This is a genomic window from Brachybacterium kimchii, from assembly GCF_023373525.1.
In the GTDB taxonomy this organism is placed as follows: Bacteria; Actinomycetota; Actinomycetes; order Actinomycetales; family Dermabacteraceae; genus Brachybacterium; species Brachybacterium kimchii.
This window is the reverse complement of sequence record NZ_CP097218.1, coordinates 4033075-4090118: the sequence shown is the minus strand read 5'-3', so window position 1 is coordinate 4090118 and position 57044 is coordinate 4033075. Positions and strand designations below refer to the sequence as shown.

General features: G+C 71.5%; 51 protein-coding genes and 1 tRNA gene (2 of these 52 only partly in view). 27 read left to right on the top strand and 25 right to left on the bottom strand.

Features of this window, described 5'->3' with window-relative positions:
• The 4 genes in view from M4486_RS18580 to M4486_RS18565 are tightly spaced (each overlapping or abutting the next) and all read left to right on the top strand, a layout consistent with a single transcriptional unit that may run on beyond the window.
• Positions 1–799: the 3' portion of an ABC transporter permease gene (locus M4486_RS18580; RefSeq protein WP_249478803.1), read on the top strand. 137 nt of this gene lie to the left of the window's left edge; the window shows 799 of its 936 coding nt (coding positions 138–936); the start codon falls outside the window, past its left edge; it ends in the stop codon at positions 797–799.
• On the top strand, positions 796–1692 hold the full coding sequence (locus tag M4486_RS18575) for an ABC transporter permease (protein WP_249478802.1): 897 nt from the start codon (positions 796–798) through the stop codon (positions 1690–1692). The genes M4486_RS18580 and M4486_RS18575 overlap by 4 nt, the downstream gene beginning before the upstream one ends.
• Positions 1689–3485, top strand: coding sequence for a dipeptide ABC transporter ATP-binding protein (locus M4486_RS18570; protein WP_249478801.1), 1797 nt, complete (start codon positions 1689–1691; stop codon positions 3483–3485). Before M4486_RS18575 ends, M4486_RS18570 begins: the two co-directional genes overlap by 4 nt.
• Positions 3482–3985: a GNAT family N-acetyltransferase gene (locus M4486_RS18565; RefSeq protein ID WP_249478800.1), complete on the top strand. Its 504-nt coding sequence runs from the start codon at positions 3482–3484 to the stop codon at positions 3983–3985. The genes M4486_RS18570 and M4486_RS18565 overlap by 4 nt, the downstream gene beginning before the upstream one ends.
• Positions 3986–4015: 30 nt before the next feature.
• Here the strand turns inward: M4486_RS18565 and M4486_RS18560 are convergent, their stop codons facing one another.
• On the bottom strand, positions 4016–4984 hold the full coding sequence (locus tag M4486_RS18560; RefSeq protein WP_249478799.1) for an MsnO8 family LLM class oxidoreductase: 969 nt from the start codon (positions 4982–4984) through the stop codon (positions 4016–4018).
• A gap of 179 nt (positions 4985–5163) precedes the next feature.
• Here M4486_RS18560 and M4486_RS18555 point away from each other — a divergent pair, with 179 nt between their 5' ends.
• Genes M4486_RS18555 through M4486_RS18540 form a run of 4 tightly spaced genes read left to right on the top strand, consistent with a single transcriptional unit; the run spans position 5164 to position 9273 of the window.
• Entirely contained in the window at positions 5164–6063 is a 900-nt protein-coding gene (locus M4486_RS18555; protein ID WP_249478798.1) for an SAM hydrolase/SAM-dependent halogenase family protein, read from the top strand.
• Entirely contained in the window at positions 6060–6614 is a 555-nt protein-coding gene (locus M4486_RS18550) for an ECF-type riboflavin transporter substrate-binding protein (protein WP_249478797.1), read from the top strand. The genes M4486_RS18555 and M4486_RS18550 overlap by 4 nt, the downstream gene beginning before the upstream one ends.
• Entirely contained in the window at positions 6611–8443 is a 1833-nt protein-coding gene (locus tag M4486_RS18545; protein WP_249478796.1) for an ABC transporter ATP-binding protein, read from the top strand. The genes M4486_RS18550 and M4486_RS18545 overlap by 4 nt, the downstream gene beginning before the upstream one ends.
• Positions 8440–9273 carry an energy-coupling factor transporter transmembrane component T family protein gene (locus tag M4486_RS18540; RefSeq protein WP_249478795.1) on the top strand — a complete coding sequence of 278 codons (834 nt, stop codon included), beginning with the start codon at positions 8440–8442 and terminating at the stop codon, positions 9271–9273. Before M4486_RS18545 ends, M4486_RS18540 begins: the two co-directional genes overlap by 4 nt.
• Positions 9274–9406: 133 nt before the next feature.
• Here the strand turns inward: M4486_RS18540 and groL are convergent, their stop codons facing one another.
• From groL to M4486_RS18525, 3 genes are all read right to left on the bottom strand, one after another.
• Positions 9407–11044 carry a chaperonin GroEL gene (gene groL / locus M4486_RS18535; protein ID WP_249478794.1) on the bottom strand — a complete coding sequence of 546 codons (1638 nt, stop codon included), beginning with the start codon at positions 11042–11044 and terminating at the stop codon, positions 9407–9409.
• A 378-nt stretch (positions 11045–11422) separates the two neighbouring features.
• Positions 11423–11989: a LytR C-terminal domain-containing protein gene (locus M4486_RS18530; RefSeq protein WP_249478793.1), complete on the bottom strand. Its 567-nt coding sequence runs from the start codon at positions 11987–11989 to the stop codon at positions 11423–11425.
• 69 nt (positions 11990–12058) lie between these two features.
• Entirely contained in the window at positions 12059–12355 is a 297-nt protein-coding gene (locus M4486_RS18525) for a DUF3263 domain-containing protein (protein ID WP_249478792.1), read from the bottom strand.
• A gap of 99 nt (positions 12356–12454) precedes the next feature.
• Between M4486_RS18525 and M4486_RS18520 the strand changes: the two genes are divergently transcribed.
• The 3 genes from M4486_RS18520 (at position 12455) to M4486_RS18510 (ending at position 17145) form a co-directional block, all read left to right on the top strand.
• Entirely contained in the window at positions 12455–13135 is a 681-nt protein-coding gene (locus M4486_RS18520) for a uracil-DNA glycosylase (RefSeq protein ID WP_249478791.1), read from the top strand.
• Positions 13136–13216: 81 nt separating this feature from the next.
• A complete protein-coding gene (gene treS / locus M4486_RS18515) occupies positions 13217–14995 on the top strand; it encodes a maltose alpha-D-glucosyltransferase (RefSeq protein WP_249478790.1) in 1779 nt (592 codons plus the stop codon).
• A gap of 188 nt (positions 14996–15183) precedes the next feature.
• The gene (locus M4486_RS18510; protein ID WP_249478789.1) at positions 15184–17145 is read left to right on the top strand and encodes an MFS transporter; all 1962 of its coding nucleotides are present in this window, start codon (positions 15184–15186) and stop codon (positions 17143–17145) included.
• A gap of 31 nt (positions 17146–17176) precedes the next feature.
• On the opposite strand, the gene M4486_RS18505 is transcribed toward M4486_RS18510, so the two are convergent.
• The gene (locus M4486_RS18505) at positions 17177–18163 is read right to left on the bottom strand and encodes a siderophore-interacting protein (RefSeq protein ID WP_249478788.1); all 987 of its coding nucleotides are present in this window, start codon (positions 18161–18163) and stop codon (positions 17177–17179) included.
• A gap of 241 nt (positions 18164–18404) precedes the next feature.
• Between M4486_RS18505 and M4486_RS18500 the strand changes: the two genes are divergently transcribed.
• Positions 18405–19787 (top strand): variant leucine-rich repeat-containing protein, encoded by a 1383-nt coding sequence (locus M4486_RS18500; RefSeq protein WP_249478787.1) that lies wholly within the window; start codon positions 18405–18407, stop codon positions 19785–19787.
• Here M4486_RS18500 and ppsA read toward each other — a convergent pair.
• Complete coding sequence (ppsA, locus tag M4486_RS18495; protein WP_249478786.1) at positions 19772–22219, bottom strand: phosphoenolpyruvate synthase; 2448 nt, start codon at positions 22217–22219, stop codon at positions 19772–19774. The genes M4486_RS18500 and ppsA overlap by 16 nt on opposite strands.
• 147 nt (positions 22220–22366) lie before the next feature.
• On the opposite strand from ppsA, the gene M4486_RS18490 reads away from it, so the two are divergent.
• A complete protein-coding gene (locus M4486_RS18490; protein ID WP_249478785.1) occupies positions 22367–23812 on the top strand; it encodes an XRE family transcriptional regulator in 1446 nt (481 codons plus the stop codon).
• A 121-nt stretch (positions 23813–23933) separates the two neighbouring features.
• The gene (locus M4486_RS18485; protein WP_283257946.1) at positions 23934–25439 is read left to right on the top strand and encodes a glyceraldehyde-3-phosphate dehydrogenase; all 1506 of its coding nucleotides are present in this window, start codon (positions 23934–23936) and stop codon (positions 25437–25439) included.
• 69 nt (positions 25440–25508) lie between these two features.
• On the opposite strand, the gene M4486_RS18480 is transcribed toward M4486_RS18485, so the two are convergent.
• Genes M4486_RS18480 through M4486_RS18470 form a run of 3 tightly spaced genes read right to left on the bottom strand, consistent with a single transcriptional unit; the run spans position 25509 to position 29351 of the window.
• A complete protein-coding gene (locus M4486_RS18480; RefSeq protein ID WP_249478784.1) occupies positions 25509–27035 on the bottom strand; it encodes an alanine/glycine:cation symporter family protein in 1527 nt (508 codons plus the stop codon).
• 1 nt (position 27036) lies between these two features.
• Complete coding sequence (gene dapA / locus M4486_RS18475; protein ID WP_249478783.1) at positions 27037–27930, bottom strand: 4-hydroxy-tetrahydrodipicolinate synthase; 894 nt, start codon at positions 27928–27930, stop codon at positions 27037–27039.
• 14 nt (positions 27931–27944) lie between these two features.
• A complete protein-coding gene (locus M4486_RS18470; RefSeq protein ID WP_249478782.1) occupies positions 27945–29351 on the bottom strand; it encodes a flavin monoamine oxidase family protein in 1407 nt (468 codons plus the stop codon).
• A gap of 191 nt (positions 29352–29542) precedes the next feature.
• Here M4486_RS18470 and M4486_RS18465 point away from each other — a divergent pair, with 191 nt between their 5' ends.
• Together M4486_RS18465 and M4486_RS18460 are read left to right on the top strand one after the other, a co-directional pair.
• Complete coding sequence (locus M4486_RS18465) at positions 29543–30232, top strand: GntR family transcriptional regulator (protein ID WP_249478781.1); 690 nt, start codon at positions 29543–29545, stop codon at positions 30230–30232.
• A 136-nt stretch (positions 30233–30368) separates the two neighbouring features.
• Positions 30369–31889 (top strand): aminobutyraldehyde dehydrogenase, encoded by a 1521-nt coding sequence (locus M4486_RS18460; protein WP_249478780.1) that lies wholly within the window; start codon positions 30369–30371, stop codon positions 31887–31889.
• Positions 31890–32270: 381 nt separating this feature from the next.
• Here M4486_RS18460 and M4486_RS18455 read toward each other — a convergent pair whose 3' ends face one another.
• Complete coding sequence (locus M4486_RS18455; RefSeq protein ID WP_249478779.1) at positions 32271–32684, bottom strand: hypothetical protein; 414 nt, start codon at positions 32682–32684, stop codon at positions 32271–32273.
• A 452-nt stretch (positions 32685–33136) separates the two neighbouring features.
• Here M4486_RS18455 and M4486_RS18450 point away from each other — a divergent pair, with 452 nt between their 5' ends.
• The 10 genes from M4486_RS18450 (at position 33137) to M4486_RS18405 (ending at position 39646) form a co-directional block, all read left to right on the top strand.
• Complete coding sequence (locus tag M4486_RS18450) at positions 33137–33367, top strand: helix-turn-helix transcriptional regulator (RefSeq protein WP_249478778.1); 231 nt, start codon at positions 33137–33139, stop codon at positions 33365–33367.
• Positions 33364–34011 carry an FDXHR family putative zinc-binding protein gene (locus M4486_RS18445; protein ID WP_249478777.1) on the top strand — a complete coding sequence of 216 codons (648 nt, stop codon included), beginning with the start codon at positions 33364–33366 and terminating at the stop codon, positions 34009–34011. The genes M4486_RS18450 and M4486_RS18445 overlap by 4 nt, the downstream gene beginning before the upstream one ends.
• Before the next feature lie 81 nt (positions 34012–34092).
• Positions 34093–34371 carry a hypothetical protein gene (locus M4486_RS18440; protein WP_249478776.1) on the top strand — a complete coding sequence of 93 codons (279 nt, stop codon included), beginning with the start codon at positions 34093–34095 and terminating at the stop codon, positions 34369–34371.
• Between the two features lie 29 nt (positions 34372–34400).
• Positions 34401–34718, top strand: a complete 318-nt coding sequence (locus M4486_RS18435) for a hypothetical protein (protein WP_249478775.1) — start codon at positions 34401–34403, stop codon at positions 34716–34718.
• Positions 34715–34918, top strand: a complete 204-nt coding sequence (locus M4486_RS18430) for a hypothetical protein (protein ID WP_249478774.1) — start codon at positions 34715–34717, stop codon at positions 34916–34918. Before M4486_RS18435 ends, M4486_RS18430 begins: the two co-directional genes overlap by 4 nt.
• On the top strand, positions 34915–35571 hold the full coding sequence (locus M4486_RS18425; RefSeq protein WP_249478773.1) for a helix-turn-helix domain-containing protein: 657 nt from the start codon (positions 34915–34917) through the stop codon (positions 35569–35571). Before M4486_RS18430 ends, M4486_RS18425 begins: the two co-directional genes overlap by 4 nt.
• A gap of 447 nt (positions 35572–36018) precedes the next feature.
• Positions 36019–36705: a hypothetical protein gene (locus tag M4486_RS18420; RefSeq protein ID WP_249478772.1), complete on the top strand. Its 687-nt coding sequence runs from the start codon at positions 36019–36021 to the stop codon at positions 36703–36705.
• Positions 36696–37295 (top strand): hypothetical protein, encoded by a 600-nt coding sequence (locus M4486_RS18415; protein WP_249478771.1) that lies wholly within the window; start codon positions 36696–36698, stop codon positions 37293–37295. Before M4486_RS18420 ends, M4486_RS18415 begins: the two co-directional genes overlap by 10 nt.
• Positions 37296–37519: 224 nt before the next feature.
• Positions 37520–37867, top strand: coding sequence for a hypothetical protein (locus M4486_RS18410; protein ID WP_249478770.1), 348 nt, complete (start codon positions 37520–37522; stop codon positions 37865–37867).
• A gap of 339 nt (positions 37868–38206) precedes the next feature.
• Positions 38207–39646 carry a tyrosine-type recombinase/integrase gene (locus M4486_RS18405; RefSeq protein ID WP_249478769.1) on the top strand — a complete coding sequence of 480 codons (1440 nt, stop codon included), beginning with the start codon at positions 38207–38209 and terminating at the stop codon, positions 39644–39646.
• Positions 39647–39659: 13 nt separating this feature from the next.
• Here the strand turns inward: M4486_RS18405 and M4486_RS18400 are convergent.
• The 11 genes from M4486_RS18400 to M4486_RS18350 all read right to left on the bottom strand — a co-directional run bounded on the left by M4486_RS18400 (position 39660) and on the right by M4486_RS18350 (position 53123).
• Positions 39660–39731: transfer RNA gene (locus tag M4486_RS18400), tRNA-Thr, on the bottom strand.
• Between the two features lie 84 nt (positions 39732–39815).
• Positions 39816–40589, bottom strand: coding sequence for a DsbA family protein (locus tag M4486_RS18395; RefSeq protein WP_249478768.1), 774 nt, complete (start codon positions 40587–40589; stop codon positions 39816–39818).
• A 160-nt stretch (positions 40590–40749) separates the two neighbouring features.
• Positions 40750–42903 (bottom strand): serine/threonine-protein kinase, encoded by a 2154-nt coding sequence (locus M4486_RS18390; protein WP_249478767.1) that lies wholly within the window; start codon positions 42901–42903, stop codon positions 40750–40752.
• A 44-nt stretch (positions 42904–42947) separates the two neighbouring features.
• Positions 42948–44435 (bottom strand): HNH endonuclease signature motif containing protein, encoded by a 1488-nt coding sequence (locus M4486_RS18385; protein ID WP_249478766.1) that lies wholly within the window; start codon positions 44433–44435, stop codon positions 42948–42950.
• Between the two features lie 615 nt (positions 44436–45050).
• Entirely contained in the window at positions 45051–45599 is a 549-nt protein-coding gene (locus M4486_RS18380) for a CoA-binding protein (RefSeq protein ID WP_249478765.1), read from the bottom strand.
• Positions 45596–46933: an O-acetylhomoserine aminocarboxypropyltransferase/cysteine synthase family protein gene (locus M4486_RS18375; protein WP_249478764.1), complete on the bottom strand. Its 1338-nt coding sequence runs from the start codon at positions 46931–46933 to the stop codon at positions 45596–45598. Before M4486_RS18375 ends, M4486_RS18380 begins: the two co-directional genes overlap by 4 nt.
• A complete protein-coding gene (gene sfnG, locus M4486_RS18370; RefSeq protein ID WP_249478763.1) occupies positions 46930–48177 on the bottom strand; it encodes a dimethylsulfone monooxygenase SfnG in 1248 nt (415 codons plus the stop codon). The genes M4486_RS18375 and sfnG overlap by 4 nt, the downstream gene beginning before the upstream one ends.
• 68 nt (positions 48178–48245) lie before the next feature.
• Positions 48246–50351 (bottom strand): acetate--CoA ligase, encoded by a 2106-nt coding sequence (gene acs, locus M4486_RS18365; RefSeq protein WP_249478762.1) that lies wholly within the window; start codon positions 50349–50351, stop codon positions 48246–48248.
• Positions 50348–51169, bottom strand: coding sequence for an ABC transporter permease (locus M4486_RS18360; protein WP_429798311.1), 822 nt, complete (start codon positions 51167–51169; stop codon positions 50348–50350). The genes acs and M4486_RS18360 overlap by 4 nt, the downstream gene beginning before the upstream one ends.
• Entirely contained in the window at positions 51166–52209 is a 1044-nt protein-coding gene (locus M4486_RS18355; protein ID WP_249478761.1) for an aliphatic sulfonate ABC transporter substrate-binding protein, read from the bottom strand. The genes M4486_RS18360 and M4486_RS18355 overlap by 4 nt, the downstream gene beginning before the upstream one ends.
• On the bottom strand, positions 52206–53123 hold the full coding sequence (locus tag M4486_RS18350) for an ABC transporter ATP-binding protein (RefSeq protein WP_249478760.1): 918 nt from the start codon (positions 53121–53123) through the stop codon (positions 52206–52208). Before M4486_RS18350 ends, M4486_RS18355 begins: the two co-directional genes overlap by 4 nt.
• A 424-nt stretch (positions 53124–53547) precedes the next feature.
• Here M4486_RS18350 and M4486_RS18345 point away from each other — a divergent pair, with 424 nt between their 5' ends.
• Entirely contained in the window at positions 53548–54165 is a 618-nt protein-coding gene (locus tag M4486_RS18345) for a C40 family peptidase (RefSeq protein WP_249478759.1), read from the top strand.
• 86 nt (positions 54166–54251) lie between these two features.
• Here the strand turns inward: M4486_RS18345 and M4486_RS18340 are convergent, their stop codons facing one another.
• The 4 genes in view from M4486_RS18340 to M4486_RS18325 are tightly spaced (at most 17 nt apart) and all read right to left on the bottom strand, a layout consistent with a single transcriptional unit that may run on beyond the window.
• Complete coding sequence (locus tag M4486_RS18340) at positions 54252–55379, bottom strand: glycosyltransferase (protein WP_249478758.1); 1128 nt, start codon at positions 55377–55379, stop codon at positions 54252–54254.
• A 10-nt stretch (positions 55380–55389) separates the two neighbouring features.
• A complete protein-coding gene (locus M4486_RS18335) occupies positions 55390–56538 on the bottom strand; it encodes an NAD-dependent epimerase/dehydratase family protein (protein WP_249478757.1) in 1149 nt (382 codons plus the stop codon).
• Positions 56539–56555: 17 nt separating this feature from the next.
• Entirely contained in the window at positions 56556–56981 is a 426-nt protein-coding gene (locus tag M4486_RS18330) for a DUF3817 domain-containing protein (RefSeq protein ID WP_249478756.1), read from the bottom strand.
• On the bottom strand, positions 56978–57044 hold the 3' portion of the coding sequence (locus M4486_RS18325) for an alpha-mannosidase (protein WP_249478755.1). The gene runs 3140 nt beyond the window's last position; the window shows 67 of its 3207 coding nt (coding positions 3141–3207); its start codon lies beyond the right edge, outside the window — the gene reads right to left on this strand; the stop codon is at positions 56978–56980. Before M4486_RS18325 ends, M4486_RS18330 begins: the two co-directional genes overlap by 4 nt.

The window sequence follows — 57044 nt, the reverse complement described above, 5'->3', positions numbered from 1 at the left end:
GGCCGAGAAGGCGCAGATCCGCTCGTTCTACGGGCTCGACAAGCCCGTGCTCGTGCAGCTGCTCCTCTCGATCGGCAACGCCCTGCGCGGCGACCTCGGGATCTCGCTCGCGACCTCGGCGCCGGTGTCGACGACGATCGCGGAGGCGATCCCCTCGACACTCACCCTCGCCGCGACCGCCATGGTGTTCGCGCTGCTGATCGCCCTGGTGCTCGGCTTCGCCTCGCAGAGCCTCGGCGAGAGCCGCCTGGGCGGCCTCGTGCGCTCGCTGCCCACGGTGTTCCTGTCCACCCCGAACTTCCTCATCGGCCTGGTGCTGATCCAGGTGTTCGCTGTGCAGCTCGGGGCCTTCTCCATCATCGATCCCGAGACCGCCGGATCCACGGCCTTCGCGGCCCTGACCCTCGCGATCCCCGTGTCCGCGCAGATCGCGCAGGTCTTCATCACCGCCCTGGACACGACCTCCGCGCTCGACCACACGGAGGTCGCGATCTCCCGCGGGCTCGCGCCGGTGCGGGTCTTCGCCCGCCATCTGCTGCGGCCCTCCCTGCTGCCCACGGTCACCGTGTGCGGGCTCGTGGTCGGCGAGCTGCTGGGCGGCTCGCTCATCACCGAGACGATCTTCGGGCGCGCCGGCATCGGCACCGTCGTCCAGAAGGCCGTGACCAGCCAGGACGTGCCCGTGCTGCAGGCCGCCGTGGTGCTCTCCGCGGCCGTGTTCGTGGGCGTGAACCTCGTCATCGACCTCGTGCTGCCGCTGCTCGACCCGCGGCTGCGCGCACCCCGGGAGGCGTCATGACCGCAGCGGCCCTCACCACCGGCGACCCCTCGGGCTCGCCCGAGCACGCGCCCGCGGGCGCTCCCGCGCAGGCAGGATCCCGGATCCGCAGCCTCCGTCGCCTGCCCCCGACCGTGTGCCTGTCCCTCGCCGTGCTGCTCCTCGTGCTCGCGTTCTCCCTCGTGCCGGGCCTGTTCACGAGCGCGGACCCGGCCGTCGGCGTGCCCGACCGGAAGTTCACCCCGCCCGGCGGCCAGTACCTGCTGGGCACCGACCATCTGGGCCGGGACCTGCTCTCGCGCATCATCCACGGCTCGGCCTCCTCGATGACCAGCGCCCTGATCGCGGTCGCGATCGGCGTGCTCGTGGGCGGGGCGATCGGCCTCGTCTCCGGGTACGCGGGCGGCTGGGCCGACGCGGTCCTGGGCCGCCTGGTCGACGTGCTGCTGGCGATCCCGAGCTTCCTGCTCGCCGTCGTCGTGGTCACGGCCCTCGGGTACGACACCCGCAACGCCGCGATCGCGACCGGCGTCTCCGCGGTGGCGGTGTTCGCCCGGCTCATGCGCGCCGAGGTGCTGCGCGTGCGCACGAGCGTGTTCATCGAGGCCGCCCGCCTGAACGGCGGCTCCGGCGCGTACATCCTGATCCGCCACGTGCTGCCGAACGCCGTGCGCCCCGTGCTGTCCCTCGCCGTCCTCCAGTTCGGCCTCGCGATCCTCACCATCGCGGGCCTCGCGTTCCTGGGCTACGGCGATCCGCCGCCGGCCTCCGACTGGGGCCTGCTGGTGGCCGACGGCCGCGAGCACCTCCTGCACGCGCCCTGGCTGGTGATCGCGCCCGGTCTCGTGATCGCGATCGTCGTGCTCTCCGTGAGCCGCCTCAGCCGCTTCATCGACACCGAGAGGAACCGATGACCTCCACCGACACGGGCACCGACACCCGCCCCGACGCAGGGGCCGCCGCCGAGCGAGACACCGAGGGCGGCGCCGCTCCCCTGCTGACCGTCGAGCACCTGCGCGTGGCCTACGGCGAGCGCGCCGCGGCCCGCGAGGTCGTCCGCGACGTGTCCTTCTCCGTCCCGGCGGGCTCGACCCTCGCCCTCATCGGCGAGTCCGGCTCGGGCAAGTCGACGATCGCCCGCGCCGTGCTGCGCCTGCTCGAGCGCCGCGGTGCCCGCGTCGAGGGCAGCGTCCGCCTGCGCGGACGGGAGATCTCCCGTCTTCCGGAGCGCGCCCTGCGTCCCCTGCGCGGACGCGTGCTGGGCTTCGTCCCACAGGATCCGGGCAGCGCCCTGAACCCCGTGCGCACCATCGGCTCCCAGGCCCTCGAGGCCGCGGCGCTCGTGCCGGACGCCCGCAGCCGGGCCGCACGCGAGGCTCTCGTGCGCGAGGGGCTCGAGCGAGCGGGCCTCACGGACCCCGAGCGGATCGCCGCCTCCTACCCGCACCAGCTCTCCGGCGGGCAGCTGCAGCGCGTGCTCATCGCCCTGGCGATCATCCCCGGCCCCGCCCTGCTCGTGGCCGACGAGCCCACGAGCGCCCTCGACGTCACCGTCCAGAAGCAGATTCTGGACCTGCTGGCGTCCCTCCAGGACGAGCTCGACATCGGCCTCCTCCTGATCACCCACGACCTCGCCCTCGCGGCCGAGCGCTCCCAGCAGGTCGTCGTCCTCTCGGGCGGCACCATCCAGGAGGCCGGCCCCACCGCCGAGGTCTTCGCCCATCCCCGCTCGGAGTACACCCGGCGCCTGCAGGCCGACGTCCCGGGCCTGCACCCCGATCGCTTCGCCGCCCTGCGCGCCGAGCGGGAGCTCGAGGAGAAGGGCGCGGCATCGCCCGCCCCCTCCACTGCTGACGCCTCCTCGCCCGCCGCCGCGCCGCGCGTGGCCGCCCGCGGCATCTCCCGCACCTTCCGCGGCACCGCCGGCCACGAGATCAGAGCGCTGGACCAGGTGTCCTTCTCGATCCCACGCGGCACCACCCACGCCCTCGTCGGCGAGTCCGGCTCCGGGAAGACCACGGCGGCCCGCGCCCTGCTGGGGCTCGAGCGCCTGGACGCCGGGACCCTTGTGGTCGACGGCCGGGCGGTGGACCCGTCGGACCCCCGCGCCCTGCGCGCGCTGCGGCGCGACCTGCAGCTCGTCCACCAGAACCCCTTCACGTCGCTCGACCCGCGCTTCACCGTCGGCCGGATCGTCCGCGAACCTCTCGACCTGTATCGCGTGGGCGATGCCGCCGAACGCGCGGAGCGCGTGCGCTGGGCGCTCGCCGCGGTCCGTCTCGACGAGGAGCTCCTGGGCAGGCGGCCGACGGCCCTCTCGGGCGGACAGCGCCAGCGCGTCGCGATCGCCCGCGCCCTGGTGCTGCGCCCCGAGGTGCTCGTCCTCGACGAGCCGACGAGCGCCCTGGACGTCACGGTGCAGGCCGGGATCCTCGAGGTCCTCGTGCGCCTGCAGAAGGACCTGGGACTGACCTACCTGTTCATCTCCCACGACCTGGGAGTGGTGCGGCAGGTCGCCGACACCCTCACCGTGCTGCGTCGCGGCGAGGTCGTCGAGGAGGGCGAGGCCGCGCGCGTCTTCGCCGCTCCGCAGCACGAATACACCCAGCGCCTGCTCGCCTCGATCCCCGCGCACGGCGCGAGCACGGGGAAGATGGGAAGCACGGGCGGCGCGCCCGGCGACGAGATCCTGGAGGCCACCGCATGACCGACACCCGCACCACGCCCGCCCGCTCCATCACCTGGGAGGAGGTGTCCTGGGAGGATCCGCGCGCGGCCGCGCTGCGCGAGGCGATGGACGCCGAGGTCGGCCCGCGCTACGTGCCGATCCGCGGCGCCTCGACCCCTCCGGGGCGGCCAACGGGCGACGACGTGGAGACGGTCGTGCTCGCACTCGTCGACGGCGAGGCCGCGGCCACCGGCACGCTGCGCCTCCTCCCCGAGCGGCTCGAGGTCAAGCGGCTGTTCGTCGGCCCCGCGTTCCGCCGCCTGGGCCTGGCGCGGGCGATCCTCGCCCATCTGGAGAACGCCGCCCGCGCGCGCGGCGCCCACGAGCTGTTCCTGCAGACCGGCAACCGCCAGCCCGACGCGATCGCGCTGTACGAGCGCGAGGGGTGGGAGCACGTGGAGGTGTTCGCGCCCTACGACCCGAGCGACGGGATCAGCGTCTGCTTCCGCAAGGACCTGGCCCCGCCGGCCGAGGGCTGAGCGGCCGGTCCCCCACGCCGGGACGGCTCCTCAGCCCAGCAGCTCCGCGACCCGGGCGTCGGACTCCGCGAGCGCCGCACGGTCGAAGGTCGTCCCGGAGGCGAGGATCTCGTCGGCACCGGCGGTCTCGACGAGCCGCTCGAGGCGGGGCCGCAGGGTCGACGCGCTGCCCGCCCACGCGGTGGCCAGTCCGCTCTCGAGCCGGTCACGCTCGCGCGATCCGAGCTCGCGGCCGCGGATGCTCGCGGGGCTCTCGAGCGGCGGGAAGGCGCCGGTCACGCGGGAGCGGACCATCGCCCGGATCTCGGGCAGGGCGAGCTCGCGGGCCTCGGCGTCGCTGCCTGCGACCAGCAGGTCCATCGACAGCATCACGTGCGGGACGCTGCCCGCGTGCGGGCGGAACTCGCGGCGGTAGGCGGCGATCCGCTCCCCCACGTCCTCGGCGAGAAGCACGGGCCCGCCGATCACCACGGGCAGACCCAGGCGGGCCGCGGTGCGCAGTCCGGTACCGGTGGCGAGCAGGTGGATCGGCGGCGGGGTCCCTCCCGCCGGGCGGGCGGTGATCGGGGCCTCGCCCTCGAGGTGCTCGCGCACGCGGGCGACCTCCTCGGCGAACTCGTCGGCGGTGATCCCGGTGCGGCCGAGCGCCTCGCGCACGGGCGCCGTGAAGCCGAGCGAGCGGCCGATCCCGAGGTCCACCCGATCGGGTGCGAGCGCCTCGAGCATGAGGAACTGCTCTGCCACGACGAGCGGACGGTGGTTGGGGAGCATCACCCCGCCGGAGCCGAGCCGGATCCGCTGCGTGCGCTGCCCGATCGCCGCGAGCAGCACCGCCGGGGAGCCGCTCGCGATGCCTGGCACGCCATGGTGCTCGGCCACCCAGAACCGGTGGTAGCCCAGGGACTCCGCCGTGGTCGCGCGCTCCACGCTGTCGCGCAGGGCGGCGGCCTCGGGGCGCCCCTCGCGCGTGCGGGAGCGGTCGAGCAGGGAGTACCTCACGCTCGTCCCAACGCGCAGGGCTCTCGAGACCTTCCCGAACGGTGCGGGCCCGGGCGGGCCGGTGCGGCCCTCCGTCCCGGGCGCTGCTCGGAGGCCCGCCCCCGCAGCAGGATGAACCCGGATGAACCGGACGTCGGACCCGCCGTGTCCCCTGTCCCGCCGCCTGCGATACTTCCCGTGTGAACCCGCTCGTCCTGCAATCCGATTTCGGTCTCGACGACGGCGCCGTCAGCGCGATGCAGGGCGTCGCCGTCGGCGTCGATCCTCGGCTGCGCATCCACGACCTGACGCACAACATCCCGCCCTACGACATCTGGGAGGGCTCGTACCGTCTCGCCCAGGTGGTCTCGTACTGGCCGGAGGGGACGGTGTTCGTCTCCGTCGTCGACCCCGGCGTCGGCTCGGACCGGCTCTCGGTCGTCGCGCGCACCGCCACGGGCCACCTCGTCGTCACGCCGGACAACGGCACCCTCACGCACCTCCATGCGATCTTCGGCATCACCGCCCTGCGCCAGATCGACGAGACCATGAACCGTCGTGCCGGCTCCGAGGAGTCGTACACGTTCCACGGCAGGGACATCTACGCGTTCACGGGCGCCCGTCTGGCCTCCGGGGCGATCGCCTTCGAGGACGTCGGCCCCGAGGTCCCGCTCGAGCGCCTGGTCTCCCTCCCCCTGCTCGAGCCCGAGCTGCGCGAGGGCGCCGTCCACGGATCCATCGACGTGCTCGACGTGCGCTACGGGTCCCTGTGGACCTCGATCCCGCGCACGCTGTTCGCGCGGCTCGGCGTCCGCCACGGCGAGCGGGTCCAGCTGCGCGTGCGGCACCAGGGGCGCGTGGTCCACTCCGCGCAGATGACCTTCGCCCCGAGCTTCGCCGCGGTCGAGCTCGGCGAATCCCTGATCTACGTGAACTCGCTGGACCGGATGGCGGTCGCGATCAACCGCGGCTCCTACGCCCGCGCGTTCGACCTGGGCACGGGCTCCTCGTGGGAGGTCGCCCTCGAGCCCGTCCGCCCCGCTCCGTCCGCCGCGTCGGCGGACGCCCCCGCACCGTCCGAGAATCGGAGCCGTCCATGAGCCCGCGCATCTCCCCCGTCACCCGCGTCGTCGCGATCGGCATCGGTGCGGCCCTGTTCTTCGTGCTCGGTCGCTTCCTCGCGATCCCCACGCCGATCCCGAACACCACGATCAACCTCCAGTACGCCGTGCTGGCTGTCTTCGCGGTGCTCTACGGGCCGCTCGTGGGCGTGCTCGCGGGACTCATCGGGCACGTGCTCGTGGACGCGACGGGATTCGGCATGTGGCCCACCTGGGAGACCGGAAGCGCCGTGTTCGCCCTGATCGTGGGCCTGGTGATGCTGCACAACCATGTGCGCGAGGGCGAGTTCCCGCGCCCCACCCTGGTGCGGTTCGTCCTGGCCGTCGTGGTCGCGAACGCCGTCACCTGGGTGCTGTGGGCGCCGATCGGCGACGTGCTGATCATGGGCGAACCCGCCTCGAAGGTCTTCACGCAGGGGGTCATCGCCTTCGTCGTGAACTCGGTGACCGCCGCCGTGCTGGGCGGGATCATCCTCGGGATCTACGCCCGCTCGCGCACCCGGACCGGCTCCCTGACGCTCGACAGGTGAGCGTCGAGAACCCGAGGCCGGGCGGGGCCGTCACCTCCGACAAGCCCGACGCAGAGACCCCCGCCCGCCTCCGCGACTTCTCCTTCCGCTATCGCGCCCAGTCCGAGCCCACGCTGCGCGGCATCGACCTCACGGTGCGCCGCGGGGAGAAGATCGCCATCGTCGGCCCTTCGGGATGCGGCAAGTCGACGCTCCTCGGGGCGCTCAACGGCCTCGTCCCCCATGTGCACGCGGGAGAGGCGAGCGGGAGCATCGAGGTCTTCGGGACCGATCCCGCCGCTGCTCCGATCATCGAGACCTCGCGGCGCGTGGGCACGGTGCTGCAGGACTCCTCCGGTCAGTTCGTGGGCCTGACCGTCGCCGAGGACGTGGCCTTCAGCCTCGAGAACCAGCAGGTCCCGCACGCGCAGATGCCCGGCCGCGTGGCCGGGGCCGCGCGGGCCGCAGGCATCGCCGACCACCTCGACGCCTCCCCGCAGCAGCTCTCCGGCGGGCAGAAGCAGCGAGTCGCGATCGCCGGCGTGCTCGTCGACGACGTCGAGATGCTCCTGTTCGACGAGCCGCTCGCGATGCTCGACCCCGCGGCCGGCCGCGCGGCCGTCGAGCTCATCGACGACCTGCACCGCGAGCAGGGGCGCACGATCATCGTCGTCGAGCACCGGCTCGAGGATCTCCTGCACCGGCCTCTGGACCGGATCGTCCTCATGGACGAGGGCCGCATCGTCGCCGATCTCCCGCCCGACGAGCTGCTCGCCTCACCGCTCCTGCGCGAGCACGGCATCCGCCCTCCGCTGCACGTCGAGGCGCTGCGCCTCGCGGGCGCCCCGGTCACCGCGGACCAGCATCCGGCGGACCTTCCCCGCATGGAGCTCTCGTCCGCGCAGAGGGAGGCCGTGCGCACCTGGGTTGAGAGCGCGACGCCCGGGCAGTCCCGGCACACCGCGACCGCTGCCCAGCCCACGTCCCACGACGCGCTCCCGGCCCTGGACCTCGAGCACGTCGGCGCGATCCTGCGCCGCCCCGGCGCCTCGGCCGACGTCCGCGCGCTGCGAGGCGTCACGGCCCGGATCCGCCGCGGCGAGATGCTCGGCGTGATCGGCTCCAACGGCGCCGGGAAGTCGACGCTCGCGCGCGTGATCAGCGGTTTCGAGAAGGCCACCGAAGGCGTCGTGCGGATCGGAGGGGCCGACGCCGCCTCCTGGCCGCTGGCCGAGCACGGAGCGCACGTGGGCTTCGTCCTCCAGGAGCCCGGCCAGATGCTCTCCCAGCCCCTGCTCGAGGAGGAGATCCGCCTCGGCCTGCGAGCACGCGGCCTCGACGCCGAGGAGATCGAGCGGCGCACGGCGCGGGTGCTCGAGGTGACGGACCTGCGGCCGATGCGCTCCTGGCCGGTCTCGGCCCTCAGTCACGGGCAGAGGAAGCGGCTGAGCATCGCCTGCGTGCTCGCGCTCGAGCCGGAGATCCTGATCCTCGACGAGCCGACGGCCGGGCAGGACTTCGCCCACTACAGCGAGTTCATGGACTTCCTCGCGCGGATCCACGCGGAGGGCACCACGATCGTGCTGATCACGCACGACATGCACCTCGCCCTCGAGTACACCGACCGGGTGCTCGTGATCTCCGGCGGCGAGCTCCTCGCCGACACGGATCCCGCCGCCGTGCTCACCGACGAGTTCCTCGCCGAGCGCGCGGACCTCGTGGTCACGGGCCTGTTCACCCTCGCCCGGCGCTGCGGGATCCCCGACCCGATCGCGCTGGTCCACCGCTTCGTGGCCGCGGACCGCGCCGAGCGCGCTCTCCCCACGGCCTCCGGGGAGGATGCGCGATGACCGCTCCCCTCCTCGAGTACGTCGAGCGGCCCGGACTGCTGCACACCCTCACGGGCACCGCGAAGCTCGTGCTCACGATCGCGATGGTGCTCGCGGCGATGATCAGCTTCGACGTGCGCTTCCTGGCGGCGCTCGGGGTGCTGTCGCTGATCGGCTGGGCGCTCTCGCGGGTCCGGCTGCGCGATCTGGCGACGGTGCTGTGGATCATCCTCACCTTCATGGCGCTCAACAACCTGCTGATCTTCGTGTTCGCACCCGGCTACGGCAGCGAGCTGCTGGGCGCCCGGCACGTGGTCGTCCAGGGGCCCGGGCGCTGGGACCTCACGCAGGAGCAGCTGTTCTACCAGCTCGCCGTCACCCTCAAGTACTTCGCGATGCTGCCGGCGGTGCTGCTGTTCGTGGCGACGACGCGTCCGCCCGAGTTCGCCTCGTCCCTGCACCGCATCGGCGTCCCGTACAAGGTGGCCTTCGCCGTCTCCCTCGCGCTGCGCTTCATCCCGGACATCCAGCGCGAGATGCGCACGATCTCCCAGGCGCAGCAGGCCCGTGGTCTCGATATCTCGCGGAAGGTCGGGCTGGTCACGCGCGTGCGCAATGTGGTGTCGACGCTCATGCCCCTGCTGCTGGGCTCCCTGGACCGCATCGAGACGGTCTCCAGCGCCATGGAGCTGCGCGGCTTCGGCCGCGGACGCCACCGCACCTGGTACGACGTGAAGCCGATGCGCCTGAGGGACTGGAGCACGATCCTGGGCGCACTCGCGGTGGTCGCCGCCTCGATCGTCATGGTCGTCGTCGACGGCGGGCGCTACTGGAACCCGTTCGAGGCCTGATCACGGCCGACGGGCATCGCCCGCGCACACAGCAGCGCGGCCGCGTGACCATGAAGATCACGCGGCCGCGCCGTGCGATGAAGCGTTCGCGATCGCTGAGGCGATCACCACCGGGCAGCTGCCCGGCGGCGGATCACATCATGCCGCCCATGCCTCCCATGCCGCCCATGTCGCCGCCGCCGGCAGCCGGGGCCTCGGGCTCCGGCTTGTCGGCCACGACGGCCTCGGTGGTGAGGAACAGACCGGCGATCGAGGCCGCGTTCTGCAGCGCAGAGCGGGTGACCTTGACCGGGTCGATGATGCCCGCGGTCAGCAGGTCCTCGTACTCGCCGGAGGCGGCGTTCAGGCCCTGGCCGATCGGCAGGTTCTTGACCTTCTCCGCGACGACGCCGCCCTCGAGGCCGGCGTTCACGGCGATCTGCTTGAGCGGGGCCTCGATGCCGACGGACACGATGCCCGCACCGGTCGCCTCGTCGCCCTCGAGCGCGAGCTTGGCGAAGGTGTCCTTGCCCGCCTGCAGCAGCGCGACGCCGCCACCGGCGACGACGCCCTCCTCGACGGCCGCCTTCGCGTTGCGCACGGCGTCCTCGATGCGGTGCTTGCGCTCCTTGAGCTCGACCTCGGTCGCGGCGCCGGCCTTGATGACGGCCACGCCGCCGGCCAGCTTCGCCAGACGCTCCTGGAGCTTCTCGCGGTCGTAGTCCGAGTCGGAGTTCTCGATCTCGGTGCGGATCTGCTTGACGCGACCGGCGATCCGGTCGGCCTCGCCCGCGCCCTCGACGATGGTGGTCTCGTCCTTGGTGACAACGACCTTGCGCGCCTGGCCGAGCAGCTCGAGGCCCGCGGTCTCGAGCTTGAGGCCGACCTCCTCGGAGATGACCTGGCCGCCGGTGAGGATCGCCATGTCCTCGAGCATCGCCTTGCGGCGGTCGCCGAAGCCGGGGGCCTTGACCGCGACGGACTTGAAGGAGCCCTTGAGCTTGTTGACGACGAGGACCGCGAGGGCCTCGCCCTCGACGTCCTCGGAGAGGATCGCGAGCGGCTTGCCGGCCTGGATGACCTTCTCCAGCAGCGGCAGCAGGTCCTTGACGTTCGAGATCTTCGAGTTCATCAGGAGGATGTACGGGTCCTCGAGGACCGCCTCCTGGCGCTCGGCGTCGGTGACGAAGTAGGGCGAGAGGTAGCCCTTGTCGAAGCGCATGCCCTCGGTGAGCTCCAGCTCGAGGCCCATGGTGTTGGACTCCTCGACCGTGATCACGCCCTCCTTGCCGACCTTGTCGAGGGCCTCGGCGATGAGCTCGCCGATGGCCGGGTCGGCCGCCGAGATGCCGGCGGTGTGGGCGATCTGCTCCTTGGTCTCGATCTCCTTGGCCTGCGAGAGCAGGGTCTCGGAGACCGCGGCGACGGCCTTGTCGATGCCGCGCTTGAGAGCGATGGGGTTGGCGCCTGCGGCGACATTGCGCAGGCCCTCCTTGACGAGGGCCTGGGCGAGGACGGTGGCGGTGGTGGTGCCGTCGCCCGCGATGTCGTCGGTCTTCTTGGCGACCTCCTTGACGAGCTCCGCGCCGATCTTCTCGTACGGGTCGTCGAGCTCGATCTCCTTGGCGATGGAGACGCCGTCGTTGGTGATGGTCGGTGCGCCCCACGACTTCTCGAGGACGACGTTGCGACCCTTGGGGCCGAGGGTGACCTTGACGGCGTCGGCGAGCTGGTTCATCCCGCGCTCGAGACCGCGCCGGGCCTCCTCGTCGTATGCGATGAGCTTGGCCATTGTGGAATCTCTCCCGTATCCGTGGTGTCCACCCGACCCTGTGCCCGCGACGGACGGCACCAGGCGCCGTGTTCACGTCACGCGGCGCCGGGTCCCTCACGGGGCCGGAATGCTCCTGGCTCTCCGCCGACGATCGCGCCCTTCCGGACGCTGTCACTCGTCGGCGTCGAGTGCCAGATCATCATAAGCACTCTCCCCCTCGGAGTGCTAACCCCTCCCACGGATTCCGCCGTCGGCGCATCCCTCGCACCTGCGAGCCCCTGGCACGCACGAGGGGCCGGCCACCGTACCCCGGTGACCGGCCCCTCATGCGGTGCCTGCTCGCATCGTCCGTTCGGCGCGCTCGTCGGCAGCGCCCGGCGAGACTCCTCGGAGTCCTCAGCCCTCGGGCTGCTCGACGGCGACGAAGGTGATGCGGTTGTCGTACTCGTCGCTCTGGCGGGCGTCGCCCGCGCCGACCTCGTCGGCCAGGGCCTGCGCAGAGGCCTTGTCCTCGTCGTCGCGGTAGAAGACGACGCTCTCCTGCTGGACGTTGTCGGCGGTGCCGATGCCGACCTTCGTCCAGCCGGCGTCCGTCAGGGACTTCTCCCAGGCGCCGGCCATGCCGGAGATCCCGCCGGCGTTCATCACGAGCACGGGGGTCGACTTGTCGGGCTCGGCCTGCTCCTCGCCGCCGCCGTCGGAGGAGTCATCGCTCTTCGACGAGTCGTCCTGCGAGCTCGCGGCCGTGGTGGGCGACTCGGCGCGGTCGTCCCCCGACTTCCCGAGCCCGCCGATGGTGAACAGCAGCACGAGCAGGACCACCACCGCGACGGCGATGATGATCAGGTAGACGAGGTTCTGGCGCCAGAACGACTCCTCGGCGCGATGCGCGCCGTGGTAGGCGACCTCGGTCGCCTCCTCGTCGAACTGGTCCGGAGGGTAGGGGTACTCGGAATCTGCCACGGACCCATTGAACCAGCTCCGGGCCGACGGAGCGGGGAGCCACGCGCGGTGCGCGGGCGGCGGCGCGGCTCAGGCGGCGTGGCCGGCGTCGCTCGCGCTCACGCGCCGGGCGCGAAGCCTGTGCACCAGGGCGGGCGCGGCGCGCAGCGCCTCGGGCCGGTCGAGCAGCGCGTTCAGCCGCACGAAATAGGCGGTCGGGGTGAGAGCGAGCTCCTCACGGATCCGACGCTCCTTCGCGCCGACGTACCGGAAGGTCCGCTCCTCCATCGCGAGGATCGCGCGCTCCTGCGCCGTGAGCTCCGCGCTCTCGTCGAGCTCGGTGAGCTCGGCGGAGTTCTCGGCGGGGACGTCGGCGGGGGCGGGCATGGGTCCACCCTACGGTCGCTCGCCGGGCCGTCCGTCCCGGCGCGCCGGGGACCCGTCGACCCGCCCTGGCTCCCCCGCTCCGCATGCCAGACTTGCCCCATGCCGCGCCCCCTCGCCGAGACCATCGCCCCCGACTGGGCCGAGGCCCTCTCCCCCGTCGAACCGGCGATCCATCAGATGGGCGACTTCCTGCGCGCCGAGACGGAGTCCGGGCGCGGATACCTGCCGACGGGCCAGAACGTGCTGCGCGCCTTCACGCGGCCGCTCGCCGACGTGCGCGTGCTCATCGTGGGCCAGGACCCGTACCCCACGCCCGGCCACCCGATCGGGCTGTCCTTCGCGGTCGAGGAGCACGTGCGGCCGCTCCCCCGCAGCCTGCAGAACATCTTCAAGGAGATGCAGGAGGACCTGGGGATCGCCGCCGCGCCGCACGGCGACCTCAGCGCCTGGCAGGACCAGGGCGTGCTCCTGCTGAACAGGGTGCTCACGGTGCAGCCCGGCAGCCCCGCCTCGCATCGAGGGAAGGGCTGGGAGGCGGTCACGGAGGCGGCGATCCGCGCCCTGGCCGACCGCGGCGGCCCGCTGGTGGCGATCCTGTGGGGCCGCGACGCGCAGAGCCTGCAGCCGATGCTGTCGCCGACGCCCTGCATCACGTCCCCGCACCCGAGCCCGCTCTCGGCCTCGCGCGGATTCTTCGGGTCCCGTCCCTTCTCCCGCGCGAACGCCCTGCTGGAGCAGCAGGGGGCGGAGCCGATCGACTGGCGGGTCGTGCGGGACTGACGCCACCGGAGGCATGGCGCCGCGGCACCGTCCCGCCTACTGTGGGACGACCCGATCGGCGTCACTCCGGAGGATCGCGCGATGGCACTGAACCCCGCCCAGTTCACACCGCAGGGCCCCGGGGTCGACTACGACCCCCACTGGTACCGCAAGGCCGTGTTCTACGAGGTGCTGGTGCGCGGCTTCGCCGACGGCAACGGCGACGGCACGGGCGACTTCACGGGCCTCATCGAGCGCCTGGACTACCTGCAGTGGCTGGGCATCGACTGCCTGTGGCTGCCGCCCTTCTTCGCCTCCCCTCTGCGGGACGGCGGGTACGACATCTCCGACTACGGCGCGGTGCTGCCGGACTTCGGCTCCATCACCGACTTCGAGCGCCTGGTCTCCGAGGCCCACCGCCGGGGGATCCGCGTGATCATCGACCTGCCGATGAACCACACCTCGGACAAGCATCCGTGGTTCCTCGAGTCCCGCGCCGACCCGGAGGGGCCGTACGGCGACTTCTACGTCTGGTCGGACACGGACGAGAAGTACCGCGAGGCACGAATCATCTTCGTGGACACGGAGGAGTCGAACTGGTCGTTCGACCCGGTCCGCCGCCAGTTCTTCTGGCACCGCTTCTTCTCCCACCAGCCGGACCTGAACTTCGAGAACCCCGCGGTGCGCGAGGCGATGCTCGACGTGGTCCGCTTCTGGCTGGACAAGGGCGTGGACGGCTTCCGGGCCGACGCCATCCCCTACCTCTTCGAGGAGGAGGGGACCGACGGCGAGAACCTCCCGGCGACCCACGCCTTCCTCGCCGATCTGCGCCGCTTCGTGGACGAGAGCTGGCCGGGCCGCGTGATCATCGCCGAGGCCAACCAGTGGCCCGAGGACGTCGTGGAGTACTTCGGCACCCCCGAGGATCCCGAATGCCACATGTGCTTCCACTTCCCCGTGATGCCGCGCCTGTTCTACGCGCTGCGGGAGGGCAGCGCGCGCCAGATCGTCGACATCATGGCGCAGACCCCCGAGATCCCGCAGGGCGCCCAGTGGGGCACGTTCCTGCGCAACCACGACGAGCTCACCCTGGAGATGGTCACCGGGCAGGACCGCTCGGCGATGCTCGGCTGGTACGCGCCGGACGCTCGCATGCGCGCGAACGTCGGCATCCGCCGGCGCCTGGCGCCGCTGCTGGACAACTCCCGCTCGGAGATCGAGCTGATCCATGCCCTGCTGCTCTCGCTGTCGGGCTCTCCGTTCCTCTACTACGGGGACGAGATCGGCATGGGCGACAACATCTGGCTGACCGACCGCGACGCGGTGCGCACCCCGATGCAGTGGACGCCGGACCGCAACGCGGGCTTCAGCGACATCACCGACCCCGGCAAGCTGTACCTGCCGGTCATCCAGTCGCTCGTCTACCACTACGCGACCACGAACGTCGAGGCGCAGATGGCGCATTCGGGGTCGCTGCTGCACTTCGTGCGCTGGATGCTCGCGGTGCGCCGCGAGCACGACGCCTTCGGCATGGGCGCCTACCGGCACGTCGAGGCCGACAACGAGCGCGTGCTCGCCTTCACCCGCACCTACGACGGCGCGGACCACGGGGAGGAGGCCGACCAGCACGCCGAGACCCTGCTGTGCGTCTTCAACCTCTCCCCGCAGCCGGTGACAGCGCGCGTCGCGCTCGAGGGCCCGGGCCGACGGACCGTGCGCGACCTCTTCGGCGGCGCCGAGTTCCCCTCGCTCGGCGAGGACGGCACCCTGGACGTCATGCTCTCCGGCCACGGCTTCTACTGGCTGAAGGTGCGCCCCCTCGGCGAGCAGGGCGAGCCGATCACCCGGACCACGGCGATCCCGGTGATCGAGGGGCCCTGAGGCGGCGCCGACGAGCGACCTCGCTCACAGCTCCTTACGAACTCCAGGGCCCGGATCGCTAGAGTTCCTGTGGCTCTCGAGCCGCAACGGCGCATCGATGACACGACACGAGAGGTGCTCCCGCAGCAGCCCTGACACGGCACGGTCGACCGCGCGATCCACCCCGATCGTCCGTCAGGAGCACCCCCTTGCCCACCACTCCCGCCTCTCTCGGTCCTGCGTCCGCGCGCACCGCCGCAGGCATGATCGCCGTCGCCGCCGCGGCGGCCTTCCTCGCCACCTTCAACGAGACCTTCCTCAACGTCGCGCTCACGCCGATCATGGCCGACTTCGACGTCACCGTCGGGACGGTGCAGTGGCTGACCACCGCCTACCTGCTGGTCGCCGCCGTGTTCGTGCCCGTCTCGAACATCCTGTACCGCCGCTTGCCGACCCGTCCGCTGTTCGTCGCCGTCGTCGCCCTGCTCGTGCTGGGCTCGATCGTCGGCGCGATCGCCCCGTCCTTCGGGGTGCTGCTGCTGGGCCGTCTGCTGCAGGCGATCGGCACCGGCCTGCTCACCCCGCTGGGCATGACCATCACCCTCGCCGTCGCCCCGCGGGAGAAGCTGGGCCTGGCCATGGGCATCATGGCCGCGATGACGACTCTCGGCCCGTCGATGGCCATCGTGATCTCCGGAGTCCTGCTCACCGCCGCCCCGTGGACCGTGCTGATGTGGGTCTTCGGCGGCCTCTCGCTGCTCGTGCTCCTCGCGGGCGCCGCTCTGCTGCGTGAGGTCGGGGAGCGCGATCGCCCCGTGCTCGACGCCCCGTCCCTGGCACTGGTCGCGGTCGCCCTGGTGGGCATCCTCTACGGCATCTCGACGGCCTTCGACGGCTCCGCCCTGATCGCGGCGGCCGCGGCCGTCGTCGGTCTGATCTCCCTCGCCGGCTTCGTGACGCGCCAGCACCGGATCGAGAACCCGCTGATCGACCTGCGTCCGTTCCGCAGCACCCCGTTCGTCCTCGGTGTGCTGATGACGATGCTCGGGCTCGTGTTCGTGTTCGCCATGAACGTCGTGATCCCGGTCTTCCTGCAGTCCTCCCGCGGCCTGTCGCCGCTCGGCGCCTCCCTCACCCTGGCCCCCGGCATCCTCCTCACCGTGGCCATGGGGCCGGTGGCGGGTCGCCTGTTCGACCGCCACGGGGGCCGGCGCATGATCCCGGCCGGCTACCTGGTCATGGCGATCTTCGTGGTCCTGGTCGGAGTCGCCGCGGGCAGTCCGTCGGTCGTCCTGTTCGGCATCCTCTACGTCCCGGCGGTGCTCGGCACCTCGTTCGTCATCGGCCCCGCGCAGACCTTCGCGCTCTCGCACCTGGACCGCGAGACGAGCCCTCACGGCGTGACCGTCGTCAGCACCAGCTTCCAGATCGCGGGCTGCGTCGGAACCTCCCTGGGCGTGGGCGTCTACGGCGCCCTGACCGCCGCGGGCGCGGCGAGCGGCGCAGCCGAGGGCGGCGCCCTCCTGGGCTTCCGAGGCGCCGTCGGACTGGTGGTGCTCACCTCGCTGATCGGCGTCGGCCTGGCGATCGCCGCCTCCCGCAGCGCGCGGACGCGGCGCGTCCGCGAGACGGCCGCGCCCGAGGCGGCACCGGAGGACGCGGAGCACCGCGTCTCGCACATCACGAAGTCCGACGTCTTCGCGATCTCGAGCGGGCAGACCGTGCTCGAGGCCCTGCGGATGTTCGCCGAGCGCGGCATCTCGGGCGCCCCTGTGCTCGGGGACGACCGAACCCTCCTCGGGTTCCTCTCCGACGGGGACGTCATGCGCTACCTCTCGGCGCACCACCCGTCATCGGCGTCGATCTATTCCTTCGTCGCGGGCGCGGAGGAGGACATCGACGAGGCGATGCGCGACCTCGGGCGACTGCCGGCGATGCGTCTCGCGACGCACCAGGTGATCACGGTCGACGAGGACGCCTCGATCTCCGATGCGGTCGCGGCCCTCGCGGACGTGCGCCTGAAGAAGGTCCCGGTCGTGCGGGGCGAGGGCGGTCCCGTCGTGGGCATCGTCAGCCGCTCCGCCATCGCCCGTCTGGCGATCTCGACCTACCTGCACGGCCGCGGTGCCGCGCAGGGCCGCCCCGAGGGCCTCAGCACCATGACCGTCTGAGGGACAACGCACCGACAGGCCGCGCCGGGGCTCAGCCCTCGGCCTTGCCGATCCGCCAGTACCCCATGAAGGCAACCTGCTTGCGGTCCACGCCGATCTCGCGCACGAGGTAGCGGCGCAGGCGCTTGACCACGCCCGCCTCGCCCGCGATCCACGCGTAGAAGGGGCGCTCGTCGGGGTGGACCTCGGAGCTGCTGCCGTGGGCGGCCTGGGTGAGCTGCTGGGGGACCTCCCAGAGGATCGTCGAGTCGATGTCGACGTCCTCGAGCTCGACGCGATCGCCGGCCGCAGGGTCGGAGGGGAGGTCCGCGTCGGCCGCGACGGCCTCGCGCACTGCGGGCTCGAGCAGGGTGCCGTGCTCGGCGCCCTCGCGGGCGAGCCACACGACCTCGACGCCCGTCGGCCCCTCGAGATCCAGGCGGTCGGCGGCCGTCGGCACCTCGAGGAGGGCCCTGCCGCGCACGTCGGACCCGCGCAGGGAGTCGAGGATCGAGGCGATCGCCGGCACCGCGGTCTCGTCGCCGACGAGGAGCAGGTCCTTCGCGCCGCCGGGCTCGAACTCGATGCCGCCGCGGGACTGCTCCCCTCCGCGGCTGGGGCCGATGAGGTGCAGGCGCCCTCCGGGGCGCACGGCCTGCGCCCAGCTGCCGGCGGGGCCGCCGACGCCGTGCTCGTCGGTGTGCAGGACCATGTCGACGACGAGCTCGCGGGCGGCCTCGTCCCAGTCGCGGATCGTGTAGGTGCGCATGGCGCCGCGCACGTCCTCGTCGACCTGCAGCCAGGCCTGGTACCAGGAGAGGTCGTCGCTCTGGTGGGTCTCGAGGAAGTCCACGAGATCGAAGGCGGGATCGCCCCCGCCGGGCGGGATGATGAGCTTGAACCGCTGATCGAGCGGATGGTGGTCGATGCCGAACTCCGCCATGCCCTCACCGCCCAGCACCACGCGGCGGAAGGCGGGGGTCAGGTCCTCGACGCGGAGGACCTCGGCGAGATGGGCGGTGGTGGACGGACGCGGCACAGCGGCTCCTTCGGACGTGCGGGCGGGCAGCGCGGGGCTGCGGGGCGGAACAGCAGCGCGTCCGACCATTGTGCCAGGCAAGGCTGCCCTCACTGAAGGCCGGCGGAGGGTCCGCCAGGTCACATCCGGCTCGACCGGTCGACCGGGGCGTGTGGCATCCTCGGTGACTGCGCACAGCGCCGCCCTCGCCGCGCGCCCGGAGACGGGCCGCGCGCACGGCGCCCACCGACAGGAGAACGATGTGAACGAGACCCCCCGGTCACCCGCCGAGGAGGCCCAGGATCCGAGCACCTCGCCCGAAAGGCTGATGGAGCTCACCGAGCGGCACCCCCAGCTGCACGGACTCCTGGTCGAGAACCCCTCCTGCCCGGACGTGGCGCGGCAGTGGATCCTCGCGACCAACGCGCGCGTGCGCGCGAAGCAGGCGAAGCAGCAGCCCGACACGGCGGAGCCCGACCAGGCGCAGCAGGCAGCTCCCGATCCGGACGGCGATCTCGAGGACACCGGCGACGTGCTCGCCACCCGGCAGATCCAGCGCACCGACTCCGCGGATCCCGCCCCCGCGGTCCCCGAGGGCGACGACGGCCCGCCCACCCAGGCCATGGCGCCCTCCGACGCCCCCGCTCCCCTGCGCCGCGAGCCGCCCCGGCTCGCCGCGGAGGGCGCGTCGGACCGGGAACCGCCGACCGCGCCCGGTGGAGATCCCGACGCGCAGTCGGCATGGGGCCTGCCGCCGGTCGCGGACGCCCCGGCGTCGGCCCCCACCCTGCCGCCGATCAAGCCGCCGCAGGAGCACCCGGTGGCAGAGCCCGCCGCCTCGAGCGGCACGGTGCGCCACGTGAAGCCCGACGGCGGGGTCGTCCCGCTCGGGCCCTCCGCCTCGGGCCCGTCGATGCCCTCGCCCTCGCAGTCGGCCCCCGGATCGGACCAGGGCTACGGCTACCCGGCTCCGGCCCCGACCGCGAACTTCGAGGAGCCCGTGCAGGCCGGCGCCGCCTACGCCGGACATGAGGAGTACGACGAGCAGGACGGGCACGACGACGGCGGGGACGAGGACTCGGGCCGCAGCCGCGCCACCTGGTGGGCGTGCGGCGGCTGCCTGCTGCTCGCCCTGATCGTCGCGCTGGTCGCGATCTTCGGCCTGCGCTCCTTCTTCTCCGGCGGGGACGACGAGTCCGCGCAGCAGACCAGCGCGAGCTCGTCGGCCTCGAAGGAGCCCTCGGAGAAGTCCAGCGAGTCGAAGACCGAGACGTCGACCGAGGCCGAGGACAAGTCCCCGGCGCCCGACGATGCGAAGGACCTCAGCCGCGTGGTCTCCCCCACCGGCAACATCACCTGCAGCCTGGACGACGACTCGGTGGGCTGCTCGCTGGACGACCGCTCCTTCGGCGGAGACAGCGAGGACTGCTCCTCGGGCCCGTTCTCGATCGGCGTCGCCGACGAGAAGGCGGACCTGCAGTGCGGCACGACGTTCGGCGGGGACTCCCCGACGACCCTCTCGTACGACGAGAGCGCCGCTCAGGGCGACACCGCCTGCCGCAGCGAGTCCGACGGCATGACCTGCTGGAACGTGAAGACGGGCCACGGGTTCACGGTCGCGAAGTCGGGTTACGAGACCTTCTGACCCGCGATCCGCATCCAGGTGTCCACGACGGTGTCGGGGTTCAGCGAGATCGAGCCGATGCCGGCGCGCCGCAGGCGCTCGGCGAGCTCGGGATGGTCGCTCGGGGCCTGACCGCAGATCCCGACGTACTTCCCGCGCTCGCGGCACGCGCGGATCGCGAGGTCGATGAGCTGCAGCACCGCGGGGTCGCGCTCGTCGAAGGAGTCCGCGACGAGCGCTGAATCGCGATCGATGCCCAGGGTCAGCTGGGTGAGGTCGTTCGAGCCGATGGAGAAGCCGTCCACGTGCTCGAGGAACGCCGGGGCGTTCAGCGCGTTCGCGGGGATCTCGCACATCATCACGATCTGCAGCCCGTCCTTCCCTCGCTCGAGGCCGTGGGAGGCCAGGCGCCCGACGACGCCCCGGGCCTCGTCGGGCGTGCGCACGAACGGGATCATGATCCGCAGGTTCTCCAGGCCCATGTCCTCGCGCACCCGCCGCAGCGCCTCGCACTCGAGGGCGAAGGCCTCGGCGAATTGCTCGGAGAGGTAGCGGGAGGCCCCGCGGAACCCGATCATCGGGTTCTCCTCGTCGGGCTCGAAGACCTCGCCGCCCACGAGTCCGGCGTACTCGTTGGACTTGAAGTCGCTCAGCCGCACGATCACCGGGCGCGGCGCGAAGGCGGCGGCGATGGTCGCGACGCCCTCGGCGAGGCGCCGTACGAAGAACTCCCGCGGGGAGGCGTCGGCGCTGGTCGCGCGCTCGATCTGCTCCTGCACCCCGGTGCTCTGGTGCTCGGGGTCCAGGAGGGCGAGCGGGTGGATGCCGATCTGGCGGTTGATGACGAACTCCATCCGCGCGAGGCCGACGCCGGCGCTGGGCAGGGCGGCCACAGAGAGCGCGAGATCGGGGTTGGCGAGGTTCAGCATGAGGTCCACGTCGATCTCGGGCAGCTCCCCCACCTCGATCGTCTCGACGTCGGTCTCCAGCAGCCCCTCGAGCACGAGTCCGGTCTCGCCGTCGGCGCAGGAGACGGTGACCTCCCGGCCGTCCTCCAGCAGGCGCGACGCGTCGCCCGTCCCGACCACGGCGGGGATGCCGAGCTCGCGGGCGATGATCGCCGCGTGGCAGGTGCGGCCGCCGCGGTCCGTGACGATCGCGGCCGCCCGCTTCATGATCGGCTCCCAGTCGGGGTCGGTCATCGAGGCCACGAGCACGTCCCCGGGGCGGAAGTCGTGCATCCGGCTGGGGTCCTCGAGGCGCCGCACGGCGCCCTTGCCGATCCTCTGGCCGATCGCGCGGCCCTCGACGAGCACGGGCGCCTCGCCCACCCGGCGGTGGCGCTCGATGGTCCCGGCGGCGCGGCGCGAGACCACGGTCTCGGGGCGGGCCTGGAGGATGTGCAGGGTGCCGTCGGCGCCGTCCTTGCCCCATTCGATGTCCATCGGACGCCCGTAGTGCTCCTCGATGACCAGGGCGATGCGGGCGAGCTCGGCGACCTCCCGGTCGCTCAGCGAGAAGCGCCCGCGCTCCGCGGGCTCGGTGGGCTCGAAGGCCGTGGTGCGGCCGACGCGCGCATCGTCCGTGAACACCATCTTCCGGTCCTTGCCGCCCAGGTGGCGGCGCACGATCGCCGGACGCCCCGCGCGCAGGCCGGGCTTGTGGACGGTGAACTCGTCGGGGTCGACGGCGCCCTGGACCACGCCCTCCCCGAGGCCGTGGGCGCTCGTGATGAACACGGCGTCCTCGAAGCCGGACTCGGTGTCCAGGGTGAACATGACGCCGGCGGAGGCGAGGTCGGAGCGCACCATGCGCTGGATGCCCACGGAGATCGCGACCTCGTCGTGGAGGAAGCCGTGGTGGACGCGGTAGGCGATCGCGCGGTCGGTGAACAGGGAGGCGAACACCTTCCTCACCGCGTCGAGCACGGCGTCGATCCCGCGCACGTTCAGGTAGGTGTCCTGCTGCCCGGCGAAGGAGGCGTCGGGGAGGTCCTCGGCGGTCGCGCTCGAGCGCACCGCGAAGGAGGCGGCGTCCGCCCCCGCGGGCCCGTCCTGCTCGAGGCGGGCGAAGGCCCTGCGCACGGCGTCCTCGAGCTCGGGCGCGAGCGGCGCGTTCTCGACGCGCTCGCGGATGCGGGCGCCGACGCGGGCGAGGGCGGTGGTGTCCTCGACGTCGAGCTGCGCCAGCTGCGCGCTGATCTCGTCGGTGAGGCCGGTGGCGGCCATGTGCAGGCGGAAGGCATCGGCGGTCGTCGCGATGCCGCCGGGCACCCGCACCCCCAGGTCCGCGAGCGCTCCGAGCATCTCGCCGAGCGAGGCGTTCTTGCCGCCCACGCGGGCGAGGTCGTCCAGGCCCACCGATTCGAGCGGGAGCACCAGGTCTCCCGGGTCATTGCTCCCGAGGGCGGGAGCGGTGGCGGGGGCGGGGCGCGTCGTCAGCTGCGTCATCATCGTGCCTTTCGTGGGGCGGACCGGGAGGATCTCCCGGCCGGGCCGACGGGGCGTCCGTCGGCCGTGGAACCACTCTGAGGTCCCCCTCGGTCGCAGAACACGAGAGATTCGATCGAAGATCGGCGATTCTTCACGTATGCTCAAAACATGAGAGTCGACGACGACCGCACGCGGGTGATGGGCGCCCGCATCCGGCACTTCCGCTCCCGAGCGGGCCTCACCCTCGCGGACCTCGCCGGGCAGCTGGGCACCACCGCGAGCACCCTGTCCCTCGTCGAGAACGGCAAGCGCGCGGTGCGCGCGCCGGAGATGCCAGGGATCGCCTCGGCCCTCGGCGTCGACGTCGTGGACCTGCTCTCCGAGGAGCCGCCGGATGCCCGCTCCGCTCTCGAGCTCGAGCTCGCGCGCCTGCAGGCCGGACCCCAGTTCGCCGCGCTCGGCGTGCCGCCGGTGAGGATCTCGCGCACGCTCCCCCACGACGCCCTCGCGGCGCTCGTGAGGACCCTGCAGGAGCTGGACCGCAAGGCCCTCGAGGCGACGGCCACGCCCGAGGAGGCGCGCCGCGCGAACACCGAGCTGCGGCGCTGGATGCGCGAGCAGGACAACCATCTGCCCGCGATCGAGGCGGCGGCCGAGGAGATCGTCGCCGTCGCGGGCCACGAGGTCGGGGCGCTCACCCACCGCGAGGTCGCGCTGATGGCCGAGCACCTGGGATTCCGCCTGCTGCACGTGGACGATCTGCCGCGCTCCACCCGCACCATCACCGACCTCGAGCAGGGGCGCATCTACCTGCCGCCGTCCTCCATCCCCGGCGGCAACGGCCTGCGCTCGATGGCGCTGCAGGCCATGGCGCACCGCGTGCTCGACCACACCCCGCCCTCGTCGTACGAGGAGTTCCTGCGCCAGCGCCTGGAGATCGCCTACTTCGCCGCCTGCTGCCTCATGCCCGAGCGGCAGGCGACGGACTTCCTCAGCGACGCGAAGCAGCGTCGCGACCTCGCCGTCGAGGACTTCCGCGACGCCTTCGGCGTCACCCACGAGCAGGCGGCCCTGCGGATGACGAACCTGCTGACCGCCCATCACGGGGTGCGGGTGCACTTCCTGCGGGTGGGGGCCGACGGCGAGATCCACAAGGCCTACGAGAACGACGACCTGCCGATCCCCACCGACGTCACCGGCGCGGTCGAGGGCCAGATCGTGTGCCGCAAGTGGGTCGCGCGCCGCGCGGGGCACCGCGGGAACCGCACCACCGAGAACCACCAGTACACCGACACCGTGGGCGGCACCTTCTGGTCGTCCACCCAGACCGGCTCCGGCCCCCACGGCGCCTTCTCGATCACCTTCGGCGTGGGCTTCGACGACGCCAAGTGGTTCCGCGGCCGCGCGACGCGACAGCGCCAGGTCTCCACCTGCCCCGACGAGTCGTGCTGCACCCGGCCCCCGGCCGGCCTCGCCGATCGCTGGGCCGACGCCGCCTGGCCGAGCGCGCGCATGCACACCCAGGTGCTCGCCGCCCTGCCCTCGGGCCGCTTCCCCGGCGTCGACGACACGGAGGTCTTCGAGTTCCTCGAGCGCCACGCCGCGATGGACTGAGGCGCAGGTTTTTCCCGCGGCGCAAGAAGACCCGATCTTCATACCCCGGGAGACCTCCATCGGCCCTGGTCGCGAGCCAGTCTTGAGGGACCACGCCCGCTCGTCCCGAGGAGGACCTCCCGTGCATCACGCCCCCGCCGACCCCGAGGATCGGCTGTCCCTCGCGGAGTCGATGATCCCGATCATCGGGTCCCTGCACCGCAGCCGCCACGTGGTGGTGACGATCCACGGGCGGCGGCTCGTGGACCTCTCCGCCCGCCAGATCCTCAAGGCCCACCGCTTCGCCCGCCACATCGACGGCCGCGAGCTCGATCCCGCGCAGACCTTCCCCCTGCTGCAGATGCTCACCGCGATGGATCCCCCGCCCTGCGCGGTCGACCTCGCCTCCCTCCTCAGCCTGGCGGGCGAGGAGGGCGACGGTTCGCGCCAGGTCCTGGACGGCCTGCTGCGCGAGGAGGTCGCACGGATCGGCCCGGCCGAGGTGCCCCCGCAGCGGGACGTCGTGCTCTACGGCTTCGGGCGCATCGGCCGCCTGCTGGCCCGCATCCTGCTCGCGCGCTCCGCGGGGGCGGGCGGGCTGCGCCTGCGCGCGGTCGTCGTGCGTCCCGGCGCCCCGGGGGACCTCCAGAAGCGCGCGAGCCTGCTGCGCCGCGACAGCGTGCACGGCCCCTTCGACGGCACCATCGTGGTGGACGAGGAGCGGCGGATGCTGATCGCGAACGAGGTCGAGATCCAGGTGATCGAGTCGGACGCCCCGGACCGGGTCGACTACCGCGCCCACGGCATCGACGAGGCGATCGTCGTGGACACCACCGGACGCTGGCGCGACCGCGACGGCCTCGCCCAGCACCTGCGCTCCCCCGGCGCGAGCCGCGTGCTGCTCACCGCGCCGGGCAAGGGCGACGTGCCCAACATCGTGCACGGCGTGAACGAGGAGCAGATCGGGGATCACCGCATCCTCGCCGCGGCCTCCTGCACCACGAACGCGGTCGCCCCGGTGCTGAAGGCGCTCCACGAGCACTGCGGCGTCGAGAAGGGGCACGTGGAGACCGTGCACTCCTTCACGAACGACCAGAACCTCACCGACAACTTCCACCGCGCCGATCGGCGCGGCCGGGCGGCGACGCTCAACATGGTCATCGCCGAGACCGGCGCCGCTCGAGCGGTCGGCGCCGCCTACCCGGCGCTCGAGGGCCGGCTCACCGGCAGCGCGATCCGGGTCCCCGTGCCGAACGTGTCGCTCGCCGTGCTGAACCTGCGCCTCGGCGAGGGCGCCGCGGGGATCGGGCGCGAGGACCTCAACGCCTTCCTGCGCGAGACCTCGCTCGCCTCGCCGCTGCGCCGGCAGGTGGACTTCATCGAGTCGCCCGAGTTCGCCTCGAGCGACGCGCTCGGCTCGCGCAAGGCGGGGATCGTCGACGGCCTCGCGACCATCGCCGACGGCACGGGGGACGCCGTGCTCTACGTCTGGTACGACAACGAGCACGGCTACTGCCGCCAGGTGGTGCGGGTCCTCGAGTCGATGAGCGGCGTGCGCCTGCCGAGCATCCCCCGGGGAGCCGTCGACCGTGCCCGGGCCCGCGTGCGCGAGGCCGGCCGATCCTCGCTGCAGGTCGCGGGGATCTGAGACGACGACGGCGGGCCCGCGCAGGCGGGCCCGCCGTCTCGGCGTGATGGGAGCGGGCGTTCGCGGGCGTCAGCCCCCGGTGCCGCTCGCCTCGCGCTGGCGCGCGGTCTGCTCGGCGGTGCCGTCCTCGACGCGCGCGGGGTCCTTCCAGAAGTCGGCGCCGCGGATGCCGAGCGCCTCGGGATCGAAGACGGGATCGAGCCCCTCGCGGCGCTGCCGGTCGTAGTCCTTGCACACCTTGTGCACGACGGGGAACAGCAGGATCAGGCACAGCAGGTTGACCCAGGCGATGAGCCCCAGGCCGATGTCCCCCGCCGCCCACACCAGGTCGGCGTTGACCACGGAGCCCGCGAAGACGATCGCGAGGGTGCCCAGGCGCAGCACGAGGGTCCAGCCCGGGCCGCGCCGGCCGTCCAGCAGGAACAGCAGGTTCGAGTTCGCGACGTAGAAGTACAGCAGCAGGCACGTGAAGCCGAACAGCAGCACGGCGACGGCCACGAAGCCCGCGCCCCAGCCGGGAGCCAGGGTGTCGATGGACTCCTGCACCCAGTTCGGTCCGGCGTCGATGCCGGGCAGGTTCTCGATGACGAAGCCGCCGCGGTGGTCGGAGACGTTGAACTTCCCCGAGACCACCATCATCAGTCCCGTGGCCATGCAGATCAGCAGCACGTCGATGTAGATGCTGAAGGTCTGCACGAGGCCCTGCTTGCCGGGGTGCGTGGTGCGCGCCGCCGCGGCGGCGAAGGTCGCCTCGCCCAGCCCGTTCGCCGAGGCGAAGACCGCCCGGCGCACGCCCCAGGCGATCGCGGCGCCGGTGACGCCGGCGAGCATAGGCTGCAGGCCCAGGCCGGAGCGGACGATGAGCATGACCGCCTCCGGGACCTGCGAGATGTTGGCGACGATCACGGCGATCGCGAGCACGAGGTACCCGACGGCGAGCAGGGGCACGAGGGTCTGGGTGACCCTCACGATGCGGGTCGTGCCGCCGAAGATCACCACGGCGATCATGCCCGTGACCAGGACGGCGGGGACCCAGCCGGGGAGGCCGAAGGCGAGGTGCGCGCTCGCGGCGATCGAGCTGACCTGGAAGCCGGGGAAGACGAAGCCGTAGCCGATGAGCCCGAGGACCGCGACCAGGCCGCCCACGAACGGGATCCGCAGGCCGTGCTTGATGTAGTACGGCATGCCGCCGATGTCCTCGCCGGCCTTGCGGCGGTCCTCGTCCTCGACGCGGCGCTTGAAGGTCTGCGAGAGGGCGGCCTCGGCGTAGCCGACCGTGCAGGCGAGCAGCCCGGTGATCGCCATCCACAGGAGGGCTCCGGGGCCGCCGCCCGCGATGGCGGTGGCCACGCCGGCGATGCTGCCGACGCCCACACGGCTCGCGAGGGCGAGCACCAGGGCCTGGAACGAGGACAGCCCTCCTTCGGCGCTGGGCTGGTCGCGCAGCTGGCGGATCATGTCGGGGATCCGCCGGAACTGCACGGCCTTGGTGGTGATCGTGAAGAGCAGGCCGAGGCCGATGACGAGGTACGCCATGGGCCCCCAGATGCCGTCCGCGATCGCGGTGAGCGTCGTCGTGAGCTGCGTCGTGTCCATCTCAGCCGCGCCCCTCCCTGAGCTCGGCGAGCGCCTGCCGGATCGGGGCCAGGGCGGCCTCGTCCAGCGGGGCCACCGGACGGCGGGGAGCGCCGACCTCGAGGCCGGTGAGCCCGAGCCCGGCCTTGACGGCGGGGATGAAGGGCACGGCGAACAGGGAGGCGATCACCGGGTACAGGCGGGACCAGAGCTCCCGGGCGCCCTCGAGGTCCCCGTCCGCGATGCGGCGGGTGACGGCGACGATCTCCTCGGGCACGACGTTCGCCGCGCCGGCCATGACGCCGGCGGCGCCCTCGACCAGGGCGCTGTAGAGGTAGACGTCCCAGCCGATGAAGGTGTCGATGACGTCCCCGTGCAGGCGGATCAGCTCGAGCGCCTGCTCCCAGTTCGCGCTCGAGTCCTTGATGAAGCGGATGTTCTCGTTCTGCTCGGCGAGGGAGCGGACCGTGGCGGGATCGAGGTTGACGCCGGTGGCCGCGGGGATGTTGTAGAGCATCACCGGGAGGTCGACAGCGCCGGCGACCTCGGTGATGTACTGGACGGTCTCCTCGAGGCTGAGGGGCTCGTAGAAGGGCGTGACCAGCATGAGCACGTCGGCGCCAGAGCGCTGTGCGGCGCGCGAGAGCGAGATCGCCTCGGCGGTGCTGGTCGCACCGGTCTGGGCGATCACCGGGACGCGCCCGGCGGTCTGGTCGATGATGGTGTCGACCAGGCGCAGGCGCTCGTCGCGGCCGAGCGCGCCGACCTCGCCGGTCGATCCGGCGGCGACGACGCCGTCGACGCCCGCGTCGATCGAGCGGTCGACGACGCGTCGCAGGGTCGCCTCGTCGATCGCCCCCTCGGCGTCGAACGGCGTGGCCAGGGCGGTGAGGACTCCGTGGAGGTCCAGGGTCATGGTCGGTCTCCTTCTCAGACTGCGGTGGGGGTCAGGGTCGGTGCATCGGCGGCAGGGCCCGACAGGCTCCGCCGCACGGGGGTGGCCAGGACGCTCGCCGCGTTCTGGGCCGCCGAGAAGCCGGTGGTGACGGCGCTCTCGGTGTAGAGGGTCCCGAGGTAGTCGCCGGCCAGGAAGACCCGGTCGGTGCCTCGGGTGAGGACGCTCTGCAGGGCGGCGCGTCCGGGGAAGCTGTACGGGGAGGCGACCGCCCAGCGGTCGGTCTCCGCCTCGACCACGGAGTCCGCGAACCCGTGCCCGAGGATCTGGTCGAGGTCGCGCAGGTGGCGGCGCTGGACCTCCTCGTCGTCGAGGTCGAGCAGCGCGCGCCCGAGCCCCGCCGGGGAGAAGGTCATGAGGCTGCCGCCGGGGCGGCGCTCGGACTCCGTGCCGCGCACGATGCTCGCCTGGTTCAGGGCGATCGCGAAGGACCGCTTGGGGGCGGCGATCGCGTAGATGTCGTCCCAGGGACGGGAGGTCGTCTCGTCGGTGAGGAACGCCGTGCTCACATGGGGTCCGTACTGGATGCGCGAGAGGGCGTCGCGGAGGTCCTCGGGAAGGTCCACGCCGATGCGGTGGGTGACGTCGGCCGTGGTGGCGACGACGACGGTGCGCGCCTCCTCCTCGCGCTCGACGCCGTCCTGGCTGTAGCGCACCAGCACGGATCCGGGCCGGTGCACGACCTCGTGGACGGTCGCGCCCAGCTGCAGGTCCTCGCCGAGAGATGCGGCGAGGGTCCGGGTGAGCGTGGAGGGGCCGCCGACGATCCCGCGGTTCAGGCCCTGGCCGAAGCCGAGCACGAGGCTGAAGTAGCCGATGCCGGCGCCGGCGGAGATCTGGTCCATGTTCCCGGCGGAGCGGGTGACGGTGGTGCTGAACAGGGACGCGGCGTCCTCCGGCAGGTCCCCCACGTAGTCCTGGAAGCTGCGATCGCCCTCGAAGTCGTAGATCCGCTGCTGGCGCATGGCCCCGGACTCGCCGGGCCGGGTGCGCACCACGTCCATGTAGCGGGCCACGCCGCCGAGCACCTTGGCGCCCGCGCGGAAGGTCGCGATCCGATCGGCCATCGGCATCGGGATGCGCAGCGGATAGGTCGCGATGTGGCCCTTGCGCAGGAACGTGCCGTTCATGGCCATGCCCTGCAGCGAGCCGGGGATCTCGACCGCGGTCACGCCGACCTCGCGCAGCAGCTCGTCGGTCGACGAGTCGGGGCCGGCGAAGACGTGCCCGCCCCAGTTCAGCCAGTACGCGCCGCGCCGCTCGGAGCGGATCCGACCTCCCACGCGGTCGTCGGCCTCGAGGACGAGGGTGTCGAAGTGCCGCAGTCTCCAGGCCGCGGAGAGGCCGGCGAGGCCGGCGCCGATGACGATGGCGTCCTTCATGGACGTGCTCCTTCTCAATGGGCCCGGCCTGCGTGGGTCGGGCGGAACTGCCTGTGCGTCGTCGCGGGGCGGTGCACGTCCCTGTGCGATCTGGGATCCGGCGTCCGCGCCGCGATCCGTGGAGCGACTGTAATCTGTGATCACAAATCAACGCAAGAGGGTTCCCCGGATCCACCGCGTAATCTGGACAGGTGGCCCTCTCCAAGCGCATCGAACCGACCCTGCTGACCGACCAGGTGTACGCCTCGCTGCACGACGCGATCCTCCGCGGGGACATGCCCACGGGGACCCGGCTGCGGATCCGCGACATCGCCCAGGAGGTCGGCACCAGCGTGATGCCGGTGCGCGAGGCGATCCGTCGCCTCGAGGAGGCGGGCCTCGCGGAGCGCTCCCCCCACAAGGGCGCGGTGGTGCGCACGCTGAGCCTCGAGGAGCTCGTGCACGTCTACGAGACCCGTCGGATCCTCGAGTCGGCGGCGGCCCGCGAAGGGGCCGTGCGCATCGACGAGGCGGGGCTCGAGGAGATGCGCACCCAGTTCGAGCTGCTCAGGACCGCGGTCGACGAGGGCCGCCTCCTCGACGCCCTGGACATCGACGAGGCCCTGCTCGCCGCGCTCTACGGCGCGTCAGGGAACCCCTTCCTCCTCAAGGTCGTCCGCGGGCTCTGGCAGGACTGCCGCCCCTACAAGGTGATGGGCGCTCGCGGTTCCGTGGACACGGGCACCGCCTCGACGCTCTGGCGCTTCCCGCAGCAGCTGATCGAGGCCGCCGCCGCGCACGACGGCGAGGCCGCCGCGACGCTCACGGGCGATTCGCTCACCAGCGCCACCCAGCGCATCGAGGCCCAGCTCGAGACGCAGGGCTCCGAGAAGGAGCGCTGACCTCTCCCCCTCCCCCGCACCGATCCGTGCCCCGGTGCGGCCCCTGCACGCACGACCATCCTTGTGTGATGTGTGATCACAAGATACGGTCCCGGTGTCCGACCACCGCAACGACGCGTCAGGAGAACATCGCGCGATGACCACTTCGACCACCACCGATCGAGCCGCCGACGAGCGGGTGCAGGTGCGCCGCGGGGCAGGGGATCCCCTCGTCGCCGAGGCGGAGATGCCGCCGCTGGGCCACTTCATCGACGGGGCCTTCGACACCACGGGCCCCGTCTCGGCACCGCTGGTCGACCCCTCCGACGAGCATCAGGTCGCCCTCCTCCCCCAGGCGGGCACCGCCGAGCTGGACCGCGCCGCGGACGCCGCCGCGGCGGCCTTCGCCGCGTGGGGCGCGACCACGCCCCGGGAGCGGGCCGAGCTGCTGCTGGCGATCGCCGACCGCATCGACGCCGAGGCCGAGCTGCTGGGCCGGCTCGAGGCGCTGGACACCGGCAAGCCGCCGTCGGTCACCGCGGACGACGTGGCCTCGGCGGCCGACGTCTTCCGCTTCTCCGCCGGCGCGGCGCGCTCCCTCACCGGCCTCGGCACCGCCGACTACGTCGCCGACCACACCTCCCTGGTGCTCCGGGAGCCGGTCGGCGTGGTCGGGGTGATCGTGCCCTGGAACTACCCGCTGCTGATGGCCGCGTGGAAGATCGCGCCCATCCTCGCCGTCGGCGACACCGCGGTGGTCAAGCCCGCGGAGCTCACCCCGCTCTCCCTGCTCAAGCTCGCCGAGCTGATCGCGGACATCGTGCCCGCGGGCGTCCTCAACATCGTGCTGGGGCGGGGCCGCGAGGTCGGCGCCGCGATGTCGTCCCACCCCGGGGTCGACCTGATCGCCCTCACCGGGAGCGTCGGCAGCGGCCGCGCGGTCGCGAGCGCCGCCGCCGAGTCCCTCAAGCGCGTGCATCTCGAGCTCGGCGGCAAGGCGCCCGTGCTCGTCTTCGAGGACGCCGATCTCGAGGCGACGGCCGCAGGACTGCGCAGCGCGTCGTTCTGGAACTCCGGCCAGGAGTGCGGGGCCGCGACGCGCGTCCTGGTGCACGAGGACGTGGCGGACCGCTTCGTCGAGCAGCTCGTGGAGCAGGTCCGGCAGATCCCCGTGGGCACCCCCGACGCCGGGGAGGACATCGAGGTGGGCCCCCTCATCTCGCAGACCCACCAGGAGCGGGTGCTGGCCTTCATCGACCGCGCGCAGCAGGACGGGGCCCGCGTCGCCATCGGCGGCGCCGCCCTCCCGGGCCCCGGCTACTTCGTGGAGCCGACGGTCCTCGTCGACGTGCGCGAGGGCACCGAGGCCGCCCGCGAGGAGGTCTTCGGGCCGGTGATCACGGTGGAGACCTTCGCCGACGAGGACGAGGCGGTGCGCCGCGCCAACGACGTCGTCTACGGCCTCGCCGCCTCGGTGTGGACGCGCGACGCCGCCCGCTCCCTCGACGTGCCGCGCCGTCTGGACTTCGGGACCGTCTGGGTCAACAGCCACCTGGTGCTCGCGAGCGAGCTGCCCTGGGGCGGCTTCAAGGGCTCCGGGTACGGCCGGGACCTCTCGATCCATGCGCTCGAGGACTTCTCCCGCACCAAGCACGTGCAGATCAACCACGGGCGCTGAGCACGGCTCCTCGTCGATGCGCTCCGCGCACGGCGACGTCGAGAGCGTGGATCCACGCTGAAACAGCCCCTCGCCACTGGGCACCGTGTGCGGTGCACCTCCGGGCGAGGGGCTGTTTCGCTGAGCTGGAGACGAGATTCGAACTCGCAACCGCCTGTTTTGCGCATGTGGTGTTTCAGGTTGTCGATCCCCGTTTTTGCATGTTGGCTCTACCTGCACTTGTGCACCGTCGAGGCGTCGGAGCACCAGGAACCTCGTCACCCAAAGCGGTGACGAAAGCGGTGACAGTGGTGACGTTCACGCTTTGAAGCTCCCTCACAACGAAGCGCCCCGGCCCTCCGCACTGGAAGGTCGGGGCGCTGGGTTGTGCCCTGTGGAGTCCTACGCCGTAGCGCTGTCGGCCTCACGGTCAAGGTCTCGCACAAGGGCTTCAAGGCGTCCCCACAACATCGGGACGAGCGGATGCTCTCGGAGCTGTTCAACATCGCCGCCGTACTCAGCGACCGGCAGGGCGTCGGGTGACCACGGAACCTGGAGCATTCCGCCCTCGGTCCATTGCGGCTCTACCTCGCCGAGTGCGTAGAGCACTTCCCTCTCGCCGTCCCCTGGCGCGAGGTCCACGCGGGCGAAGCCGAGTACGCGCAACTCGGCGTCGAAGCACTCCCGGTCCTGCCAGACCCGGACGAGACAGCCGGGGCACTCGCAGATCGGGGTCGCGGCCATCGCGACTCCGATCCCTGCGTCCGGTGCGACGACTGCGGCGTGCCAATGGGTCGAGATCTCTGTGACGTTCATGCGACCATCGTACCTGGTGATCCCGATAGTGTATCACCTAGACGTGGTACATAGATGTGGGTCTATCGAGCGCATCCGCTCCGACTGGTCAAGCGACGATCAACGATGGATGTTGACGCATGTTCGAACAGGTGTACAATCGACGTTCCGGTTGAGGGTCGCACCAAGCAGGCCCCGCCCCACCGCCTCCCGGCGAGAGGGCGAGCAGGTATCCGTCTCCAGACGGCGTGCACCGTGGTGAAGTAAGCGGATGCGCGCTGGCGTCGAGACCTGCGGCAGTTGGATCATCTCCAGACGGCGCGATGGAACGCGCTGGCGTTGGGACCACTGCACGAGGAGGACGCGGAGCGAACCGCGACCCTCGCCGAGATCCGATCTCTGATCCGCCCGCCGATGAGGACCGAAGAGTCCCGGGGTTGTAGGCGTCGAGATCCCCGCTGAAGGACACCATCATGTCCCTCTCTACCCCTGCGCACCCTGTGGTCGGCGACCGTCTGCTGACCGAGCAGGAAGCCGCGTCCATGCTCGGGCTGAAGCCCGCGACACTGCGCACCTGGCGATCTACCGGCCACACTCCCCAGCCAAGGCACGTGAAGGTGTCTGCTCGAGCGGTTCGCTACCGCCTGAGCGACGTACAGGCGCACATCGCCGACCTGAGCGACGGCTCCGAGGTGGCCGCGTGAGCGCCCGCGACGGGATCTCCCACGACGCGGAGCGTGACCTCTACATCGTGACGCTGGGCGGCGTCGAGAGGGGCAGTTTCCCTACTCGCGGGCAGGCGCTCCGTGCACTCGAGAACGGGACCGGCTACGTGCTGGGAGAGTCGGCCCTAGGAGCCGTCGAAGACACGGAGCGGACCAGGGACAGCCTGGACCTCTGTGCACCCGTTGACGGTGAACCCTCGCGGCGTCTGACCCGATATCAGCTCGAGGCCTCCCGCATCCGTTCCGACTGCCCCGTCTGCATGATCGACGAGAGGAAGCGGCCCAGGGATCGCGACCGACCCGAGTACGTCTCGCTGAAGTCCTGGCACACCTGGGGTCACGAGTACGCAGGCGCTCCCGATTCGGCGCATCCGTACTGCCCGTGCGGGACCGAGCTGAATAGCGGCCCGAGGTTCTGGCACTGCGGAGGCTGTCACGAGACGTTTGCAGGCGAGAAGCCGTTCACGCTCCATCGCAAGGGGCGCGGCGGCGAACGGTACTGCCTGGACATGCTCAACGACTGCCCGTCTAAGCACTGGGAGGACGCGCGGGGCGTCTGGCACTACGGACCCCAGGACGCCCGGCACGGCTCTCCTGAGTCGACACGGGCAGTCGCCGCCTGAGCGAAGGCACACCACTTACCACCGAGCCGTGAGCGTCCCTGATGGAGACGAGCGGCCCACGAACTGATGGGAGATCCCGCGATGGGATTCAGCTACTCGAAGCACCACGAAGAGATGAAGACGAAGCGGGCCTACCGAGGTCTGCGCCTGACTGTCCTGATCCACGAGCACGCCGACGACAGCGGGCGATGGGTTCCGCCGTCCAAGGTGTTCTTGCGGCGAGCGTTGGCGTCGGACGGTGAGAGCACCTGCACCCCGGCTGACGTGGATACGGCGATCCGACAGCTCCGGTCCCAGGGTGTGATCACCCCGGAGAGCGACCAGCGCGAGTTCATCCTCACGGGCGGTGAGGTCGAGTGAAGCGGGGCCGACTGCCCGATGTCGTCTGCGTGGAGCTGATCGCCGATGAGGCGATCTACCTGCTGAAGGGACGGGGGTCGGAGAACGTCCACCATGACGTGAAGGTCGCCCTTGCCTCGGTCCTGTTCGCGGACAGCGAGGGTGTGGCAACGCTGAGCGATCGCACACTCGCCCGCTGGCTGGGAGGGGACGGCAGGACCAAGGTGCCCATGCGGGAAGTGAGGCAGAGCATCGACCGCCTGACCGAGGGCGGAGTGCTGGCACCAGGATCGACGCCCGCGAAGCTGTACTCCATGATCGCCCGTCGAGCCGAGACGGATGGAGCCGAGGAGGTCGAGGCGGCATGAACACGACGACAACACACAAGTTCGACGAGCAGGGCAAGGCTGAGTACGCCGAGGAGATCCACAGGCGCTGGGAGGCGGGCGTGCTCGAGACCGGAGAGGCCGTCTACCTACTGGCGATCCTCGAGTACGTGGACGAGGACGGCATCATCCCGACATGGATCACTGAGGAGTGGGAGGGTGCCGAGGGGGTGACTGGATGACGGTCACCTACGACTGCGAGAGCTCGGACGGCAGGCGATGCCGGGTGACTCCGTACGACGAGAACGTGCACACCCCCGGGACCGCGCACAGGACATGGGATCCATACCCCGACCCTTTTCCGGCGGGGCCGTTCACCGAAGTGGTGGAGTACGCCCCGGCAGGGCATGAGGAGCCGATCGTCACGAAGACGACGACACCGGGCCGGCTGACCGAGGAGGGAGTGCAGGAGCTTCCCGAGTTCCTGCGGCCCCGTGCGGCGGCTGATCCCCAACCGGCGCCGGAGACCGAGGAGATGGTGACGGAGGTGGAGGAGGTGCCACGGCCACCGGAGGGCGACACTCCGGACCTCCGGGCGTTCTTCGCCTTCTTCAAGGCGATCAACCAAGGGGGCCGACCGGACCTGTCCGCCGAGGAGGTCGCGTGTCTCAACGTGATGCTCTCCTACTGCACGCACACGACGTTGGGCGACTGCCGACCGGGGCAGAACCTGATCGCGCAAGGCGTCGGGAAGACAGAGCGGACCGTGCGCCGGTACATCGCCGCGCTGATCCGGAAGCGCTACGTGGTCGAGGTGCAGAGGGGTTCCAACTACGGGAGCAACCACACCACGGAGTACCGGCTCACCCTGCCGGAGTGGGAGGGCGAGACGTAGGCCCTCGGACCGGACATCTGGGTGTCCTGTCTGAGGCCCTCGGACCGGACATCTGGGTGTCCTATCCAGGACCGGACATCTAGGTGTCCTGTCTGAGGCCCTCGGACCGGACATCTGGGACGACCGACCGGACACCTGGGTGTCCTATCCGGACCGGACATCTGGGTGTCCACCTACCAGATCATCTACCAGATCACTACACCAGATAGATCCAAGGGGCGGCGAGGAGATGAACGGTTGTAGGTGCGCCCTGGCCCTGGGTCCAACGGCCTAGGTCTAGATCCACCTCCCGCCGAGTCCAGTCCTCGCCGCCGTAGACCAAGGGGCTCCCTGGCCTACCGGCCATCGGAGTTCTAGACCCAACGCACCGAGGAGTCGAAGAGGAGGACCTCTCCTCCTCGGTGCACCCAAGGGGCCGCGAAGCGGCCCACCAACGAAAGGTTCAGCATGGCCACGAAGACCAAGACGAAGACCTCTAGCGCCGCTGACGCGGCGCACCTGTCCCTCGCCGAAGCTGAGGACGCCCTCGCCGCTGTCGCGGCTGAGGTGGCCAAGCTCGAGGAGGAGAGGGATCAGATCCTCGCTGACATCGACGCTGGCTCAGTCCTCGCCGATGTCGAGCGCCTCGCCGAGATTGACGAGACCACCATCCCCCGAAAGCGCGAGCGCCTGGAGCACCTCGAGCGCGTGAAGTCTGTTGCCGAGCAGAGCGTGGCCGCAATCGACCTCGCCGAGTTCGGGGCACAGGGGGCCGGTGCTCTCCCCGTCGCATGGGAGAAGTACCAGGAGGCCCGCGCGAAGCACGAGGCCGAGATCCTGCGAGCGGCAGAGGCCCTGAAGGCAGTCACTGAGGAGTGGAACAGCTCCGTCAACTCGCTCATGGGCAAGGCACGGCGCGTGGGTCTGGTGATCGGCGAGTGCGATCCGCTTGCTCGCACGCAGGTCCAGGTCGGTACCGACGATGAGCGGAGGCGCAATGAGTCCGTCAAGGCAGTCCTTGACGGCGTGGACTACCAGCCGGTCGATACATCGCGCGCCCTGGGGAACGTGTACCGGCAGACGGACGGCGAGGTTCGCCGTCACCTTCACGAGGGGCGCGAGCGTGACTACCTCGAGGGCCAGGCATGGCGCTGACCGGCACCGAACACGACGACACCACCACGAACGGAGACACCATGACCGCAACGACCACCGCATCCCCTCTCGCCGCCATCGCCACATGGGAGGAGGGCGTGCTCACTGAAGACCAGCGGGCCGATGTCCTCTTCCTCGCCGCGCAGATCCTCCGAGGAGGAGGAGGCGAGGAGGCGGACCTCGCGGTCTTCGACCCGAGGACCCATCTCACGCCCGCCGTGCTGATGAAGCCGCGCATCGTCGTCTCTGAGGTCACCGTCACGCACGATCCGGTCGAGGTTCTGGCGGGCGGGGAGTACGTGCTCGCCCTCAAGGGCGTCCGCTATCGCAACCCCTCGAAGCATGAGGCATGGGAACCGCTGGAGCCTCTCACGCGGGACATTCTTCGTCTCGGTGAGCGGCTCCCGGCCTCGCTGACGCACCTCGCATCCCCCGGGGATGAGCACCTTTGGTGCGGCTCTGTGGATCTCGCTGTCGGAAGCGTGAGCGTCTTTGGCTCCAGTCAGGCGAGCGGAGGGAACCCCGTCACCCTGCCCACCGGACTACGCGCCGAGTCCCTCAAGTGCCGGGTGAGGTTCGACATCGCCTGAGCCTGGCCCACCATCTGCCCCCGTCCTGGCATCGCGCCGGGGCGGGGGTTTCATCTTTTCCGTAGCACCCTCGAGGCGCTCCGCTTGCAATGGGGAGCAGAACATCGCTCAGACAACTGCCCGTGGAGACCCAGGAGACGAGAACTAGTGTCCGGGGTACCCGAGGAGGGGTGAACCTGTTTCGACCTCTCCTAGGTCTGCGCGGGGCGCTGTACAGTCCGGCCATGGAGAAGCTACCTGCCGACATTGATCAGATCCTCAAGGCCCTAGCCTCATGGGCGGCGGGGTACAGCACTGGCCTCAAGTGGAACGAGGTCGCGAAGCTCAAGTCTGACCTGATGGAGAACCGGGCCTACTGGCGAGGGTTCGCCCCGGTGCTTGTCCGTGATCGGTGCCTCGAGCTGGGCATGGAAGCGGAAGACGCCGAGGAGATCCACGGCTACGTGACCAAGGCACAGGCGGGCAAGCGACTGGTGCCCGAGAAGAGCTACAAGGGCTTCACTTTCCGACACGAGGGGCGAGAGCCGTACCGAGAGCAGGTGCGGACACCGAAGACGTCTACCGATTGGTGACCAGGGCTGGTCGTCACGGTCCATCGCTCCGGTCGTCGGGGCGAGCAAGTCGGCCGTGGATCGAGACATCCGGTCTGTCCCAACTGGGACAGACGCCCCGCGCACAGTCCAGTCCGTCGACGGGATCGAGCGCACATTCCCGAATGCGGAGGCACCGAAGAGGAACGCCCCAGGATCGGTACCAAATCTTTGCTCTGAGGGGCCTACTGGAACCCGTACAGGCCGACAGTTGCTGAGACCAGCCGGGGGGTAGGGAATCGCGATCTAGGGGTCATGCCCCGGGGCGTTCCTGTGGCGCGCTACCCTGAGCTTGCCCTCGGCAGACGTAGTATCTGAACCTTGCAACTCGTCACCGCTTTGGTGTACGTTGCCCACATGGCACGTACACCTCTCGCCCCGGCACAGACGGGCAACGTCTCCGTCACCGCTTTCTCTGGCACGGGCGTCAAGCTCGAGTCTGGACCCATCACGCGCCGCGTCCCTGGCGCTACGGTGTACCAGGCCCGCGCTCGAGCAGGCATCGCCGAGGGCGACACTCGGCAGGTGCAAGGGCCAAGGGCGAGCACTCCCACGAAGGCGAGGCAAGGCCTCGAGGCACGCGTTGCCGACCTGGTAGCCGAGGCGAAGGAACAGGCCGAGGCGAAGAAGTACGCGGGCATCCCGAGGGAGTGGACGGCGTTCGCACGCAATCACCGGGAGTACGTGCTCAGCGACGATGCCGACTACAGCGACGGCACACAGCGGATCTACCGCGAGGGGCTGGACAATCACTTCCTCTCGCAGGGCCACAGGTTCGACGGTCGCCGGCTGGACAGCATCACGCACGGCGAGCTGAAGGATTGGCTACAGGACATCGCGAACGAACGCGGCGACGGAGCCGCACACACAGCACGGTCACTGGTCGGGATGATCTACCGCCGAGCGCTGACGTACGGCGTCGTCGTCGCCGACCCTGCGGCACGTCTGGGCAAGGTCAAGCGCTCCCGGCGGACAGCCCAGCGTCTCCAGCGTGAGGCCGAGGAGACCGCGAAGGCCGAGGGGAAGGCGCTCGAGGTGCCGAAGGATCACCAGCGTGCCCTCTCGCACGAGGATCTCGAGCGCCTGTTCGCCTACCTCGAGCAGAGCAAGGTCGCTCAGCGGAACATGCTCCTGCCCATCGCACGACTGATGTTCGGCACGGGGCTCCGCATCGGCGAGGTTCTGGCACTCACCTGGGAGCACGTCCACCTCGAGGCCGCACAGCCCGCCGTCACCGTCGCCGCGACCGTCGCAAGGAAGGACGGCGAGGGGCTGTACCTCCAGGATCACACCAAGACGGCTACGGGCATGCGCCGCGTCCCGATCTCTCCCTCGCTGGCGAAGATGCTCAGGGAAGCGAAGGCGACGGATCGGGCACGAGCGAAGCTCGAGCCGACATGGAACACGCTCGGCCTGGTGTTCCCCTCTGAGCGCGGGACCATCCGCGACCGGAGCAACGTGCACAACAGGTTCCGCAAGGCATTCGATCACGAGAGCGTCCGGCTCCCCTGGGCTACGCCCCACGTGTTCCGCCGCACCTACGCGACCACGCTCCTACTCCTGGGCCGCTCCCCTCTCGAGGTCGCCGCTCTGCTGGGCCACACAGACCCGAGCTTCACTCTCAAGGTCTACGGCGACTGGCAGTCCACTCCGGACATCGCCGGGTCGGTCCTCGAGGAGCTGTTCACCATCACGCCGGACACCAATCCGGTGACGAAAGCGGTGACGGAGGGCGGGGAGCTGGCACAGCTCGAGGCGTGATGACTGGTCAGAGAGCTGGAGACGAGATTCGAACTCGCAACCGCCTGTTTACAAGACAGGTGCGCTACCGTTGCGCCACTCCAGCGGGTGCCCGGACGACTGCGGTCCGGCACCCCGAAAGGGTACCGGACCGCAGGCGTCGGGCGCGATCGGCGAGGTCCGAGGGCGCTCAGCCCTTGGCCGCGTCCTCGACGGTCTTGAGGAACACGCCCTCCTGGCTCCACTTGGTGGAGTCGAGGACCGTGTCGTCGACCTTCACGTACGGCGTGCCGCCGCCGTCGGCATCCTTCTTCGCCGCCGGCTCGACCACGTTCCGCACCCACGACTTGTACGTGCTCTTGTCGATGCAGCTGGAGACGGAGTCGCTCGCCCCGGCCTTCTTCGCGTACTCCGCGAGCTGGTCGTTGCTCAGTCCGGCGCTGCCCTCGGCGGGCTGGTTGTCGAACAGCGCGGTCTGGAAGTCCATGAAGTTGTCGGGATCATCGTTGTAGACGCAGGCCGCGGCGTTCGCAGCGCGCGTCGAGTAGTCACCCGTCGTCGAGTTCCCGTCGAGGAAGCGCCGGGTGTAGAGGTGCACCGTCGCTTCCTTCTTGTCGATGATGGTGCGCAGATCCTTGCCGTTGGTCTCCTCGAACTGGCCGCAGATCGGGCACATGAAGTCCACGTGCAGCTCGACCACGGGCTTGCCCGAGTCCTCGGGCGCGCCGAGCGAGTAGTACGGCTGCCCCTCCGGGATCCCCTGGGGCGTCGCGACGGGGCCCTCGGGTCGGGTCGAGTTCCAGATCAGGTAGCCGACGCCGCCTGCGATGAGGAGCACGACCACGACGACCGCGGCGATCACGGCGGTGCGGACGTTGCGCTGACGCTTGAGCTCCGCCTGGCGCTGCTGGCGGATCGCCTCGCGCTGGGCCTCGCGGCGATCCTGGGCGTTCGATGCGGCCATGATCCTCCTCGGATCCTTCTCGTCGCCGCGCGGGCGACGGGTCTGGGTCGTGCGCGCCCGGTCTCATCCCGGACGCGCCGCGCAGTCTACCGACGGGTCCTGATCGTGCCTGGAGGGTCGTGGCGGCCATCACCGTCGGCCCGCCGGCCGGCTGCTGCGCTCAGCGCCAGAAGGCGATCCGGTCCAGCGTCGGCAGGTTGTAGAAGGGCAGGTAGTCGATGGAGCCTCCGCGGGCGACGGCCACGGAGACGATCGCGCCGAGCAGGAGCACGAGCAGCACGCCCACGACCAGGCTCCACACGGTGTCGGGCGTCGCGGCCTCGACGACCCGATGTGCGCCGTCGCGGGTGGTGCGCGCGCCGATCCCGACCCACACCAGCAGCACCGTGATCGCCATGGCGACGGCGAAGGCGACCGCGTCGGGCGGCTGGACCTCGCGCAGGAGCACGAAGCCCGCGTCGACGGCCATGCCGACGAGGAGCCCCAGGATCAGCGGGAACAGCGCCTGCAGGGCGGTGACGACGAGGCCGAGGACGAAGCGGAAGGGCGCGGCGAATCCGGCGGCGGTCCGTGCCGCCCCGTTCGCCGATCCCCGGGAGCGCCGGGAGAGGACGGTGCGGTGCGACTGCTCCCAGGTGCGGGCGAGCGCGCCGAAGAGCAGCAGGAGCGCGAGCGAGACGTAGGGCGCGATCGCGGCGAGGGCCACGAGGATCAGGTTCCCGATCCACACGATGATGCGGCGCCGCGGGGGCGGCGGCTGCTGCCACGCGCCGTACGGGTCGGCGAGGGCGTCGCCGGGCTGCTGCTGCATCTGCTGCGGCGGGAACTGCTGGGCCTGCTGCGGTTGCTGCGGCTGCTGGGCGGCGGGTTCCCAGGGCCGCATCGCGGGCTGCTGCTGCACCTGCTGCTGCGGAACGGGCACCGGCGGATCGGCCACGGGCGCCATGCGCTCCGTCGGCGGCTCACGGCGCACAGGCCCGCGGACGCTGTCGTACCCGGCCTCGCTCCCGGCCGAGATGGCCTCGGTGGGCTGGGCCGATTCACGGCTCGCCGGCGCCTCGTCGGGCACGACGGGGAATGCACGCGTCGGGTTCTGGACGACGGGGATGACCTCGGTCGCAGGATCGGCCCCGGCCGGGGTCGAGGTCGCGGAGAGAGCCTCAGTGCGATCCGGGTCGCCGGCCGGTCGGGAGCCGGCGGAACCCGCGGGTCCGGCGGCGAAGGCCTCGGTCGCATCGGGGGCCGACGGGGAGGCTGCGGTCAGCATCTCGGTCGCGGGCTCCCCTGCTCCGCCGACCCGTTCGTCGGAAGGTTCTCCGGACGCGCCCTCGACGTCGTCCCCAGCGCCTCGTGCCGACGTGCCCGCGGCCACAGCGCCTGTCGCTCCCCCGGCGGTGATCGCCTCGGTGGCGCCGGCGTCCTCATAGCGGTCGAGGTCGAGGGCGTCGAGGCGTTCGCGCAGCTCGTGGGGGCTGGGGCGGTCGGCGGGATCGGAGCGGAGGGCGTCGCGGAACCACTGGGCGAGCTCGACGGGGACGCCGTCAACGTCGATCTCGCCGCGCTCGGCGCGCAGGAGCACCAGGTCGGCGCGCCCGCTGCCGTAGGGCTCGCGGCCGGTGGCTGCGAAGGCGAGCATCGCGGCGAGTGCCCACCAGTCGCCGGCCTCGCCGGTGCGGTTGCTGCGCATGACCTCCGGGTCGAGGTACGCGGCGGTGCCCATGACCAGGCCTGTCGAGGTGAGGCGGGATTCCTCGGCGGCGACGGCGATGCCGAAGTCGATGATGACGGGGTCGAGGCCGTAGCCGTCGGGGTCGTAGCCGAGGAGGTCCTCAGTGCGTGCGCCGCGCAGCAGCACGTTGGAGGGCTTGAGGTCGCGGTGGACGACGCCGGAGGCGTGGATGTCGTCGAGGGATTCGGACAGGACGATGCCCAGCTCGCGGACGAGCTCGGGGTGCAGGCCGCCGTTGTTCCGCACTGCGTCCTCGAGGGTGGGGCCGGGGACGAACTCGGTGACGACGAATGCGTCGGGCGATTCGAGCTCGGCATCGAGGATGCGCACGATGTTGTCGTTGTGGACGAGGCGCTGGGCGCTGACCTCACGGGCGAGGCGCTCGCGGGCGCGGGGGTCGTCGGCGATGTCATGGCGCAGGAGCTTGATGGCGACCTCGTTGCCGTCGGCGTCGTGCGCACGGTAGACGATGCCCATGCCACCTGCGCCGATGCGTTCGTGCACCTGGTATCCGGAGTCCTCCTCCAGGGTCACCAGGCGAGGGTCGCGCCGCGCGTAAGGGGCGGTGTGCTGCTCGTCCGACATGGTCGCCATGCTAGTCATGCGGGCCTGCCAGTCCGCCGACCTCGTCAGAAGGGCGGGTCGCAGGTCGTTCTCGTGGTCGGGGCCGGTGGTCGGGGCGGGTCGGCGTCGACGGGGAGATCGGGTGCGTGTGCGGTGGTGGTGAGGTGTTGGTGCCAGGCGGTCTCGAGCTCGCGGACGATGAGCGGGGTCATCAGATCGCCCTGGTCCTCCACGGTCAGCTCGGCTGCGTCCCCGAGGGACCAGTGCGTGCGACCCCGCGTGCGGGACACAGGGATGCCCGGGTCCACGGGGCTCGACGGACTCCCGCCATGCCGGTCCCGCATTCCTCGTTCCACACCCTCACCGGATTCACCGCCATCATCGCGGAGTCTGACCGGGTCGATATCACGGGCGGTTTTCACCTGATGATGCGACCAGCACAACACATGAAGATTCTCGATCTCCGTGACCCCACCCTGCCCGGGATGATCATGATCGAATTCCTCAATATGATCCACCTCCACACCACGACAACTCGCCCGCACACACCCCGGAACGGAACACTCCGGACCCCGCAACCGCAAATGCGTCACCATCTGCACACTCGGGCGATACCGCTCCGGCGGCAACGGCAAAAAAGCACCCGTGACGGGATCGGTCAGGATCCGCATCCACTCCGGACACTGGCCCGCCAATTCGCGTGCCATGTCTGCGGGGATCGGATGCTTCCCCTCCAACAGCGCCGGTGCCTCGCTCTGGCCGAGCAGAGTCAGGAACGGGATCGTCACCAGGATCGCGAACCGCGCCGCGGGCACCTCGCGCCCGTCCGTGTTCACCTCCCCCCGCAGCAACGCCTCATACCGCAGGCGCCCACGAGTCATCGTCTTCCCCGACGCCCGCACAGTCCCGTCCTCATCGAACGGAACCTCGTCGTCACCGTCGAGAGCGTGACGCTGAGCAGCCTGCAGTGTCTCCGCGGCCGCATCCAGGGACTGGGCGAACGCGAGGATCTCCGGGACCGGACCCGTCACCGTCAACGACGCCGTCCCATCCACACCCACCACCGGAGCCGCGACATGCCGACGCTTCTGCGCCCGCTCCACCGGCGACAACTCCAGCAATGACGTGAACCAGGTGATCAACTCGCCCAGCAGGCGCCGGAACGTCTCCGGAGTCACCCCGAACTCCCAACCACCCATCACCCGATCCAGGCCCTTCCGGTCTTCCTCGGGCAGGTCACGGGACCGGTGGATGACACGGCGCAGCCACTCGACCGGCAGCTCGCCCGCTTCCACCCGCGCGAACAACAACGGGAACAACGTCAGCGCCTCGTGGGCGTCACGGATCTGCCCATAAGACACCGTGGTCGTCGTGCGCAGCGCCACCGCCGCCTGCGCATCCTCCACATCCCCCTCATGCGCCAGCGCACCCACCGCATCCCGCCCCACCCACAACGGCGCGAGACGCCGCATCAACTCCGCCGCGAGCTGCGACTCCCGGACCGCGAGATCCCAAATCCCCTCGAGCTCCTCCGACAGATCCGGGCCCTCCACCGCGAACGTCCGCTCACCCAGGGTCTCCCGCGACAGAGGCGTCCGCGGACGCGGACCATATGCCGCTTTCGGAGGCCGACTCGACCCCGGCGACGCAGCCGAAGCACCGGCATCGTCCGCAGCCAACGGGGAATCCGATGCACCATCACCTTGACCGGGCGCGGGGGAATCATCGCCATCACCGAGCGCATCACCATTCGTGAGCACGATTCCCCCTCCCCTCCATCGGGCCTGAAGTTCTATACCCCAAGAATACCCGACGAAACGGACACCACAAGATGCCCTGGAGAATCTGTGGAAAACTCTATCCGTTCCTCCACAACCCCCACTTCTCCACAAACACACCCACCACAAACACCACCCACCCACACCCCGAACCCCAAATGTCCCACCCCCATGCAAGAGCGGCCTGGGTTCCTCGCCACGCCGGCAGCCCCGCCGCGCCGGTCCCCACCGCGCCGAGTCCCACCCCGCCCCATCGACCGCTCCCCCACGCACGACGACGGCCGGTCCCCCATCCGGGGAACCGGCCGTCGTCCATTGCGTCCAACGCGACGCGGGCGCCTTCCGGCGCCGCACCTCGGGGCACCCCGCCTCCGGGCGCCGCGCCCGCGCCTACCGCGCGAGCCGCTGCTTCTTCGAGGTGATCTCCCCGGTGTCGAAGCCGGCGAGGTGCAGACCGCCGTGGAAGCGGGCGTGCTCGATCTTCAGGCAGCGGTCCATGACCACGTCGAGCCCGCCCTCCTCGGCGATCGCGGCGGCCTCCTCATTCCAGGAGCCCAGCTGCAGCCAGAGGGTCTTCGCGCCCACCTCGACGGCCTCTCGGGCCACGCCGGGGAGGTCGTCGTGGCGGCGGAACACGTCGACCACGTCGGGCACCACGGGCAGGTCGGCGAGCGAGGCGTAGGCCGGCTGCCCGAGGATCTCCGTCGCGCGGGGGTTCACGAAGTACACGTCGTACGGGGAGCTCGAGAGCAGGTAGGTCGCCACGAAGTAGCTGGCCCGCGAGGGATTCGTCGAGGCGCCGACGATCGCGACGGACCGCGTGCGCCGCAGGATCCCGAGCCGCTGCGGGGCCGTGGGCCCCACCCAGGTCCGTGCCGTCCGCCCCGCGCCGTCCTTCTCCGCGCCGGCCTGCCCCGCGCCGTCCTTCTCCGCGCTCATCGCTCCACTCCCGTCGCCGTCGTGATGGCCTGGTCGAGGTCCCAGAGGATGTCCTCGGGGTCCTCGAGCCCGACCGAGATCCGGATCAGGTCCGGTGCCACGCCTCCCGCGAGCAGCTGCTCGGGGCTGAGCTGCTGGTGGGTGGTCGAGGCCGGGTGGATCACGAGCGTGCGGGCGTCGCCGATGTTCGCGAGGTGCGAGGCGAGCTGCAGGTTCCCGATCACCGCCTCACCGGTGGCGCGGGCCGCGGCGGCCTGCTCCTCGTCGCTCGCGAAGTCGCCCGTCGGCTTCACGCCGAAAGCGAAGACCGAGCCCGGGCCGAGCGGCAGGTACTTCTCCGCGCGCTCGTGGTGCGGGTGGTCCGGGAGCCCCGCCCAGGTCACGTACGCGACGCGCGGGTCCTCGTCCAGCCAGGTCGCGACCGCACGGGCGTTCGCGAGGTGGGCGTCGATGCGCTGCGGGAGCGTCTCGACGCCCTGGAGCAGCTGGAAGGCGGACTGCGCGCTGAGCGAGGGGCCGATGTCGCGCAGCTGCTCGGAGCGCAGCTTGGTGAGGAAGCCGTACTCGCCGAAGTTGCCCCACCAGCTGAGGCCGCCGTAGCTCGCGACGGGCTCGGTCATCGCGGGGAACTTGCCGTTGCCCCAGTCGAAGCGGCCGGACTCCACGACGACGCCGCCCAGCGTCGTGCCGTGTCCGCCCAGGAACTTCGTGGCGGAGTGGATGACGATGTCGGCGCCGTGCTCGAGGGGCCGCACGAGGTACGGGGTCGCGAGCGTCGCGTCGACCACGAGCGGCACGTCCGAGGCGTGCGCGACCTCGGCGAGCGCCTCGAGGTCGGCGATCTCCCCGGACGGGTTGCCGATGATCTCGACGTACACCGCCCTGGTCTCCGGCCGGATCGCGGCCGCATAGTCCGCGGCGTCGGAGGACGCGACGAACGTGGTCTCCACGCCGAAGCGGCGCAGGGTCACGTCGAGCTGGGTGACGGTGCCGCCGTAGAGCTGGGCGGAGGCGACGATGTGGTCGCCCGCCCCGGCGAGCGCCGCGAAGGTGATGAACTCGGCGCTCATCCCGGACGCCGTGGCGACCGCACCGATCCCTCCCTCGAGCGAGGCGACGCGCTCCTCGAAGGCCGCGACCGTGGGGTTGCCGATGCGCGAGTAGATGTTGCCGTACTTCTGCAGGGCGAACAGCGTCGCGGCGTCGGTCGCGTCGTCGAAGACGAACGAGGTGCTCTGGTAGATCGGGACCGCGCGGGCGCCGTGCACGGCGTCCGGCGTGCCGCCGGCGTGCAGGGCGCGGGTGCGGAACCCGAAGGTGCGCTCGTCGCTCACGCGGCCTGCTCCTCATCCGTCGACGGGGCCGACGGGTCCGACGGGAGGGTCGCGTCGGCCGCCGCGGTGGCGGCCTCGGCGCTCACACCGGGGACGTCGGGGATCTGGGAGGCGTCGAGCTCGGTGCCGTGCTTGCGGGCGAGGTCCTTCTCGAGCTCGCGGACGATCGGCATCACGTCCCGGCCGAAGGCGGCGACCTCCTCGGTGAAGTGGAGGTAGCAGGTCAGCAGCAGGTTCACCCCGATCTCCTTGTACGCGACGATGCGCTCGGCGATCTCCTCGGGGGTGCCGATGAGGCGGGTCTTGAAGCCGTCGTTGTACTGCACGAGGTCCTCGAAGGAGGAGTCGGACCACATGCCCTTGCCGTCGGCCGTGGACTGCCCGGCCTCCTTGACGGACTGGGCGAAGCCCTCGACGGCCGGGCGGTGGGCCTTGGCGACGATCTCGCGCAGGGTCTCCTCGGCCTCCTTCCGGGAGTCGCGGGCGATCACGAAGCCGTTGAGGCCGAAGCGGGGGCTGCGGCCGACCTCGGCCGCGGAGGCCAGCACGCCCTCGACGTTGCCCTGGTAGCCCTCGAGGTCGCGGCCGTTGGAGAAGTACCAGTCGGCGACGTGGCCGGCGGCCTTCTGCGCGGCCGTCGAGTTGCCGCCGAAGAAGATCTCGGGGTGGGGGCGGCCGGGGACGTCGACGGGCTTCGGGGAGAGGTTGAAGTCGTCGATCGAGTAGTACTTCCCGTCCTGCGAGTAGCCCTCCTCGGTGAGCAGGCCGCGCAGGGCGCTGATGAACTCCTCGGTGCGCACGTAGCGCTCGTCGTGGTCGAGCCAGGGCAGGCCGAAGCCGGTGAACTCGTCCTTCAGCCAGCCGGAGACGATGTTGACGGCGGCGCGGCCGTTCGAGAGGTGGTCGGCGGTGATGAGCCACTTGGCGAGCACGCCCGGGTGCCACATGCCCGGGTGGAAGGCGGCGATGACGCGCAGGCGCTCGGTCGCGCCGAGCAGGGCGAGGCTGAAGGCGGAGGCCTCGTGCTGCTGCGCGGCGCCGTAGCTCGCGGCGTAGCGGGTCTGGGTGAGGGCGTACTCGAAGCCCGAGTCCTCGGCGGTCTTCGCGAGGGCGGAGTTGTAGGGCAGCTGCCAGTCGGTGCGCTGCTCGATCGTGGAGACGACGAGGCCGCCGGAGACGTTGGGCACCCAGTAGGCGAACTTCAGCGGCGTCTCGAAGGTGGACGCGGGGACGGTCGTGGTCATGGTGACCTCCTGTGGTGATCGGTGCGGGCGGTCGGTTCGGATGGTCAGGTCGGCTCGGACGGCCCGGGTCAGCCTGCCAGGAGCGGGTGATCCGCGGGCAGGCCTTCCAGGGTGCGGCCGACGGCGTCGACCGCATCGGGGTTCTGGAGCGAGGTGACGTCGCCCAGGGGCGCCGCCGTGCGGCCCGCTCGACGGTCCCGCTCGGCGTGCACGAGGTCCGCGAGCAGGCGGCGCATGATCTTGCCGGAGCGGGTCTTGGGCAGGTCGGCGACCTCGAGCACGTGGCGGGGCTTGGCGATGGGGCCGATCTCGCGGGCGGCGAGCGCGCGCAGCCGGGCGGCGTCGATCCCGTCGGGCGTCGCCCCGTCGGAACCGGCCCCGTCGGAACCGGCCCCGTCGGCCGTCGATCCGCCCTCGCTCGCCGTCACGAAGGCGGCGACGGCCTGGCCGGTGACGGGGTCGGCGACGCCCGCGACTCCGGCCTCGGCGACGGCGGGGTCGGCGACCAGGGCGGACTCGATCTCGATGGTGGAGAGGCGGTGCCCGGAGACGTTGACGACGTCGTCGAGGCGGCCCAGCACCCACAGGCAGCCGTCGGCGTCGATGCTCGCGCTGTCCCCGGCGAGGTAGAAGCCGCCGTGCTCGCCGCGGCCGGCGTGGGCGCGCCAGTAGGAGTCGCGGTAGCGCTCGGGGTCGCCCCAGACGGTGCGGGCCATGCCGGGCCAGGGCCGACGGACGACGAGCGCGCCGGCGCGGCCGGGCTCGACCTCGCGGCCCTCCTCGTCGACGACGGCGACGTCGATGCCGGGCAGGGCGCGGGTCGCCGAGCCGGGCTTCAGCGTGGTCGCGCCGGGCAGCGGGGCGACCATGGCGGCGCCCGTCTCCGACTGCCACCAGGTGTCCACGATGGGCAGCTCGTCGCGGCCGAAGGTGCGGCGGAACCACACCCAGGCCTCGGGGTTGATGGACTCCCCCACGGTGCCCAGCAGGCGCAGCGAGCTCAGGTCGTGGCCGGCGGGCAGCTGCTCGCCGAACCAGGACATGAAGGTGCGGATGAGGGTGGGGGCCGTGTAGTAGACGGTGACGCCGTAGCGCTCGATGATCTCGAGGTGGCGCTCGCGGTGCGGGGTGTCCGGGGTGCCCTCGTAGATGACCTGGGTGAGTCCGTTGGCGAGCGGACCGTAGATCTCATAGGTGTGGGCGGTGACCCAGGCGAGGTCCGCGGTGCACCAGTGGACGTCGTCCTCCTTGGCGTCGAAGTGCGCCCAGTGGGCCCAGGCCGCGTGCGCGAGGTAGCCGCCGCCGGTGTGGACGAGGCCCTTGGGCTTCCCGGTCGTGCCGGAGGTGTAGATGATGAAGAGCGGGTGCTCGGCGTCGAAGGCGCGGGGCTCGTGGACGGGGTTCGCGGGGTCCACGGTCTCGTCCCACCAGAGGTCGCGGCCGCTGGTCCAGGCGATCTCCTGGCCGGTGCGGCGCACCACCAGCACGTGCTCGAGATCGGGGAGGTCGGCGGCTGCCTCGTCGGCCGCGGACTTGACCTCGACGGCCCTGCCGCGGCGGAACTGGCCGTCGGAGGTGACCAGCAGCTTCGCGCCGGTGTCCTGGAGGCGGAAGCTCACGGCCTCGGCGCTGAAGCCGCCGAAGACCAGGGAGTGCACGGCGCCGATGCGGGCGCAGGCGAGGGTGATGACGACGGTCTCGAGGATCACCGGCAGATAGACGACGACGCGGTCGCCCGGGCCGACGCCGAGCGACTCGAGGGCGTTGGCGGCGCGGGAGACGCGCTCCTGGAGGTCCTCGTAGGTGACGGCGAGGCGGTCGCCGCGCTCGCCCTCGACGTGCAGGGCGACCTTGTCGCCGCGCCCGGCGCGCACGTGGCGGTCCACGCAGTTCTCGGCGACGTTGAGGGTGCCGCCCTCGAACCAGCGGGCGCGGGGCACGCTGAGCTCGCCGGTCGCGGGGTCGGGCGTCGGCGGCGCCCAGTCGAGCGCGGTGTGCCAGGGGGTGCGCCACTCGAGGCGGCGCGCGGCCTCCTCCCAGAAGCCGACGGGGTCGGCGGCGGCGCGCGCGTACTCCTCGGGGCCGACGTTCGCCTGGGCGGCGAAGGCGGCGGGCGGCGGGAAGCTGCGGTTCTCGACCAGTCGGGCCTCGGGCGCGGTCGGGGCGGTCGTCATGCCCACCTCCTCAGGAGCTTCTTCTCGATGAGCCCGAGCAGGGCGTTGGTGGCGGTGCCCAGCAGGGCGAGCAGCACGATGGTCAGCAGGATCCGGTCCACGCGGCCGTTCTGCTGGGAGTCGTTCAGCAGGAAGCCCAGCCCCATCGAGGAGGCGATGAGCTCGGCGGCGACGAGGAACAGCCAGGACTGCGCGAGGGCGAGGCGGAGGCCGGAGATCACCGCGGGGACGGCGGCGGGCAGCTGCACGGTGCGCAGCAGCGAGAGGCCGCGCAGTCCGAAGGCGCGCCCCGCCTCCACGAGCTGCGGGTCCGTGTGCCGCAGCGCGGAGGAGACCGTGGTGAGGACAGGGAAGAAGGCGCCGATCGCGATCAGCGTGATCTTCGAGGTCTCGCCGATCTGCATCCAGAGGATCAGCAGCGGCACCCAGGCGAGCGAGGGCACGGCGCGCAGGGCCGCGAGGAGCGGGCCCAGCAGGGTGTCGGCCGTGCGGCTGAGGCCCACGAGGGAGGCGACGGCGAGCCCCGCGACGGAGCCGATCGCGAAGCCGATGAGGACGCGCTGCACCGAGATCGCGACGTGCAGCCAGAGCTCGCCGGCGGCCTGCAGCTCCCCGGCGGCGCGCAGCACGGCGAGGGGTCCGGGCAGGCGGTAGGCGGGCACGAGGCCGGTCGCGGTGACGACCTCCCAGGCGACGAGGATCAGCAGCGGGACCAGGGCGCCGAGGGCGAGGCGGCGCGGCCACCCGCCGCGGCGGGGTCGCGCCGTGCTCTCGACGTGCGAGATGCCGAGCTCGCTGACGGCGGTCGCGCTGCTCACTTGCTCGTGGCCTTGGTCGCGAAGGCGTCGTGCACGATGCTCGTCAGCGCCTTCGTCACGGCGTCCTCCCCGCCCTGGACGTCGCCGGATGCGCCGAGCACGGGGGCGATCTTCTCGAGGACGGAGGTCTGGTCCTTGCCGGGCACGCCGCTGACGTCGAGGTTCGAGCGCTCGGTGATGACGGTGCTCGCGATCTTCTCGTCGATGCCGGCGACCTGGGCGAGGAGCTTCGCGGTGCCCTCGAGGTTCTCGAGCGCCCAGCTGCGGGCCTTCTCGTAGGCGTCGACGACGGCCTGGGCGACGTCGGCGTGGTCCTCGATGAAGTCCTCGGTGGCGTTGAGGAACCCGTAGGTGTTGAAGTCGACGTTGCGGTAGAAGAGGACGTCGCCGCTCTCGGCCTCGGCGGCGGCCATGATCGGGTCGAGCCCGGACCAGGCGTCGACGGAGCCGCCGTCGAGGGCGGAGCGGCCGTCGGCGTGCTGGAGGGCCTGGATCTCGACGTCCTTGACCGTGAGGCCCGCGGTGTCGAGGGCCTGGACGAGGAAGAAGTAGGGGTCGGTGCCCTTGGTGGCGGCGACCGATCGTCCCGCGAGGTCCGCGGGGTCCTTGAGGTCGGTGCCCTTCGGGCCGACGAGGGCCGACCACTCGGGCTGCGAATAGATGTCGATGACCTTGATGGGCGAGCCGTTCGCGCGGGCGAGCAGCGCGGCGGAGCCGGCCGTCGAGGCGACCTGGGCGGAGCCCGAGCGCAGGAACTCGTTGGCCTTGTTGGAGCCGGCCGACTGCACCCACGTGACCTTCACGCCGTCGCCGAGGGCGTCCTCGAGGATGCCCTGGTCCTTGATGACCAGGCTGAGCGGGTTGTAGGTCGCGAAGTCGATCGTGAGCTCGGTCAGCGACCAGTCGCCCGAGCCGCCGCCTCCCGCGCTGTCCTTCCGGGCGTTCTCCCCCGCCACGCAACCGGCGAGGGCGAGCGGGGCGGCGGCCGCGCCGAGCGCGAGTGCGCCGCGGCGGCTGAGGGTGCGTGCGGTGCGGGTCATGCGTGGTCCTCGGGGGTCGTGGGGCGGGTGGTCGTGCCGGGGGCGGGCGTGCCGTGGTGGCTGGGGACGCCGAGCCCGTCGAGCAGCTCGCTGCGCAGGGCGGCGAGGGCGGCGTCGGCGCGGTCCCGCGGGCGCGGGCTGGGCACGTCGATCACGCGGGCGATCGAGCCCTCCTCGGGCGCGGCGCGGCGCAGGGTCCGCAGCTGGACGACGCGGTCGGCGAGGAACAGCGCCTCCTCGACGTCGTGGGTGACGACGAGGACGGTGGTGGGCTCGGCGGCGTGGATCTCGAGCAGGAGATCCTGCATGCGCAACCGGGTGAGGGCGTCGAGCGCCCCGAAGGGCTCGTCGAGCAGGAGCACCTCGGGTCCGCGGGCGAGGGCCCGGGCGAGGGAGGCGCGCTGCGCCATGCCGCCGGAGACCTCGCGCGGACGCTGGGACGCGGCGTGCTCGAGGCCGACGAGCTGCAGCAGGTGGCGCACGCGCTCGCGCCCCTCGGCCCGCGCGGTGCCGCGCGGGAGGCCCAGGGCGACGTTCGCCTCGAGGGTGCGCCAGGGCAGCAGGCGCGGCTCCTGGAAGGCGACGGCCGTGGACTCGTCGACGCCGCGGATCGTGGTCCCGCCCAGGCGGATCCCGCCCGCGCTCGGAGCGTCCAGGCCCGCGACCAGGCGCAGCAGGGTCGACTTGCCGCAGCCGGAGGGGCCGATGACGGCGAGGATCTCCCCGGCGCGGACCTCGAGGTCGAGGCCGCGCAGGACCTCGGCGGGCCCGAAGGCGCGGCCGACGCCCGCGAGGCGCAGAGCCCCTCGCTCGGCGCTCGGGTCGGCGCCGATCGGGCTCTCGTCGCGCGGGCTCCCGCCGCTCGGGCTCGCGGCGCGGCGCGCACGGGCGTCGGCGGGCACAGTGGTGGTCATGCCCGGCATCATGGGCATCCGCGACCCGCGCATGCCACCTCGATGTCATAAGCGGACACATTCGAGGCCCCCAGCGCTCGTGAAGCGCGCGGGGCGCGCGCGTGGTGCCCGCGGGGCGCGGCCCGTGCCCGATTCCCGGGGCATCCTCCGCATCCGTGCAGGCAGTTCCCGGCGATGTGGCGCAGACCCCGCGAGAGCGTCAATGCGCGTCACCTCCCGGTCACCTCGCCCCGGGCGCGCGTCAAGGTCCCGTCAACCCTCGTCGCTGGCTCGTCCAAACGCCTTCAGATCGCCCTCGCGCCGTTCCTACGGTGGTGGCACATCGCAGGCAGCGATCGGAGCCCCCGCTCCCGGTCCTCCTCGTACGACCCCCGCACAGCATCACGATCCTCGCACCCGAGGTCGGAAGGAACGCACCGAGACCATGGCACTGAAGAACACGCACCGCGCCACCGGCCGCGCCGTCACCCCCCTGACCAGCACCAGCCGCGCCGCCCGCACCCTCGGCGGGGCCGCCCTGCTGGGCACCGTCCTGGCCGGCACCGCCTTCACCGGCGGCGCCGCCAACGCCAACGACCTGGACCTGGCCGGCAGCGACGAGGTCGGCACCACCAGCCAGTCCTCGACCACCTCGAGCCAGTCCAGCGAGCTGCCGTCCTACGGCTCCTCCGCGGGCTCCACCTCGGTCCCGGCGAGCGCGAGCTCCAGCAGCGACAACGAGATCGTCAGCGCCGCCCGCTCCGCGCTCGGCACCCCGTACTCCTGGGGCGGCGCCTCGCTCAGCGGCATGGACTGCTCGGGCCTCGTGAACTACGCCTACGAGCAGGCCGGCATCGACATCCCGCGCACGAGCGGCGAGATCGCTGCCCAGGGGAAGTCGATCTCGCAGTCGGAGGCCCAGCCCGGCGACATCGTCACCTACCCGGGCCACGTCGCGATCTACGCCGGCAACGGCCAGATCATCGACGCCTCCGGCTCCCAGCAGAAGGTCGTCGAGCGCGCGATCTGGGGCAACCCGACCGGGTTCGTCACCTTCCGCTGATCCCGCGCACGTCGGCCCTGGGCCGACGGCGCCCGGTCACCCGATCGGCCCGGTCCCGCACCTGCGGGGCCGGGCCGTTCGCATGCTCAGAGGCGCGAGCCGTGCTCCGCGATGGCGAGCTCGTAGAGGCGCAGCAGGTCGTCCGACGCGTTCTCCCAGGAGAACTCCTCGGCCTCGGCGCGCGCGGCGCGTCGGATCGAGGCCGCCTGCTGCGGGTCGGCGAGGCGGTCGAGGGCGCGGTCGAGGCTCGCCTCGTCCTCCGCGTCGAAGAGCAGTCCGTCGACCCCGTCGGTGACCTGCTCCATCGTCGGCCCCGAGCGGGCGGCGACCACGGGCAGGCCCGAGGCCATGCCCTCGAGGATCACGAGCCCCAGGGTCTCGGTGACCGAGGGGAAGACGAAGGCGTCGGCGCTCGCGAAGGCGGCGGCCAGGTCCTCCCCCTCGAGGAAGCCGGGGAACAGTGTCGAGGTGCCCGCGAAGATCCGCTCGAGCTCGCCGCGGAACGGGCCGTCGCCGACGATCGCGAGGGCCACGTCGTCCCGTCGGTCCATCATGGCGCGCAGGCGCTGGATCTCCTTCTCCGCGGCGAGGCGCCCGACGAACACCAGCAGCTTCTTCTCCGGGTGCCCGTCCGTGAGGCGCTCCCGCACCTCGTGCGCGGCGAAGCGGGGATGGAACTGTGCGGTGTCCACGCCGCGGCGCAGCACGTGGAGGTTGGCAAGGCCCTGCCCGGCGAGCTCGTCGCGCATGGTCTGCGAGGTCGCGATGTTGATGTCGGCGAGCGCGTGGTTGCGCCGGATCTGCCACCAGATCAGCGGCTTCGACCACTTCCAGGCCTTGTAGAGGTCCAGGTAGCGGGGTATGTGCGTGTGATAGCTCGCGACCAGCGGGATCCGCTGGCGATGCGCGGCGTACGCGCCCGAGGAGGCCAGCAGCAGCGGCTGGGCCGCGTGGACGACGTCCGGGTGGAACCCGCGGATCACCCCGTCGACGGTGGGGTTGGGCAGGGTGAAGCGGCGGTGCTTGTAGAACGGCAGCGTCACCGGCCTCATGCCGACGACGCGGGCTCCGTGGTGCTCGGTGACGCCCAGGTCGGGGGCGATGACGAGCACCTCGTGGCCGAGGTCGACGAAGCGCTCGACGGCGTGGCGCAGCCGGGTCACCACGCCGTCGACCGAGGGCAGGAACGTCTCGGTGACGATCGCGATCCTCACGCCGTCGCGGTCACTTCCAGGTGACGGTGGGCAGGACCAGCTCGTCCTTCACCCGGTCGGAGTTCGCGCGGGCGACGGCGAGGATCTCGGCGAGGACCTCGTCGGTCAGCAGGTGCGGCTCCAGGCCCAGCGAGAGCAGGTTCGTGTTGACCGCGTTGTAGTAGTGGTCGTACTTCTCCACGCGCGGGTTCTCGAGGTGGTCGATGCCCACCTCGATGCCCTGCTCGCGGGCCACGCGCTGCACCTTCTCGGCGAGGTCCTGGACGCTGAAGGACTCGGTGAACTGGTTGAACACGCGGAACTCGCCGCGCTCGGCGGGGTTCTCGCAGGCGATCTCGATGCAGCGCACGGTGTCGGCGATGTTGAGGTAGCCGCGGGTCTGCGAGCCGCCGCCGTAGACCGTGAGGTCGTGGCCGATCGCGGCCTGGATGAGGAAGCGGTTCAGGGCCGTGCCGAACACCGCGTCGTAGTCGAAGCGGTTGGCCAGGCGCGGGTCCAGGCGGGTCTCGTCGGTGTCGAGGCCGTAGACGACGCCCTGGTTGAGGTCGGTCGCGCGCACGCCCCAGATGCGGCAGGCGAACATGATGTTGTCGCTGTCGTGCACCTTGGTGAGGTGGTAGAAGGAGCCCGGGGCCTTGGGGAACGGCAGGCGGTCCTTGCGGCCCTTGTGCTCGATCTCGATCCAGCCCTCCTCGATGTCGATGTTGGGCTGGCCGTACTCGCCCATGGTGCCGAGCTTGACGAGGTGGCAATCGGGGGCGAGGTCCTTGATCGCCCACAGCACGTTGAGGGTGCCGGTGACGTTGTTGCGGTGGTTCTCGATCGCGTGCTCTCGATCGATCATCGAGTACGGCGCGCTGCGGTGCTCGGCGAAGTGGACGAAGGCCTCGGGCTGCTTCTCGGTGACCACCCGGGTGACGTCGTCGTAGTCGGTGAGGTCGCCGATCACCACGTCGATGTCCTTCCCGGAGACCTCCTTCCAGGCGGCCACGCGCTCGTCGAGCGGGAGGATCGGCGTCATCGAGTTCGACCCCAGCTCGGTGTCGATCTCGCGGCGCACCAGGGAGTCCACGATCGTGACCTCGTGCCCCTTCTGCGAGAGGTACAGGGCCGTGGGCCAGCCGCAGAATCCGTCTCCGCCGGCGACGACGATCTTCATGGCAGGGAACCTCCTGGTCAGGGTGCGGGATCGACGTCCACCAGCGTATCGGTGTCATCCTGGGAGAGGGGCCCTCCCGATGACGCGGAGGTGAACATGCCCCGACGGGCGAGTCGGCCGGTGCGGCGCAGCCAGATCTCCAGCGGCACGGTCACCAGCGGTGGGATCGAGCAGACCAGGGCCAGCAGGGCCACCCACCACCTCCAGCGCAGCACCACGGCGGCGACGACCACCATCACCACGTAGGCGACGAAGACGCCGCCGTGCAGCCGGCCGAAGAGCCAGACCCCGGTCTCGGTGCCCACGGGCCCGTACTTCAGGGCCATGCCCAGCAGCAGTCCCGCCCAGGTGACGGCCTCCGCGAGCGCGACGATCGCGAAGATCCGGCCGACGGGCGCGACGGCGGGGCGCGCGGGCCGGGCGGGTGCGGACGAGCCGGTCATGCGCGGGCCACCCGGAGGGTGCGGATCTCGAAGGGGCGCAGGTCGAGGGGGATCCCCGAGCCG

Bases quoted from the DNA above. Each gene is read 5' to 3' on its own strand.
- M4486_RS18355 (WP_249478761.1), bottom strand. From the start codon at position 52,209: ATGACCCGCACCGCACGCACCCTCAGCCGCCGCGGCGCACTCGCGCTC.
- M4486_RS18565 (WP_249478800.1), top strand. From the start codon at position 3,482: ATGACCGACACCCGCACCACGCCCGCCCGCTCCATCACCTGGGAGGAG.
- M4486_RS18525 (WP_249478792.1), bottom strand. From the start codon at position 12,355: ATGCCCGCCCCCGCCGACGTCCCCGCCGAGAACTCCGCCGAGCTCACC.
- M4486_RS18570 (WP_249478801.1), top strand. From the start codon at position 1,689: ATGACCTCCACCGACACGGGCACCGACACCCGCCCCGACGCAGGGGCC.
- M4486_RS18390 (WP_249478767.1), bottom strand. From the start codon at position 42,903: ATGTCGGACGAGCAGCACACCGCCCCTTACGCGCGGCGCGACCCTCGC.
- treS (WP_249478790.1), top strand. From the start codon at position 13,217: ATGGCACTGAACCCCGCCCAGTTCACACCGCAGGGCCCCGGGGTCGAC.
- M4486_RS18415 (WP_249478771.1), top strand. From the start codon at position 36,696: ATGGCGCTGACCGGCACCGAACACGACGACACCACCACGAACGGAGAC.
- sfnG (WP_249478763.1), bottom strand. From the start codon at position 48,177: ATGACCACGACCGTCCCCGCGTCCACCTTCGAGACGCCGCTGAAGTTC.
- M4486_RS18380 (WP_249478765.1), bottom strand. From the start codon at position 45,599: ATGAGCGCGGAGAAGGACGGCGCGGGGCAGGCCGGCGCGGAGAAGGAC.
- M4486_RS18420 (WP_249478772.1), top strand. From the start codon at position 36,019: ATGGCCACGAAGACCAAGACGAAGACCTCTAGCGCCGCTGACGCGGCG.
- M4486_RS18480 (WP_249478784.1), bottom strand. From the start codon at position 27,035: ATGGACACGACGCAGCTCACGACGACGCTCACCGCGATCGCGGACGGC.
- M4486_RS18575 (WP_249478802.1), top strand. From the start codon at position 796: ATGACCGCAGCGGCCCTCACCACCGGCGACCCCTCGGGCTCGCCCGAG.
- M4486_RS18470 (WP_249478782.1), bottom strand. From the start codon at position 29,351: ATGAAGGACGCCATCGTCATCGGCGCCGGCCTCGCCGGCCTCTCCGCG.
- M4486_RS18540 (WP_249478795.1), top strand. From the start codon at position 8,440: ATGACCGCTCCCCTCCTCGAGTACGTCGAGCGGCCCGGACTGCTGCAC.
- M4486_RS18345 (WP_249478759.1), top strand. From the start codon at position 53,548: ATGGCACTGAAGAACACGCACCGCGCCACCGGCCGCGCCGTCACCCCC.
- M4486_RS18490 (WP_249478785.1), top strand. From the start codon at position 22,367: ATGAGAGTCGACGACGACCGCACGCGGGTGATGGGCGCCCGCATCCGG.
- M4486_RS18460 (WP_249478780.1), top strand. From the start codon at position 30,369: ATGACCACTTCGACCACCACCGATCGAGCCGCCGACGAGCGGGTGCAG.
- M4486_RS18455 (WP_249478779.1), bottom strand. From the start codon at position 32,684: ATGAACGTCACAGAGATCTCGACCCATTGGCACGCCGCAGTCGTCGCA.
- M4486_RS18410 (WP_249478770.1), top strand. From the start codon at position 37,520: ATGGAGAAGCTACCTGCCGACATTGATCAGATCCTCAAGGCCCTAGCC.
- M4486_RS18450 (WP_249478778.1), top strand. From the start codon at position 33,137: ATGTCCCTCTCTACCCCTGCGCACCCTGTGGTCGGCGACCGTCTGCTG.
- groL (WP_249478794.1), bottom strand. From the start codon at position 11,044: ATGGCCAAGCTCATCGCATACGACGAGGAGGCCCGGCGCGGTCTCGAG.
- acs (WP_249478762.1), bottom strand. From the start codon at position 50,351: ATGACGACCGCCCCGACCGCGCCCGAGGCCCGACTGGTCGAGAACCGC.
- M4486_RS18330 (WP_249478756.1), bottom strand. From the start codon at position 56,981: ATGACCGGCTCGTCCGCACCCGCCCGGCCCGCGCGCCCCGCCGTCGCG.
- M4486_RS18425 (WP_249478773.1), top strand. From the start codon at position 34,915: ATGACGGTCACCTACGACTGCGAGAGCTCGGACGGCAGGCGATGCCGG.
- M4486_RS18440 (WP_249478776.1), top strand. From the start codon at position 34,093: ATGGGATTCAGCTACTCGAAGCACCACGAAGAGATGAAGACGAAGCGG.
- ppsA (WP_249478786.1), bottom strand. From the start codon at position 22,219: ATGATGACGCAGCTGACGACGCGCCCCGCCCCCGCCACCGCTCCCGCC.
- M4486_RS18350 (WP_249478760.1), bottom strand. From the start codon at position 53,123: ATGACCACCACTGTGCCCGCCGACGCCCGTGCGCGCCGCGCCGCGAGC.
- M4486_RS18335 (WP_249478757.1), bottom strand. From the start codon at position 56,538: ATGAAGATCGTCGTCGCCGGCGGAGACGGATTCTGCGGCTGGCCCACG.
- M4486_RS18430 (WP_249478774.1), top strand. From the start codon at position 34,715: ATGAACACGACGACAACACACAAGTTCGACGAGCAGGGCAAGGCTGAG.
- M4486_RS18550 (WP_249478797.1), top strand. From the start codon at position 6,060: ATGAGCCCGCGCATCTCCCCCGTCACCCGCGTCGTCGCGATCGGCATC.
- dapA (WP_249478783.1), bottom strand. From the start codon at position 27,930: ATGACCCTGGACCTCCACGGAGTCCTCACCGCCCTGGCCACGCCGTTC.
- M4486_RS18395 (WP_249478768.1), bottom strand. From the start codon at position 40,589: ATGGCCGCATCGAACGCCCAGGATCGCCGCGAGGCCCAGCGCGAGGCG.
- M4486_RS18520 (WP_249478791.1), top strand. From the start codon at position 12,455: ATGCCGCGCCCCCTCGCCGAGACCATCGCCCCCGACTGGGCCGAGGCC.